Origin of the sequence: Rhodanobacter fulvus Jip2, from assembly GCF_000264315.1 — a bacterium.
GTDB classification, from domain to species: domain Bacteria; phylum Pseudomonadota; class Gammaproteobacteria; order Xanthomonadales; family Rhodanobacteraceae; genus Rhodanobacter; species Rhodanobacter fulvus.
Genome location: NZ_AJXU01000028.1, coordinates 113,945 through 171,615, shown reverse-complemented (window position 1 = coordinate 171,615; position 57,671 = coordinate 113,945). Strand labels below are relative to the sequence as shown.

The 57,671-nt window shown below is 62.5% G+C and carries 54 protein-coding genes and 1 pseudogene (2 of these 55 running past the window's edge); 12 read left to right on the top strand and 43 right to left on the bottom strand.

What is annotated here, in order from left to right; all coding sequences use genetic code 11:
* The 3 genes from UU9_RS06125 to UU9_RS06115 form a co-directional block, all read right to left on the bottom strand.
* A protein-coding gene (locus tag UU9_RS06125; protein ID WP_007080861.1) for a DUF3147 family protein crosses the window boundary here: on the bottom strand, positions 1–314 show its 5' portion. Its footprint begins 37 nt before the window's first position; the window shows 314 of its 351 coding nt (coding positions 1–314); the start codon lies at positions 312–314; its stop codon lies off the left edge, out of view.
* Between the two features lie 62 nt (positions 315–376).
* Entirely contained in the window at positions 377–2,344 is a 1,968-nt protein-coding gene (locus tag UU9_RS06120; RefSeq protein WP_007080860.1) for a heavy metal translocating P-type ATPase, read from the bottom strand.
* 15 nt (positions 2,345–2,359) lie between these two features.
* Positions 2,360–2,638 carry a metal/formaldehyde-sensitive transcriptional repressor gene (locus UU9_RS06115; protein WP_007080859.1) on the bottom strand — a complete coding sequence of 93 codons (279 nt, stop codon included), beginning with the start codon at positions 2,636–2,638 and terminating at the stop codon, positions 2,360–2,362.
* Positions 2,639–2,982: 344 nt separating this feature from the next.
* On the opposite strand from UU9_RS06115, the gene UU9_RS06110 reads away from it, so the two are divergent.
* Complete coding sequence (locus UU9_RS06110) at positions 2,983–4,869, top strand: cytochrome c/FTR1 family iron permease (RefSeq protein ID WP_237710232.1); 1,887 nt, start codon at positions 2,983–2,985, stop codon at positions 4,867–4,869.
* 125 nt (positions 4,870–4,994) lie between these two features.
* Here UU9_RS06110 and UU9_RS06105 read toward each other — a convergent pair whose 3' ends face one another.
* From UU9_RS06105 to UU9_RS06070, 8 genes are all read right to left on the bottom strand, one after another.
* Positions 4,995–5,897 carry a cation diffusion facilitator family transporter gene (locus tag UU9_RS06105; protein ID WP_007080857.1) on the bottom strand — a complete coding sequence of 301 codons (903 nt, stop codon included), beginning with the start codon at positions 5,895–5,897 and terminating at the stop codon, positions 4,995–4,997.
* Positions 5,897–6,517, bottom strand: coding sequence for a cation efflux transmembrane domain-containing protein (locus UU9_RS06100; protein ID WP_007080856.1), 621 nt, complete (start codon positions 6,515–6,517; stop codon positions 5,897–5,899). Before UU9_RS06100 ends, UU9_RS06105 begins: the two co-directional genes overlap by 1 nt.
* A 3-nt stretch (positions 6,518–6,520) precedes the next feature.
* Entirely contained in the window at positions 6,521–6,754 is a 234-nt protein-coding gene (locus UU9_RS06095; protein ID WP_007080855.1) for a hypothetical protein, read from the bottom strand.
* Positions 6,755–6,851: 97 nt separating this feature from the next.
* Positions 6,852–7,175: a P-II family nitrogen regulator gene (locus UU9_RS06090; RefSeq protein ID WP_007080854.1), complete on the bottom strand. Its 324-nt coding sequence runs from the start codon at positions 7,173–7,175 to the stop codon at positions 6,852–6,854.
* The gene (locus UU9_RS06085; protein ID WP_007080853.1) at positions 7,172–10,306 is read right to left on the bottom strand and encodes an efflux RND transporter permease subunit; all 3,135 of its coding nucleotides are present in this window, start codon (positions 10,304–10,306) and stop codon (positions 7,172–7,174) included. The genes UU9_RS06090 and UU9_RS06085 overlap by 4 nt, the downstream gene beginning before the upstream one ends.
* Entirely contained in the window at positions 10,306–11,403 is a 1,098-nt protein-coding gene (locus UU9_RS06080; RefSeq protein WP_040670371.1) for an efflux RND transporter periplasmic adaptor subunit, read from the bottom strand. The genes UU9_RS06085 and UU9_RS06080 overlap by 1 nt, the downstream gene beginning before the upstream one ends.
* Positions 11,400–12,563, bottom strand: coding sequence for a TolC family protein (locus tag UU9_RS06075; protein WP_040670433.1), 1,164 nt, complete (start codon positions 12,561–12,563; stop codon positions 11,400–11,402). The genes UU9_RS06080 and UU9_RS06075 overlap by 4 nt, the downstream gene beginning before the upstream one ends.
* 212 nt (positions 12,564–12,775) lie before the next feature.
* Positions 12,776–13,090, bottom strand: a complete 315-nt coding sequence (locus UU9_RS06070) for a hypothetical protein (RefSeq protein ID WP_237710231.1) — start codon at positions 13,088–13,090, stop codon at positions 12,776–12,778.
* A gap of 338 nt (positions 13,091–13,428) precedes the next feature.
* Here UU9_RS06070 and UU9_RS06065 point away from each other — a divergent pair, with 338 nt between their 5' ends.
* Complete coding sequence (locus tag UU9_RS06065) at positions 13,429–13,893, top strand: DUF305 domain-containing protein (protein ID WP_007080849.1); 465 nt, start codon at positions 13,429–13,431, stop codon at positions 13,891–13,893.
* Between the two features lie 68 nt (positions 13,894–13,961).
* Here the strand turns inward: UU9_RS06065 and UU9_RS06060 are convergent, their stop codons facing one another.
* From UU9_RS06060 to arsH, 14 genes are all read right to left on the bottom strand, one after another.
* Complete coding sequence (locus UU9_RS06060; protein ID WP_007080848.1) at positions 13,962–14,315, bottom strand: copper-binding protein; 354 nt, start codon at positions 14,313–14,315, stop codon at positions 13,962–13,964.
* A 3-nt stretch (positions 14,316–14,318) separates the two neighbouring features.
* The gene (locus UU9_RS06055) at positions 14,319–17,495 is read right to left on the bottom strand and encodes an efflux RND transporter permease subunit (protein ID WP_007080847.1); all 3,177 of its coding nucleotides are present in this window, start codon (positions 17,493–17,495) and stop codon (positions 14,319–14,321) included.
* Complete coding sequence (locus UU9_RS06050; RefSeq protein ID WP_007080846.1) at positions 17,492–18,781, bottom strand: efflux RND transporter periplasmic adaptor subunit; 1,290 nt, start codon at positions 18,779–18,781, stop codon at positions 17,492–17,494. The genes UU9_RS06055 and UU9_RS06050 overlap by 4 nt, the downstream gene beginning before the upstream one ends.
* Positions 18,778–20,049, bottom strand: coding sequence for a TolC family protein (locus UU9_RS06045; RefSeq protein WP_007080845.1), 1,272 nt, complete (start codon positions 20,047–20,049; stop codon positions 18,778–18,780). Before UU9_RS06045 ends, UU9_RS06050 begins: the two co-directional genes overlap by 4 nt.
* 86 nt (positions 20,050–20,135) lie before the next feature.
* Entirely contained in the window at positions 20,136–20,549 is a 414-nt protein-coding gene (locus UU9_RS06040; RefSeq protein WP_040670369.1) for a hypothetical protein, read from the bottom strand.
* Between the two features lie 117 nt (positions 20,550–20,666).
* Positions 20,667–23,015: a heavy metal translocating P-type ATPase gene (locus tag UU9_RS06035; protein ID WP_083838926.1), complete on the bottom strand. Its 2,349-nt coding sequence runs from the start codon at positions 23,013–23,015 to the stop codon at positions 20,667–20,669.
* A 169-nt stretch (positions 23,016–23,184) separates the two neighbouring features.
* Entirely contained in the window at positions 23,185–23,514 is a 330-nt protein-coding gene (locus tag UU9_RS17485; RefSeq protein ID WP_007080842.1) for a four-helix bundle copper-binding protein, read from the bottom strand.
* Between the two features lie 108 nt (positions 23,515–23,622).
* Positions 23,623–24,075 (bottom strand): DUF411 domain-containing protein, encoded by a 453-nt coding sequence (locus UU9_RS06025; RefSeq protein WP_007080841.1) that lies wholly within the window; start codon positions 24,073–24,075, stop codon positions 23,623–23,625.
* Positions 24,076–24,089: 14 nt separating this feature from the next.
* A complete protein-coding gene (locus UU9_RS06020; RefSeq protein ID WP_007080840.1) occupies positions 24,090–25,214 on the bottom strand; it encodes a c-type cytochrome in 1,125 nt (374 codons plus the stop codon).
* A 13-nt stretch (positions 25,215–25,227) separates the two neighbouring features.
* Entirely contained in the window at positions 25,228–26,499 is a 1,272-nt protein-coding gene (locus tag UU9_RS17480; protein WP_007080839.1) for a copper resistance protein B, read from the bottom strand.
* Positions 26,496–28,277 (bottom strand): copper resistance system multicopper oxidase, encoded by a 1,782-nt coding sequence (locus UU9_RS06010; protein ID WP_007080838.1) that lies wholly within the window; start codon positions 28,275–28,277, stop codon positions 26,496–26,498. The genes UU9_RS17480 and UU9_RS06010 overlap by 4 nt, the downstream gene beginning before the upstream one ends.
* A gap of 575 nt (positions 28,278–28,852) precedes the next feature.
* Positions 28,853–29,182, bottom strand: coding sequence for a hypothetical protein (locus tag UU9_RS06005; RefSeq protein ID WP_007080837.1), 330 nt, complete (start codon positions 29,180–29,182; stop codon positions 28,853–28,855).
* Between the two features lie 297 nt (positions 29,183–29,479).
* Positions 29,480–29,884: an arsenate reductase (glutaredoxin) gene (arsC, locus tag UU9_RS06000; protein ID WP_007080836.1), complete on the bottom strand. Its 405-nt coding sequence runs from the start codon at positions 29,882–29,884 to the stop codon at positions 29,480–29,482.
* Between the two features lie 20 nt (positions 29,885–29,904).
* Positions 29,905–30,687: an arsenical resistance protein ArsH gene (gene arsH / locus UU9_RS05995; RefSeq protein WP_007080835.1), complete on the bottom strand. Its 783-nt coding sequence runs from the start codon at positions 30,685–30,687 to the stop codon at positions 29,905–29,907.
* A 73-nt stretch (positions 30,688–30,760) separates the two neighbouring features.
* On the opposite strand from arsH, the gene UU9_RS05990 reads away from it, so the two are divergent.
* From UU9_RS05990 to UU9_RS05975, 4 genes are all read left to right on the top strand, one after another.
* Positions 30,761–31,252, top strand: a complete 492-nt coding sequence (locus tag UU9_RS05990) for an arsenate reductase ArsC (RefSeq protein ID WP_007080834.1) — start codon at positions 30,761–30,763, stop codon at positions 31,250–31,252.
* The gene (gene arsB, locus UU9_RS05985; protein ID WP_040670365.1) at positions 31,249–32,337 is read left to right on the top strand and encodes an ACR3 family arsenite efflux transporter; all 1,089 of its coding nucleotides are present in this window, start codon (positions 31,249–31,251) and stop codon (positions 32,335–32,337) included. Before UU9_RS05990 ends, arsB begins: the two co-directional genes overlap by 4 nt.
* 13 nt (positions 32,338–32,350) lie before the next feature.
* Positions 32,351–32,863: an arsenate reductase ArsC gene (locus UU9_RS05980; RefSeq protein ID WP_007080832.1), complete on the top strand. Its 513-nt coding sequence runs from the start codon at positions 32,351–32,353 to the stop codon at positions 32,861–32,863.
* Positions 32,864–32,936: 73 nt separating this feature from the next.
* Complete coding sequence (locus UU9_RS05975) at positions 32,937–33,311, top strand: ArsR/SmtB family transcription factor (RefSeq protein WP_007080831.1); 375 nt, start codon at positions 32,937–32,939, stop codon at positions 33,309–33,311.
* Between the two features lie 40 nt (positions 33,312–33,351).
* On the opposite strand, the gene UU9_RS05970 is transcribed toward UU9_RS05975, so the two are convergent.
* Both UU9_RS05970 and UU9_RS05965 read right to left on the bottom strand, forming a co-directional pair.
* On the bottom strand, positions 33,352–33,660 hold the full coding sequence (locus UU9_RS05970) for a hypothetical protein (protein WP_007080830.1): 309 nt from the start codon (positions 33,658–33,660) through the stop codon (positions 33,352–33,354).
* An 11-nt stretch (positions 33,661–33,671) separates the two neighbouring features.
* Positions 33,672–34,820, bottom strand: a complete 1,149-nt coding sequence (locus tag UU9_RS05965; protein ID WP_040670363.1) for a tyrosine-type recombinase/integrase — start codon at positions 34,818–34,820, stop codon at positions 33,672–33,674.
* Positions 34,821–34,987: 167 nt separating this feature from the next.
* Between UU9_RS05965 and UU9_RS05960 the strand changes: the two genes are divergently transcribed.
* Both UU9_RS05960 and UU9_RS17475 read left to right on the top strand, forming a co-directional pair.
* The gene (locus tag UU9_RS05960; protein ID WP_007080828.1) at positions 34,988–35,992 is read left to right on the top strand and encodes a DNA-binding protein; all 1,005 of its coding nucleotides are present in this window, start codon (positions 34,988–34,990) and stop codon (positions 35,990–35,992) included.
* Positions 35,993–36,426: 434 nt separating this feature from the next.
* A pseudogene (locus UU9_RS17475) lies at positions 36,427–36,675 on the top strand (tyrosine-type recombinase/integrase); the annotation flags it as partial.
* Between the two features lie 166 nt (positions 36,676–36,841).
* Here UU9_RS17475 and qatD read toward each other — a convergent pair.
* From qatD to UU9_RS05935, 5 genes are all read right to left on the bottom strand, one after another.
* Positions 36,842–37,651 (bottom strand): Qat anti-phage system TatD family nuclease QatD, encoded by an 810-nt coding sequence (qatD, locus tag UU9_RS05955; RefSeq protein ID WP_007080826.1) that lies wholly within the window; start codon positions 37,649–37,651, stop codon positions 36,842–36,844.
* Positions 37,651–39,024: a Qat anti-phage system QueC-like protein QatC gene (gene qatC, locus UU9_RS05950; RefSeq protein ID WP_007080825.1), complete on the bottom strand. Its 1,374-nt coding sequence runs from the start codon at positions 39,022–39,024 to the stop codon at positions 37,651–37,653. The genes qatD and qatC overlap by 1 nt, the downstream gene beginning before the upstream one ends.
* Positions 39,021–39,878: a Qat anti-phage system associated protein QatB gene (gene qatB, locus UU9_RS05945; protein WP_237710229.1), complete on the bottom strand. Its 858-nt coding sequence runs from the start codon at positions 39,876–39,878 to the stop codon at positions 39,021–39,023. Before qatB ends, qatC begins: the two co-directional genes overlap by 4 nt.
* Before the next feature lie 3 nt (positions 39,879–39,881).
* Positions 39,882–41,822, bottom strand: a complete 1,941-nt coding sequence (gene qatA / locus UU9_RS05940) for a Qat anti-phage system ATPase QatA (protein ID WP_007080823.1) — start codon at positions 41,820–41,822, stop codon at positions 39,882–39,884.
* Between the two features lie 334 nt (positions 41,823–42,156).
* Positions 42,157–43,179, bottom strand: coding sequence for a hypothetical protein (locus UU9_RS05935; protein ID WP_156804210.1), 1,023 nt, complete (start codon positions 43,177–43,179; stop codon positions 42,157–42,159).
* A gap of 421 nt (positions 43,180–43,600) precedes the next feature.
* On the opposite strand from UU9_RS05935, the gene UU9_RS05930 reads away from it, so the two are divergent.
* Entirely contained in the window at positions 43,601–43,915 is a 315-nt protein-coding gene (locus UU9_RS05930) for a hypothetical protein (protein ID WP_040670360.1), read from the top strand.
* A gap of 63 nt (positions 43,916–43,978) precedes the next feature.
* Here the strand turns inward: UU9_RS05930 and UU9_RS17860 are convergent, their stop codons facing one another.
* The 4 genes from UU9_RS17860 to UU9_RS17855 all read right to left on the bottom strand — a co-directional run bounded on the left by UU9_RS17860 (position 43,979) and on the right by UU9_RS17855 (position 48,279).
* Positions 43,979–44,416: a hypothetical protein gene (locus UU9_RS17860; RefSeq protein ID WP_156804209.1), complete on the bottom strand. Its 438-nt coding sequence runs from the start codon at positions 44,414–44,416 to the stop codon at positions 43,979–43,981.
* Between the two features lie 586 nt (positions 44,417–45,002).
* Positions 45,003–45,914 (bottom strand): TniB family NTP-binding protein, encoded by a 912-nt coding sequence (locus tag UU9_RS05925; protein ID WP_007080820.1) that lies wholly within the window; start codon positions 45,912–45,914, stop codon positions 45,003–45,005.
* Entirely contained in the window at positions 45,911–47,722 is a 1,812-nt protein-coding gene (locus tag UU9_RS17275) for a Mu transposase C-terminal domain-containing protein (protein ID WP_007080819.1), read from the bottom strand. The genes UU9_RS05925 and UU9_RS17275 overlap by 4 nt, the downstream gene beginning before the upstream one ends.
* Positions 47,723–47,991: 269 nt before the next feature.
* Positions 47,992–48,279: a hypothetical protein gene (locus UU9_RS17855; protein ID WP_156804208.1), complete on the bottom strand. Its 288-nt coding sequence runs from the start codon at positions 48,277–48,279 to the stop codon at positions 47,992–47,994.
* Positions 48,280–48,526: 247 nt separating this feature from the next.
* Here UU9_RS17855 and UU9_RS05915 point away from each other — a divergent pair, with 247 nt between their 5' ends.
* Positions 48,527–49,114, top strand: a complete 588-nt coding sequence (locus UU9_RS05915; RefSeq protein ID WP_007080818.1) for a hypothetical protein — start codon at positions 48,527–48,529, stop codon at positions 49,112–49,114.
* 183 nt (positions 49,115–49,297) lie between these two features.
* On the opposite strand, the gene UU9_RS05910 is transcribed toward UU9_RS05915, so the two are convergent.
* From UU9_RS05910 to UU9_RS05890, 5 genes are all read right to left on the bottom strand, one after another.
* Complete coding sequence (locus UU9_RS05910) at positions 49,298–50,302, bottom strand: bestrophin family protein (protein WP_007080817.1); 1,005 nt, start codon at positions 50,300–50,302, stop codon at positions 49,298–49,300.
* 241 nt (positions 50,303–50,543) lie between these two features.
* A complete protein-coding gene (locus UU9_RS05905; RefSeq protein ID WP_007080816.1) occupies positions 50,544–51,206 on the bottom strand; it encodes an HD domain-containing protein in 663 nt (220 codons plus the stop codon).
* A gap of 104 nt (positions 51,207–51,310) precedes the next feature.
* On the bottom strand, positions 51,311–52,405 hold the full coding sequence (locus tag UU9_RS05900; protein WP_007080815.1) for a LysR family transcriptional regulator: 1,095 nt from the start codon (positions 52,403–52,405) through the stop codon (positions 51,311–51,313).
* A gap of 207 nt (positions 52,406–52,612) precedes the next feature.
* Positions 52,613–53,032 carry a nuclear transport factor 2 family protein gene (locus tag UU9_RS05895; RefSeq protein ID WP_007080814.1) on the bottom strand — a complete coding sequence of 140 codons (420 nt, stop codon included), beginning with the start codon at positions 53,030–53,032 and terminating at the stop codon, positions 52,613–52,615.
* A 41-nt stretch (positions 53,033–53,073) separates the two neighbouring features.
* A complete protein-coding gene (locus UU9_RS05890; RefSeq protein WP_007080813.1) occupies positions 53,074–53,823 on the bottom strand; it encodes an SDR family NAD(P)-dependent oxidoreductase in 750 nt (249 codons plus the stop codon).
* Between the two features lie 99 nt (positions 53,824–53,922).
* Between UU9_RS05890 and UU9_RS05885 the strand changes: the two genes are divergently transcribed.
* A complete protein-coding gene (locus UU9_RS05885; RefSeq protein ID WP_007080812.1) occupies positions 53,923–54,819 on the top strand; it encodes a LysR family transcriptional regulator in 897 nt (298 codons plus the stop codon).
* Between the two features lie 98 nt (positions 54,820–54,917).
* On the opposite strand, the gene UU9_RS05880 is transcribed toward UU9_RS05885, so the two are convergent.
* On the bottom strand, positions 54,918–55,742 hold the full coding sequence (locus UU9_RS05880) for an alpha/beta fold hydrolase (RefSeq protein ID WP_007080811.1): 825 nt from the start codon (positions 55,740–55,742) through the stop codon (positions 54,918–54,920).
* Between the two features lie 388 nt (positions 55,743–56,130).
* Here UU9_RS05880 and UU9_RS05875 point away from each other — a divergent pair, with 388 nt between their 5' ends.
* A complete protein-coding gene (locus UU9_RS05875; RefSeq protein WP_007080810.1) occupies positions 56,131–57,096 on the top strand; it encodes a GlxA family transcriptional regulator in 966 nt (321 codons plus the stop codon).
* Between the two features lie 125 nt (positions 57,097–57,221).
* Here the strand turns inward: UU9_RS05875 and UU9_RS05870 are convergent, their stop codons facing one another.
* On the bottom strand, positions 57,222–57,671 hold the 3' portion of the coding sequence (locus UU9_RS05870; RefSeq protein WP_040670357.1) for an Ohr family peroxiredoxin. Its footprint extends 45 nt past the window's final position; only the last 450 of its 495 coding nucleotides appear in the window; its start codon lies off the right edge, out of view; it ends in the stop codon at positions 57,222–57,224.

The window sequence follows — 57,671 nt, the reverse complement described above, 5'->3', positions numbered from 1 at the left end:
GCAAAAATGCCAAAGCACACCACCGTGATGACTGCGCTCAGTGCCAGTGCGGGCCAGAAACCGAAGCGTGCAAAAAGACGCGGAAAGATCAGGAACATCGGCAGCGTCGGCACGACATACCAGAACGTATACCAGGCGTGATTCGCGATCTTCTCCGCGGGCTGCTTGTCCAGATAGAGCCAGGTCAGCGCGAGCAGTGTCACCAGCGGGAGAGACGCGAGCAGCGCTCCTAGTCGATCACTGCGCTTGGCCAGTTCGGACACCGCCACCACGATGGCCGCGGTGATGAGATATTTGGTGATAATCCATGGCATGGTGGTAACTCAAAAAAGGTTTCTGAAAGACGCCGCCCGACGTGCCAGTGCCGCACGCAGGATTAGTGTTCCAGCAGCGCAACCGGTGGATGTGTGGCAGGCCGTTGACGATCGATCGGCGGCAGTAGTCGCGCAGAATTGAGGATGAAGGCCATTTCCGAAGCCACATGAATGAACGCGGCGGCCAACGGGTTGAGTAGGCCCAGCGATGCCAAAACCACACCGATCACATCGACCACGATGGTTCCACCGAAATTGAACCAGATGATGTTGCGCGTGCGCCGTGCGATCACCAGCGTATCGACGAAGCGCGATAGGTCATTGCCCAAAAGCACCATATCGGCACTTTCGCGGGCAACATCGGTACCCGAACCCATGGCCACACCGACGCTGGCTGCCGTGAGCGCGGGGGCATCGTTGATACCGTCGCCCAGCATGGACACGATGCGACCGGCGGCTACCAGGGCTGCTACCTTCCGATGTTTGTCCTCGGGCAGCAAATCAGCCTCGTACTCGGCGATGCCCAGATGATCTGCGACGTTCTTGGCCACCGGTTGTGAGTCACCGGTCAGCAGGATGGTGCGTAAACCGAGCGCCGCCAGCGCATCGACAGCCGCGCGTGCTTCGGGACGTACCGTGTCCGCGACGGCAATGGCGCCGAGCAGCTGACCATTGCGTGCCACGTACACTTCCGAAGCCGCTACCAAGCGTTCGGTCAGCGACGCGGGTACGTCGACATGGTGATCAGTCATCAGCGCGCGATTACCGACCAGCAACATCGCGTTGGCCAGCGTGGCGGCAATCCCGCGGCCCGGCGTGTAGTCAAAATGATCCGGTTCGGCGATGGTGAGCCCTTGTGCCTTGGCATAAGTGACAATGGCCTGACCTAACGGGTGCTCGGAGCGGATTTCGGCGGTTGCGGCCGCCTCAAGCACCTCTTCTGGCTTAATACCTTCCACGGGGAAAACGTGCTGCACCTCCGGTCGCCCGAAGGTGAGTGTGCCGGTCTTGTCGACGACCACCGTGTCGACTCGACCCAGTGTTTCCAGGTACAGGCCACCTTTAATGATGGCACCCAGACGAGCCGCCCGTCCGATCGCCCCCAGGATGGCCAAGGGCGTGCCCGCAGCAATGCCGCACGCCCCGGCCACAATAATCACGGAGATGGTCGAACGCATGTCGCGGGTCATCAGCCACGTCACTACGGCCGCCGCCAGCGCGAAGTACACCAGGTAACCGGCCAACTGGTCGGCCAGCCGCTGCACCGGGGCGCGCGAGCGTTCGGATTGCTCCACGGCCTCGATGATCTTGCCGTAGCTGGTATCCCTTCCCAGACGCTCGGCCCGAATTTCGAGCGCACCGGACTGGTTGATCGATCCGGCATAGACCGGTGCGCCGGCGGTGGCTTCCACAGGCATCGATTCGCCGGTGATGCGGGACTGGTCCAGAAACGAGTGCCCGCTGAGTACGACGCCATCGACCGGCACCCGGCCGCCGGGATTGACCAGAATGGCATCGTCCACCACCAGCTCGCTGGCATCGACCTCGGCGATGCTCCCTCCACGACGCACGGTCGCCGAACGAGGAAGGAAATCCAGCAAGTCACGAATGGCCGTGCGACCTCGGGTCACCGTCATGCCTTCGAGAACTTCGGCAATCAATACAAACAGCGTGATGATCAGTGCCGTGAAGAATTCACCGATCGCGGCCGCCGCAATCAGGGCGATGCTCATGGATAACTCCATGGTCATGCGCTGGGCGAAGATGTTTTCGGCAGCTTCTCGGAAAATCGGCCAACCACCGACCAGGACGCCCGCCACGCCAATCACGCTTACCGTCGCAAAGGGCTCCCACAAGCGGAACCACACCGCGATGGCGGCAAGACCCACGAAAACGATGCGAGCGGCTTCCCAGCGATCGAACGTATGCTCATGCTCGTCGTGGTCGTGGTCGTGGACGTCCGGCGCCGTGGTGCGCTTCTGCGCGGCATCAGCCAGCGCGTTGCCGATCTTCGGTTCGTGCGATGACATGGATATCCTGGGCCACTATTTGAGGTAGGTGTGTACGACGTCGATCAGCTCGCCGGCGGCCTTAGCTTTTTTCGGATCGCCTTCACGATCGGGATCGACGACATGGAAACGGATATGGTCTTCCAGGAGTTGGGCCATCAAACCATTAGTGGCGCCGCGTACCGCCGCTACCAACTGCAGGATCCGGGCACAATCGGTTTCGTTCTCCAGGGCACGTTCCACCGCTTCGACTTGCCCGCGAATGCGGCGCACCCGGTTGAGCAGTTTCGTCTTGTCGCGGGTGGTGTGGGCCATAACGATGTCTCCGTTCGGTTTCGGTACCTTACCCCCCTAGGGTATATATTGACGCCCGGTACCTCAAGGCAAAAAGTCCATGACGACCGTACAGCATCTGCCCCGGAACGCGTGGTTCAGATTCTGGGTCTCATCGACTATCTGCTGTACGTGGCACATACCGGCGTGCCAGCGGAAAGAAATGAGGCGCCGTAACGATCTGGACAACTGCTGACGAACTGTCAAAGGACGGCTATTATGCGTTAATGATAACGACTCGTATTCGCAGTATTTCGCGCAAGCTATCCGTCGCGGCGCTTCTCCTATGCGTCGTGACGACCTGTCCAGTGATGGCTCAGGATGCCATGGCGAGCGTTCCACAAACGTGGCAGATGCTGGATTACCTGGCGACCGACTACGCGGGTGCGGTGAAAGATGGCGCGGTGATCAGCGCATCCGAGTACGCCGAGATGCGGGAGTTCACATCGACGGCGCGATCACGCATCGGCGCGTTGCCATCGACCGCGACCAGGCCTGCACTCATGAAGCAGGCCGATAAACTGGTGGCCTCCGTCGATGCCAAGGCGGCGCCCGCCCAAGTGGCGACGCAAGCGCATGCGCTGGCCGATGCGTTGCTGCAGGCGTATCCGGTGCCGACCGCTCCGGTAGATGCCCCCGATCTGGCGCGTGGGGCGACGCTCTATCAGAATCAGTGCGCCGCCTGTCATGGAGCGACCGGCCATGGCGATGGTCCGGCTGGCCTGCAACTGTCGCCCCGACCCGTGAATTTCACCGACCAGACGCGGGCCGATCAGCGCAGCGCGCTATCGTTGTACGAGGTGATCAGCCAGGGTGTGGAAGGTACGCCGATGGGGAGCTACGCGCAGCTGCTGTCATCCGACGATCGTTGGGCGCTGGCGTACTACGTGGGCTCGCTGGCTTATACCAAGGAAGCCGCCACCGGTGCCGATACCTGGCAGCACGACCGTGATGCGCAGGCACAGATCGCCGACTTGAAGGAGCTGTCGCGTGCGCGTGTCGCGCAGCTGACACCCGCCCTCGGTGCGGAGCGTGCCCGGACCGTCGTGGGGTATCTGCGGGCCCACCCCGACGTCATCCAGCAGCAGGCGTTGGCGGGCATCCCGTTGGCGCGCGCGCGACTGGCGGCGAGCCTGACGGCTTATCGTGCCGGGGCGAAAACGCAGGCCACCCAACTGGCACTGTCGGCTTACCTCGATGGCGTGGAGCCCGTCGAGCCGCAACTCAATGCACGGGACGGCGCACTGCGCGCCCAGCTTGAAACGGCGATGGGTGCCTATCGCACCGCGCTGACGAGCAGCACCTCGGTGGCATCGGTGTCGAAACATGCCGATGAGGTCGATGGTCTGTTGCTGCGCGCGCAAGAAGTCACCGCCGATGCTGCAGGCGATGCGGCCACCACCTTCCTGGGTGCTTTCACCATCCTGGTGCGTGAAGGTCTGGAAGCTCTGCTGGTCGTTGTCGCCTTGCTCGCCTTCCTGCGCAAGGCCGCGCGGCCCGAAGCGCTGCGCTACGTGCATGCCGGCTGGAGCCTGGCGTTGGTCGCCGGGGGTATCACCTGGGCGATCGCCAGCTACGCAATTTCCATCAGTGGTGCCGGTCGTGAGTTGACCGAGGGACTGTCATCGCTGTTTGCGGCGTTCGTGCTGCTTGGGGTCGGTCTGTGGATGCACCAGAAAAGTATCGGTGGTCGCTGGCAGGCGTATTTGAAGGAAAAGATGGCCGCCGCGCTCAACCGGCGTTCGGCGTGGTTCCTGTTCGGGCTGGCCTTCATCTCGGTCTATCGCGAGGTATTCGAGAGCATCCTGTTCTATGCGGCCCTGTGGAATGACGGCCAGGAAGTGTGGCTACTCGGCGGCATCGCCGCCGGTGCGGCCGTGCTGGGGCTGATTGCCTGGGTGCTCTTGCGCACCAGTCGTCGGCTGCCGATCGGCACGTTCTTCTCTGCCAGTTCCGCGCTGATCGCTGTGCTCGCCGTCGTGCTGACCGGCAAGGGCGTCGCCGCCCTGCAGGAAGCCGGCTGGGTGGCAGTGAGTGTCGCGCCGGTGCCGCATATCGAACTGCTGGGTATCTATCCGACTTGGCAATCCTTGCTGGCCCAGTTGGCGATTCTGATACTGCTGGCGGTCGGATTCGTGTTCAATATCCACCGAGGCCGTCAGCCGATGCCTTCATCCCCTACGACTAGGGAAGTACTGCCCGATGTCGATTGAAGGCGACGCGATATGAGTGACTGCGGTTGCCACGCAGAAGCATCCAATGCGACGGAACACGGATCCCGTGTCTCGCCCTGGGGCTCAATGCCACTCGGCTGGTCCAAGCCCTGACCATACCGCCGTCATCCGTTCCCCTTTTCGCATCCCGGCCCGCAAGGCGTGGCTTCGATTTGCAGCGTCACGTGATGGATCTCAAAACGTGCCTCAAGCAGTTGCTCCAGCTGAATTCGCAAGGCATCTCCACCAGACGCGTCTTCTTCGGCAACCACATGAGCCGCCAAGGCCGGCTTGGTACTGCTGAGCGCCCAGACATGCAGATCATGCAATGCGGCCACGCCCGGCGCGGCCAACAGCGCCGCGCGAACCTGCTCGGTGTCGATGCCTCGGGGCGCACCCTCCATCAGCACGTTGCCTGCCTCCCGCAACAGTATCCAAGTTCGCGGCAAAACCCACAGCCCAATCAGTACCGCGATGATCGGATCGGCGATGTAAAAGCCGGTGAACGTGATGATCAGCGCACCGATGATCACACCGACCGAGCCGAGCATGTCGGCCCATACTTCCAGATAGGCGCCCTTGACGTTCAGGCTCTCGCCGCTGCCGGCCTTGAGCAATCGCATCGAGATCAGGTTGATGACCAAGCCCAGCGCCGCAATCACCAGCATGCCGGTAGAGGCCACCGAGGGCGGTTCGCTGAAACGCCGTACCGCCTCCCACAGGATGTAGCCGGCGACCAGGAACAGCAGGCCGCCGTTGACCATCGCGCCGAGCGCTTCCAGGCGCGCATAGCCGTAGGTGCGTTTAGCATCCGGCGGACGCCGGCTCAAGCGTACCGCAGTCAATGAAATGCCCAGCGCGATCACATCGGTCGCCATGTGTGCCGCGTCCGACAACAACGCCAGGCTGTTGGTCAGCAGGCCACCAACAACTTCAGCGATCAGAAATGTGACGGTCAGGCCGAGCGCCCACCACAGCGGTTTCTCGTGTTTGATCACGCCGCCACCATGATCGTGTCCGGCTCCCATCACGCGTCTCCCGTCTTGTAGCTATGCCAAGCTGAGCGGAACACCCGCCAGGCCGAGCGCAGAAACATCACCAGCAGCGCCGCGGCGATGACCAGATCGGGCCAGCCGGCGGCAAACAGCCATACACCGGCAGCCGCGAGCAGAACCGCAAAGCCCTCGAATACGTCATTGCGCGAGCATTCCCACGCCGAGGCCATGTTTACGTCGCCATGACGGTACGGCGTCAGCAGCCAGAGGCAAATGCCGTTGAAGGCCAGGTTGATCACCGCGGCGAGACCGATGGCCTCGAAGATCGGCACGTTCGGATGCGCGAGCCGCCAGCCGATCTGAATGGCGACAGCTACCGCAGCCCCGAGAATCAACGCGCCCTTGAGCAGCGCTACCTTGGCCTTGGCCCGTCCGCTGGCGCCGATCACTGCCAGACTCAACAGGTAAGTCAACGCATCGCCCAGATTGTCCAGTCCGCCCGACAACAGCGACGAAGACCTGCTGTAGATCGCCGCCGACATCATCATGGCGAAGGTGACGACATTGATCGCCAGCACGATCATCAGTACCCGCCGCTGCCGCGCCTGCAAAGCGCGGATGTCGACGGTGCCGCTGCAGCAACAATCGGCCATGACTCAACCCTCCAGCATCTGCTGATGCGACTCGGTATCGCCATGTAGCCAACGGTAAAGCGTCGTCAGCGCCGGAGGAATGCCACTGAACACAATCGCTACGTCCTTGACCGAGCCGAAGGCCATGAACTGCAGGCCGCAGATCACGAATCCTTGCCGGCCCTGCTTCTCGTTTGCACCGCACAGCACGCCGTGACCGTGGCCGCGATCGTGTTCGTCGGATTCTGTCGTGCTCATGCGGGTCTCCTGTGCGGTGGTCACTCTACGCGAGCACCGCGGTGTTATGACATGACACCGAAAATGATGGGCGGGGAGTACCCCCGCCCAATCATCGTCAGCCCACTTGGCCGTCGATCGGCCACGCCCGATCCATCGTGCTCTGGTAGACCCAGCCGGCCACGCTCTGACCGGTGCGCCCGTGCAACCGAATCAGTTGCACGGCGCGCTCTGCCTGATCGTCCTCACAGAACACCTCCAGCTTGATCTGCCTGGTCACGCGTTCGCCCAGTTCCATCGAATAGCTTTGTTCCAGCGCGCTGAGCGCAGTCAACTGGCCTTTGACATCGCTAAACGACAGATAGTGGAACCCACCGTCCTCCAAGGCGTGGATGACGTCGACGATACGGCCGCGATGAATGAATGCCTTCACTTCTTTCATGGGGTGTTTTCCTTCGCCAAGCGCCGTGCGGCGCGTTCTTCGATCCAGTCGTAGAGCACTGGCAGCAGCACCAGGGTCAGCAGGGTCGAGGTGATGAGGCCACCGACCACCACGGTGGCGAGCGGACGCTGGGTTTCCGCCCCGACGCCGCTGGAGAGCAGCATCGGCACCAGACCCAGGATCGCCACGCTGGCGGTCATCATCACCGGTCGCATGCGCAACGCCGTGCCGCGAACCACGGCTTCCCTAACCGGAAGCCCTTTCTCGCGTTGCTCGTTCAAGAAGCTCACCAACACGATGCCGTTCAACATCGCCACGCCGAACACCGCGATAAAGCCGATCGCCGAGGGCACCGACAGGTATTGCCCGGTGATCGCCAGCCCGACGATGCCGCCGATGGTGGCGAACGGCACGTTGGCCAGGATCAGCGCGGCGTACTTCACTGAATTGAAGGCGGTGTAGAGCAGCACGAAGATGAAGAAGATCGTCGCTGGCACGATCAGCGACAACCGCTTCAACGCCCGCTGCTGGTTCTCGAACGCGCCGCCCCATTCGCTGTAGTAACCGATCGGTAACTTCACTTGGCTTGCGATCGCGGCATTGGCGTCCTTGACGAAGCCGTCGATGTCGCGACCGCGCACGTCCATCTGGATGACGGCGTAGCGCTGCAGCTGCTCGCGACGGATGAACGAATAGCCTTCCGCATCACTGACCTCGGCCACCTGCGACAACTGCACCAGCGCGCCGCTGGCGGTGCGGATCGGGATGCGCTGGATCGCTGGCAGGGATGCCTTGTCGGCATCGTCCAGCCGCACCGCGATGTCGAAGCGCTTCACGCCATCGAGCAAAGTCGTCACCGGCTCGCCGCCGATGCCGTTCTTCACCACGGTCAGCACGTCGTCGGCGTTGAGGCCGTAACGGGCCAGCGCATCACGATCCACCTTGATGCGGATCTGCGGCTTGCCGATGTTCGCCTCCAGTGCAAGATCCGCCACGCCGGGTACACCGGCCAGCACGTTCTTGATGCGACCGCTGAGACGATCGAGCTCGCCCAAGTCATCGCCGTAGATCTTCAACGCCAAGGTGGCACGCACACCGGAGATCAGCTCCTCGATGCGCATCTGGATCGGCTGGGTGTAGCTCACCACGGCAGTGGGCAAGGCGGCCGACAACTCTTTCTGCATCGCTTCCTCGATGCTTTCCAGCGTTTCGCCCTTGCGCCATTGATCCTTGGGCTTCAGCGGCGTGTACACCTCCATGTAGTTCACGTCGGCGGTCTCGCCTTTTTCAGCGCGGCCAATCATGGCCAGGGTGGTCTCGACCTCAGGAAACTTTTGCTTGACCAGCGCCGATACTTGCTTGGAGATGCGGATGGATTCATCCAGCGAGGCCGAGGGAATCGAGGTGATGCGCCACATGATGGCGCCCTCTTTCAGGTTGGGCATGAACTCCTTGCCCAGGAACGGAAACAGCGCGAGGCTGCCGATCAAGGCCCCGGCGGCGATGCCCAGCACGAGCTTGCGCCGTGCCAACGCCCAGGCGAGCACCGTGGCGTAGTGGCGTTTCAGGAACGCGACCAGCCAGGTGTCCTTCTCTTCCTTGGGTTTCAGTACCAGGGCGGCCAGTACCGGAATCAGCGTCAGCGCGAGGATCAGCGAGCCGGCCATCGCAAAGCTGATGTTGAACGCCATCGGCTTGAACATCTTGCCTTCCAGCCCCTGCAGGCTGAACAGCGGCAGGAACACCACGATGATGATCAGAATCGCGAACGCCATCGGGTTGGCCACCTCGCGGGCGGCCGCCAGCACGGCCGACGTGCGATCCACCGGGCCGCCATGGGACTTGCGCTCGGCCATGATGCGGTAGGCGTTCTCCACCATCACCACCGCACCATCCACCATCATGCCGATACCGATGGCCAAGCCTGCCAGTGACATCAGGTTGGCCGACAGGCCGGCCTGACCCATGCAGATGAAGGCGATCAGCATCGCCAATGGCAATGCCACCACCACCACCAGCGCGCTGCGGAATTCGCCCAGAAACAGGAACAGGATGATCGCCACCAGAATCGAACCTTCGATCAGGGCGCGCACCGCCGTCCCCACGGCCGCGTTGACCAGTTCGGTACGCTCGTACACCGGCTTCACCACCACGCCGGGCGGCAACGACTGCTTCACCGTGTCGAGCTTGGCCTTGACAGCATCGACCACGCTCTTGGCATTCTCGCCGATGCGGGCCAACGCCATGCCAAGGACCACTTCCTCGCCATCGCGCGTCACCGCACCGGTACGCGGTGCGCCCGCTTCGGTGATCGTAGCCACGTCACGCACGAAGACTGGCGTGCCGTCTTCCGTCTTCAGCACGATGTTGCCCAGATCCTTCGCGTCCTGGATCAACCCGAGGCCGCGCACCAGATACTGCTCGCGCCCGACGTCGACAAAGTTGCCGCCGACCTGCGCGTTGTTCGCCTGCAGCGCCTCGATCACCTCCTTGAAGCCGAGCTTGTGGGCGATCAGTTTCATCGGATCGATGCGCACCTGGAACTGCTTCTCCTGACCGCCCCACGAGGTGACGTCGTCGACGCCGGGCGCGGTGCGCAGAATCAGGCGGATGGTCCAATCCTGCAGCGTGCGCAGATCCATGTCGTTCGGTGCGGTGCCGGCCTTGGCACTATCCAGCTTGTCATCAGCGCGTTCGACGGTATACCAGAACACCTGTCCGAGGCCCGACGTGTTCGGGCCCATCTCCGGTTTGCCATACCCAGCCGGCAGCCGATCACCAACCTGCTGAAGGCGCTCGTTGACCAGCTGACGGGCGAAGTAGATGTCCATGCTGTCGTCGAAATACACCGACACGAACGACAAGCCGAACAGGCTCACCGAGCGGATCTGTTCCACCTTGGGCAGGCCGGCCAAGGCTGACTCCACCGGCGTGGTGAGCAGTAGCTCCACATCCTCCGCCGCGAGGCCCGACGCCTCCGTGTAGACATTGACCTGCACCGGCGTGACATCCGGAAACGCATCGATGGGCAGCTGACGTACCGCCTGAAAACCGAGAAAGCCGATCACCACGAAGATGATCAGCACCAGCACCTTGTAGCGCAGGGAAAATTCAACCAGACGTTCCAGCATCATTCTTCTCCCAGCTGCGAACGCAGCAAACGGGCCTTCAAGGCGAAGGCGCCCTTGCGCACATAGGTGTCACCGGCCTTGAGGCCTTGCGTGACGACCGTCCAGCCATCGCGCGTGTCGCCGACCATCACCGGTGCCGGCTCAAACTGGCCCTTGCCCTTGGCGAGGAACACGGTCGGCTGGTTCTGCAGCAGCACGATCGCGTCGGCCGGTACCGCGAGCTTCTGCACCGCACTACCTACGGCGATGCGCGCTTCGACCAGCTCACCGGGATGCAGTAGATCCTTGCGGTTATCGACCTCGATGCGTACCGGCACCGTGCGCGTGCGCTCATCGGTTTGATGCGAACGCTGCACGACCTTGCCGGGTATTTCGGTGTCGTGCACGAGAATGCGGACATCGGCGTCGGGCTTGACCCGTTCGGCATCGGCTGGGGCCATCTGCGCGACGACCCAAACCGAATCTTCCTTGACTAGGGTGAACAGCGTGCGGCCGGGCTCCACCCGCTCGCCCACCAGAAACTCATCGGTGGTCACACGACCGGCGGCCGGCGCGAGCAGCTCGAAACTGCCGTCGGCACCGGCCGATCCCTTGCGCAGCAAGCCGCCGATCTGTCCCTCGGACAGACCGTAGGCGCGCAACTTGGCGCGGGCCTGATCGCGTTGCACCTTCGCCTCGTTGTAGCGTCGGGCCGACACCGCCTGTGGCCCGAGCGACGCGATCCGTTGCCAGTCCTGCTCGGCCACAATCAGCGCACCTTGCGTGGCGGCCACCTCGACGCTGGAGAGCACCACCAACGGCGCGCCCGCTTTCACGACGTCGCCCAGCCGAGCCTTGCGGTCGAGCACCTGCGATTCCACCCGCGGCGACACCAGCACGGTGGAATAGGCATCGGCTTTCACTTCGCCGGGGGCTTTCAGTTCATCCGTCAGCGCGCGTAGGGCGGCCTTGTCGAGGACAAGGCCGGCGTCCTTGATCGCCTTGGCGTCCAGCGCGAGCGGATTGGCGGGTGCCGGTTCCTGCGCCATGACGGGGCCGGCCAGCGCAGTAAACAGTGCCATGCCCAGCAGGCTGCGTTTCAAAAGAGAGAGATTCATCGGGAGACTTCCAGATTGGGGCCGTTTTGAGTACGGCCGTCGAGCCAGTCGGTCAGACGGCCCGCAGCGGTGAGGTAGTCGAACCAGGTCTGCCAGGTCTGGCTTTCCAGTTCCTGGCCGGACAGTGCGGTGTCGAGACTTTGCTTGAGCTGTACGAGGTAATCGGAGGTGCTGATTTCGCCGGCACGCCAGAGCTTTTCCAGCAGCGCGGTGCGATCCTCGAACGCGGCGGCACGGCCGGTGCGGAATGCCTCGGCGGCACCGCGCAAGGCGGCGTAGCGCGCTTGCGCTTCCTGCTGTCCGGCACGCAGCACAAATTGGCGCGAGCGCACGTCCGCGGCGGCCGCATCGGCTTCCGCACGAGCGGCATCCACTTCGGCGCGTCCCGTATTGAGCACCGGCAAGGGAATGGACACACTCACGCCGATCACCTGATCGGTCCGTGGCCCGCTGCGCACCTGGCCACCCGTCAGGCTGAGCGTGGGATCGGGGATGCGCGCCCGGCGTGCGACCTGCACGCCGGCCTCAGCGCTCGCTTGCCGGGCGCGGGCCTGACGCAGTTCCGGCAGCTCGTCGACGGGCAACGGCGCGGCACTTTCGAGTGCCGGTGACAGGCCCTTGGGCAACGGAGGCAGCGCGGTCAGTTGATCGCCGCTGATGGCCAGCAGCGCCGCACGGGCCGCGGCCTCATTGCTCGCGAGCGTCGCCTGTTGCACCTGCGCCTCGCCGAGTGCGAGACCGGCCAGATCGCGTTCGGGGCTGCTGATGTCACCGACCTTGAGTCGCTGCGCGGCCAGGTCATCGAAGCGCTGCATCAGCGCCAGGCGACGCTGACCCAACTCGCTCTGTCGAGCCGCAAGTGCGGCCGTCGACCACGCTTTCAGCCAGCGGGTGGCGACGTCACGGCGCCGCAGGTTGTACCCGGCTTCGGCAGCCAGCAGGTCGGCCTCACCCTGGCTGGTCCGGGCACGACGCTTGCCGGACAGATCCAGCGGCAGGCTGATACCCGCCGTGCGCCGATTGACGTCCGCGTTCTCCGCATCGAGCGACAGTGAGGGGTTGTACAGCGGCTGCGCAGCGGCACGCGCACGGGCCTGGGCAGCATCAAGGTCTGCCCGCGCGGCCTGAACCTCGGGACTGGCTTGCCAGATACGGCGCACCGCATCCTGCAAGGGAGACGTCGCCAACGATGTCGGCGGAGAAGCTACCGGTGAGGAAGGGTGGGATACGGGGGCGGCACTGAGCATCGCCGCATACAACAGACACACGGCGCCGATCGGCACCGAACGAAAAACAGACATGAAGCCATCTCCTGAAAACGATCACGAGGCGACGCACCGCACAGGCGGTGGCGTCGCGAAACGGAACGGGTTCAGACGATGGGGGGGCGCAGCAGCGAGCCGGTCGTGGCCGGCGTGAATCCCGAATGGAGGGTGAGCGGTGCGAAGCGTGCTTCCATCATGGCGATGGGAAGCGGCGCGGTGGCCGGCAATGTCACCGAATGCGCACAGGCACAATGGCAGCTGCGCCCTTCACCCAGAAGACAGGGATTCGCATCGTCAGCCGACACCGTACTGACCGCCAACAAGGTGGTCGGGGCAGCAGCGGTCGCCGAAGCGAATCGCGCCGCCGGTCCATCGGCCACGCAGATCGATCCGCTGACCAGTTTGATCAGCAACACGGCCACGGCCAACACCCACAGTCCGCGGTGGCGGCGCAGGCGAGTCAGCAGTGATGGTACAGACCGATACATCGTTCGATCCTATACGACAACCGCGCTGTTAGACAATTTCATTTGGGCGCCGGTCGTGATGAATTCAGACAGCCACTACCGGCACCGTTTGACCCCTACGAAGGATGGTCTATCCGCAGCACGGCGTCAGGTGCGGTCATTTCGATCGCCGCCCGAGCGCAGGCGCGCTGCGCGGAAGCGCGAGACGGCACATCGGCATACCCGTCCCACTCGGTCACGAACTTCCGACAGGCTATCGCCTACCTTGTCGCCGTTTCCTACGGAGATCCGCGATGAAGAATTCCTACGTGCGATTCCTCGCCATGATTGCCACCGCCACGGTGGTCATGTTCGGCGTGATGTACCTCAACACTTACCGGCTGGATCACGTGTTCTGGAGCCAGACCCGCGCCTGGATGGCGCTGGTGATGGGCGCGACCATGGCGGTAATCATGCTGGGCTTCATGCTGCACATGTACGCCAGCCGCACGGTGAACCTCGCCATCGTTGGCGGCGCCGTGGTGGTGTTTGCCGCTGCGCTCTATCTCGTGCGCAGCCAGGCTACCGTGGACGATATTTCCTACATGAAAGCGATGATTCCGCATCACTCGATCGCCATTCTCACCAGCGAACGTGCCCACATTTCGGATCCGCGCGTGCGCAAGCTCGCCGATGAAATTATCGCTTCGCAAAAACGCGAGATCGGCGAGATGAAGGCACTGATCAAGGATCTGGAATCGAAGCAGGCGCAGCCATAAGCATTTGTCTGGCGGCCATCACCGTGACGGGCGCTGGTCTATGTCGATAGATGCATGCGATCTGCCGCTTACGGCTGCGCTGGCGCGATCGCGGTCACCGTGCTGGCCATGCCGGCCGGATGCAGACTGATACGCACTTCGTCGCCGACCTTGACGCCCTTGAGCAGATCCGGTGACGCCAGCTTGAAGGTCATCGTCATCGCCGGCCACCCGATCGCGGCGATGGCTTCATGCTGCAACGTAATAGTGCCCTTGGCAGCGTCGGTCGCCCTGACCAGGCCCACGCCCTGGGCGTCGGCGGGTTTGGACTCATGCGTTCCGGCCATGCCAGGCATATTCGGATCCACCTGCTGAGGGTTGGCAAACACCGGAGCGGTGAACAGTGCAGCGGTAATCGCAAGGATGATGAATGGCTTTTTCATGGGTCAGTTTCCTTGTGGGTTGTAGTGAAGTGTGGCGTTTGTCTTGCTGGCTTTACGCAGCCGATAACGGACCAGCAGGCGGTACGCCGCGGGTATAACGAGCATGGATAGCAAGGGTGCCGTGACCATGCCGCCGATCATCGGGGCGGCTATGCGCTGCATCACTTCCGAACCTGCGCCATGGCCTAGAAGGATGGGAAACAGACCGGCCAGAATCACCGCGACGGTCATCGCCTTCGGGCGCACGCGCTGCACGGCGCCTTCGCGAATCGCTTCGTCAAGCGCTTCCGGGCCGGCGTGCGGATCGAGCGCAAGTTGGTGCTCCCACGCATGGTGCAGGTAAAGCAACATCACCACGCCGAATTCGGCAGCCACGCCGGCCAACGCAATGAAGCCAATGATCGTGGCTACCGACACGGCATGCCCAAGCAGCCAGATCAGCCACAGGCCGCCGACCAGTGCCAGCGGCACGCTGGCCATGATCAGCGCGGCTTCGCTCACGCGTCGGAAAACGGCATAGATCAATAGAAAAATGATCACCAGAGCAATCGGCACCACCACCTGGAGTCTTTCCATGGCACTGGCCAGGTATTCGAACTGACCGGACCAAGCCACGGTCGTGCCCGGCGGCAATTTGACTTGCTGCGCCACCGCGCGTTGCAGGTTGGCCACCACCGTGCCCAGATCGCTGCCGGCCGTATCGACGTAGACATAGGTGGCCAACTGGCCGCCCTCGCTTTTCAGCATGGAAGGTCCTGCAACCACGGCGATGTCAGCCACCTGACTCAGCGTGAGCTGGGCGCCGTTGGCGCCGACGATCGGCAACTGCCGCAGCGCTCCGATGGAATCGCGCTCGACACGCGGGTAGCGCACCACGATGGGATAACGTTCGCGCCCTTCGACGGTCTGACCGATCGGATCGCCGCCGACCACGGTCGCGATCAGTTGCTGTACGCGCTCCTGGGTCAACCCGTAGCGCGCGGCGGCGTCACGGCGGATGGCTACATCGACGTAGCGGCCACTGGTCGGACGCTCGGCGATCGCCGAACTGACACCGGGCACGGTCTTCGCCACCGTCTCGATCCGATCGGCCACGCTCTGCAGCGTGGCCAGATCGGTGCCCAGCACCTTGATGCCGATCGGGCTCTTGATGCCGGTGGAGAGCATGTCGATGCGATTGCGGATCGGTGGCACGAACAAGTTTGTCAGCCCCGGCACATGTACGGCCTTGTCCAGTTCGTCCTTGATCTTGCCCATCGTCATGCCGGGTCGCCACTGGTCCTTCGGCTTGAAGGTGATCGTGGTCTCGAACATTTCCAGCGGTGCCGGATCGGTGGCCGTGTCGGCGCGCCCGGCCTTGCCGAACACATGATCGACCTCGGGCACGGTCTTGATCATGCGATCGGTCAACTGCAGCAACTGCGAAGCCTTGCCGGCGGACAGTCCGGGTAGTGCGGTGGGCATATACAACAACGTGCCTTCATCCATCGCGGGCATGAACTCGCTGCCTAGCTTGGCCATCGGCACGAGCGCGGTAAGCAGCAGCACACCGGCCAGCACCAGGGTCGCTTTCGGATGGTGCAGCACGGCTTCAAGGAGCGGCCGATAGCCGCGGATCAAGCCACGGTTGAGCGGATTGTCGCCCTCGGCACGGATACGCCCGCGGATCAGATAACCCATCAGCACCGGCACCAGCGTCACCGCCAGCCCGGCCGCTGCCGCCATCGCGTAGGTCTTGGTGAAGGCCAGCGGCTTGAACAGTTTGCCTTCCTGTCCCTGCAGCGCAAAGACCGGCACGAACGACAGCGCGATGATCAACAGGCTGACAAACAGTGCCGGGCCCACCTCGGCGGCGGCATCGGCGACCAGCGACCACCGCTGCGCACCTTGCGGTTCACGGCCGTCGTTCGCGTTACGCCAATGTTCCAGATGCTTGTGCGTGTTCTCGATCATCACGATCGCCGCATCCACCATCGCGCCGATCGCGATCGCGATACCGCCGAGCGACATCAGGTTCGCCGTGACGCCTTGCAGATGCAGGGCAATGAAGGCCACCAGCACGCCCAGCGGCAGCGTGATCACGGCCACCAGCGCCGAGCGCAGGTGCCATAGAAACAACACGCAGACCAGTGTCACGACCAGAAATTCCTCGAACAACTTGGTCCACAGATTGCTCACCGCGGCGTCAATCAGCCGCGAGCGGTCGTAGGTGGGCACGATCTCGACGCCGGCCGGCAGGCTGCGCTGCAGTTCCGCCAGTCGTGCTTTCACGGCGGCAATGGTGGCCTTCGCGTTCTTGCCCGTGCGCATCACGATAATGCCGCCGACCACTTCACCTTGCCCGTCCAGCTCGGCGAGACCGCGACGAAACGTCGGGCCACGCCGCACCGTCGCCACGTCGCGCAGCAGCACCGGCACGCCGCCGGCGTTGGTCGTGATGGGTACGTTTTCGAAGTCCGTGCGGCTCTTCAGGTAGCCTTCGCTGCGCACCATCAGTTCCGCTTCACCCTGTTCGATCACCGAGCCACCGTTGGCACCGTTCGCACTGCGGATGGCATCGACCAGTTGCTCCACGGTGATGCCACGCGCGGCCAGCGCCTGCGGATCGGGCACGATCTGCCACGCCCGTTCCATGCCGCCCAGGGTGGCGACTTCGGCGACGTTGGGCACGGTCTTGAGCTGATAGCGCAGGAACCAGTCCTGCAGCGCACGCAACTGGCCAAGATCGTGCTGACCGGTGCGATCAACCAGCGCGTATTCGTAGATCCAGCCGAGTCCCGTGGCATCGGGACCAAGGGCGGGCGTAACGCCGGCCGGCAGTTGATCGCGTGCCTGGCTCAAGTATTCGAGCACGCGCGAGCGCGCCCAATACAGATCGGTGCTGTCATCGAACAACACATCGACGTAGGAGTCGCCAAAGAACGAAAAGGCACGCACCGTCGTCGCGCCGGGCACCGAGAGCATGGTGGTGGCCAGTGGATAGGTAACCTGATCCTCGACCACCTGTGGCGATTGGCCCGGGTAGCTGGTGCGGATGATCACCTGGGTGTCGGACAGATCGGGCAGCGCATCGACCGGCGTGCGCGTCACCGAGAACATGCCCATCAGGGCCAAGGCCAAGGCAGCCAACAGCACGAACACGCGATGTGCGATCGCTGCTCGAATCAGGGCGGCGATCATTGGCCGTCTCCCATCGGCATGCCCGGCATCGGTGCACTTGCGGCCGATGCCGGTTTGGCGGTGGTGTCATTCAGGCGTTGCAGCGCACCGGACAGGCTCGCCTCCGAATCGATCAGGAACTGGCCGGAGACCACCACTTTCTCGCCCCCATGGAGGCCGTCGAGAACTTCCGTATAGCCGCCGGCTGCGCGCCCAGTGCGTACCGATACAGCACGGAAATGACCATCTCCCTCGGCGAGAATGACTCGCGTGTGGGTTCCCGTCGCGATCAGCGCGTCGTCCGGCACCACCGGTACTGCCTCATCCGGAGTCGGGTTGAGTTGCACGCTGGCGAACATGCCTGGACTCAAAGCACCATCGGGGTTGTCGAGCACGATGCGCGCGCGCTGGGTGCGTGTCATCGCATCCACATCCGGTAGCAAGGTTTCCACGGTGCCGTGGAACAATCGCCCCGGCAGCGCATCGACCGTGACAACCACCGGCGTGCCGCTGCACACCGTGCCTGCCGCCCCCTGCGGCAGCGCGGCCTCGATCCACACGGTGGACAAGCCATTCACGGTCATCAAGGTCTGGCCGGCCGTGACACGCTGGCCTTCACGCACATCCAGTGTCGTGACGACGCCCGCCTGTGGTGCATGCAGGGTGATTGCGGCACCCGAACCACGGCGAGCTGCCCGGATGTCAGCAGGGGTCAGGCCGAGCACCTGCAGGCGTTCGCGCGAAGCCGCGCGAAGGTCTTTCGCGTCGGCCGACTGCGCCTGTTGAAGCGCGCCATATTCGGCCAGCGCGCTGCTCCATTGCGGCGCCAGCAGGTCCGCCAGCGGTTCACCGGCTTTGACCACGGTGTAAGGCGCGCGCACGTCCAGCTTGCTCACCACCGCATCGGTGCGCGCACTGATGGTGATGGCTTGCCGCAGATCCCAGGTGATGGTGCCCGGCACCCGGATGGCTGATGCCAGCACGCGACGCTCGACCGGGGCCGTGCGCACACCCAAATTCTGCACCGTCGCCGGGTCAATCCTGACGACATCCTTGGCAGCGCCTTCGTCGGCATACTTGGGCACCATCTGCATACCCATCGGCGACAGGCCCGGCTTGTCGAAATGCTGCTGCGGCACCATCGGGTCGTACCAGTACAGCACCTTGCCGGCCGTGCCCGGCGCAGTCACCGACGAATGCGCCGGCGCGGGCGCCGTGGTGGCTTGGTGACGGCCACCGAGATAGCCGGCGACAAGCAGTGCAACCGCCGCGATGACGGCGGCAAAGATCACCAAAGGACGCTTCATGGCGTCACCTCCGAAGGCAGCAGATAGGCAAGCGAAGCCCACAACCGTGCGCGTGCGGCCAACGCATCGGCATAGCTCAGGCGCAATTCAATCTCGTCGCGACGGGCGTCCAGCCACGGCTGCAGCATGCCGCCACTGCGGTATCCGGCCAGCGCCGTGGTGGCGCGATCCCGATCCAACGGCAGCAAGGTGTCCTGATAGCGCTGGATTTGCTGATTCCAACCCTGCCACGTCGCTACGGCGCGTGTGACTGCCTCACGCTGGGCGCGCCGTGCGTCCTCGTGATCGGCCTGCACCGCGTCCCACTGTGCCTGCCGGGCGCTGATGCCACGATCCTGCCGATTGCGCGTGAACAGCGGCAGGCTGACGCCCACCTCCAGCATCACCATGTCCGACAGGCCCGGGGCGCGCCGACCATAGCTGGCAGTCACGCTCCAGTCCGGGTGCTTGGCCGCACGCGCCCGCTCGAGCGCCGCCTGCGCAACCTGCTCGCGTGCCTGCCACGCCTGCATCGGCACCTGTTGGTCGATGCGCTCCTCCAGGTGATCTGCCGTGACCGGCAGTTGACCAAAATCCGGCGCTTCGGCGAGGTCGAAAGCGCTCGGACCAAGCCAGCGCTGCAGGCCGGCTTGGGCAGCGACGAGATCCGCGTCAATCGCTTCCAGACGGTTATCGAGTGTGGCGGCTTCGGCACGGGCGGCCAGCGCGTCAGTCGCGTTGCCTTCGCCGCCACGCAATCGCGCCTGCGTGACTTGGACAGCCAGCACGCTTTCGCTGCGCAGCGTGGCCAACACTGTACGTTTCTGCTGAGTCGCCCACACGTCAATCCACGCATCGGCGATGCGTTCTTGCACGGTTTGCGTCGTGGCCGTGCGGTCGGCTTCCGCCGCATCGATCTGCGCAGCGGCCAGCCCGCGCTCGGCGTCGCGCGCCGCTCGCGATGGAATCGTCTGCATCACACCGACGGTACGCGCCGTCATCCCGTCCGAACGCAGGCTGAAAGCGCCCGGATTGGTGACGGGAAAATTGGAAAGCCCGAACGTCAGAGTGGGATCCGGCAACTGCCCGGCACGCGCGGCTTCCTCGCGGGCTGCCGCCGTATCGGCGGCACGCGCTTCGAGTTGCGGTGCCCGTGCCACGCCTTGCTGGACAGCCGCTTTCAGCGTCAGCGGCGGTTCGGCGGCATGCGCCGCCGCAGCCACGGCTCCCCACAGAAGCGTGGCCAAACCCGCCACCATCAGGTGCCGGGCGAAATGAATGGACAACATGGTGAACACTCCGTTGATCTACGGTTTGCGGCGCGGCGCGCCACGCAGGCGCGACGCCACGTACGTCGATGCCTCGACGTGTCAGATCAGATCAGGAGTGAGCAGAACAACAATATGGGCGGGGGTGGTGACGCGCGCAAATGCCCGACCCGTTGGAGCGCGCGATTCGATGACAGTGTGACGGCCGCGGCCGATATCAGCATCGGCGGCATGGCCGGCAGTGGGCTCAGGGGCACCGACGCGGTGTGCGCCTCAACCTGCGTGGTGTGCTCGGGCGCGCAATGCTTCTGGCACAGCGGGCTGGCTGGGGACTCTTGATGCTGCGCACAGCCGTCGTCCATGCCCGGCATCGAGTTCAACAACGCGGTCGCCGTCGCCGCTTCGGGCACAGTCGGGCAAACATAAGCGGCCAGTGCCGTCTGCTGCCAAAGCATCAGCAGCGTCACCAGCCAGAACAGGCGGCGACGTGTGGTGCGATGCATGCGGAAAGGACGAGCCATGGACACCACTTTATCTCGGAAATATCAAGGCTTGCTTGACTTGCATCAACTACGGATTGTCCGTCGGCCGGCGAAGGCGTTGCGCCGCGTCCGCTCCGCTCGCCGGCGTTGGTCATTTCAGCCATGCCGCTTTCGGCCCAGCCGCAATGCGTTGGCAACCACCGATACGGAGCTCAAACTCATCGCCAAAGCGGCGATCATGGGGCTGAGCAGCAGGCCAGTCAGGGGGTAGAGCACGCCGGCCGCGACCGGCACACCCAATGCGTTGTAGAGAAATGCGAAGCCCAGGTTCTGCTTCATGTTGGCGACGGTGTCGTTGGAAATCGACCGTGCCCGCACGATGCCACGCAAATCGCCTTTCACCAGCGTAACCTGCGCGCTCGACATCGCCACATCGGTACCGGTGCCCATCGCGATGCCGACATCGGCGCCGGCAAGCGCGGGTGCGTCGTTGATCCCGTCGCCCGCCATCGCGACCAGATGCCCCTTGGCTTGCAGCTGCTGCACGAGGTCGATCTTGTCCTTTGGGCGAACCTCGCCATGGACTTCGTCGATGCCCAAGGTGCGTGCAACCGCATTGGCCGTGGTGGCGCCGTCGCCGGTGGCCATCACGATTTTCAGGCCTGCATCGTGCAGCGATGCAATGGCATCAGCGGTGGTCGCCTTGATCGGGTCGGCGACCGCGAGCAGGCCAGCCAAGACACCATCGACCGCCAAATACATCACGCTGGCACCGGCTCGGCGCAGCTCCTCGGCCGGAACGGAAAGAACGGTGGCATCGACTCCGACCTCGTGCATCAGCGCGGTGTTGCCGATCGCCAGCGTGGCGCCTCCCACCTTGCCGCGCACCCCGATGCCGGTGGACGACTCGAAGCTCTCCGGCGTCTCCAGTGCCAGGCCACGATGGCGGGCTTCCGCGACGATCGCGTCGGCCAGCGGGTGCTCGCTGCCCTGGTCGAGGCTGGCCGCCAGGCGCAGCACCTCCTGCTCAGTGAACCCTTTGGCCGCGAATGCGGTATGGAATGCCGGACGTCCCTCGGTCAGGGTTCCGGTCTTGTCCACGATCAGGGTGTCGATCTTGCGCAGGTTCTCGATCGCTTCGGCATCGCGGAACAACACGCCTTCCCCGGCGGCACGGCCGGTCGCCACCATGATCGACATCGGCGTGGCCAGCCCCAGCGCGCAGGGACAGGCGATGATCAAGACCGAGATCGCGTTGAGCACCGCGAACGTCCACGACGGTTCCGGTCCAAACAGCCCCCACACGACAAAGGTGGCAACGGCAATCGCCAGGACCGCCAGCACGAACCAGAAAGCCACCTTGTCAGCCATGCGCTGCATCGGTGCGCGTGAGCGTTGCGCCTGGGCGACCAGTTGCACGATTTGCGACAGCACCGTCGCCGAACCGACTTTCTCCGCCCGGATCACCAGGCTGCCAGTGCCGTTGAGGGTCGCGCCGATTACGCTGGAGCCGAGGGACTTCTCGACCGGGACGGGTTCCCCGGTCAGCATCGACTCGTCGACATGAGAGCGTCCCTCGATCACTTCGCCGTCCACCGGCACCTTTTCGCCGGGGCGCACCCGCAGGCGATCGCCGACGTGGACGTGGCCGAGTTCGACATCCTCCTCGCTGCCATCGTCGCGCTGGCGGCGCGCGGTCTTTGGCGCCAGCCCCAGCAGGGCTTTCAGGGCAGTCGAGGTCTTCGAGCGGGCACGCAGTTCGAGCAGCTGGCCGAGCAGGGTCAGCGAGACGATTACTGCGGCGGCTTCGAAATAGACACCCGCGCGGCCATGTTCGTGAAACGACTCCGGGAACAGGTCTGGTGCGATGGTGGCGACGATGCTGTAGCCGAATGCCGCGCCAACGCCGATGCCGATCAGGGTCCACATGTTGGGGCTCAGGTTGCGGACCGACTGCACGCAGCGAACGAAGAACGGCCAGCCTGCCCACAACACGACTGGCATGGTCAGTACCAGTTCGATCCAGGTTCGGGTGTTCACCGGCAACCGAGGTAAGTAATGGCCGAACATCGCCAGCACGAGCACCACCAGCGTCGCCGGCAAGGTCCACCAGAAGCGACGGCTGAAATCACGCAATTCGGGATGGTCCTCGTCGTCCAGCCCCGGCATTTCCGGCTCCAGCGCCATGCCGCAGATGGGGCAGATGCCGGGGCCGTCCTGGCGTACTTGCGGATGCATGGGGCAGATGTACATCGTTCCCGCCGGTGCCTGCGCGGAGGCGCCATCGGGCTGCCCGGACAGATATTTGGCCGGATCAGCCACGAAGCGCTCCCGGCAGCGCGCCGAACAAAAGTGGCGTGTCACTCCTTGATGCTCGGCGTGGTAAGCCGTTTGATCGGGGTCGACTGGCATGCCGCAGACCGGATCAAGCACGGTTGTCGCCGAGCCGGGATGGGCGCCGTGTCCGTGTTTGTTGGCGCCCGTGTGGTGATGGCGAGTGTTCATGTAGCCTCCCATGACTGGCAATGGATTGACTTCGTTCGATGTGCAATCACGTGCACGCGGCGAGGTGGCACGTATGCTGCCTAGTGCGGCGCTGGCACTCCAGCCATCACACGACCATGGCAAAGGACGGGGTGGCCCGCCTGCCTGCGAGCAGACGGGCCACGGTCGATCAACCGCCCATGGAGCGGCATGCCTCGGCACATCGACGACACGCCTCAGCGCACCGCTTGCAATGGTCCATGTCGTGCGCGTCGCACTGCTCGGCACACCAGTCGCAAATCTTCGCGCACAGTGCACAGATTTCCTTCTGGAACGGGCTATTGCGCGCCATGGCATCCGCGCACATCCGACACATGGCCGCGCACTCGATGCAACAGGCCGGACAATCGTTCGAGCTTTCCTTGCCGACCATGTGCGTAAAACAGTTGCCGCATTCGGTGGCGCATTCGTCGCACGCGGTGATGCAGGCTTTGACAGCTTCAGTCAGGTGATGGCTCATGATGAAACTCCTCAGAGGTATCGCATGAACGGATATTTCCCCCAGGCGCTTCCGTGAGCGCGCCTATTCGGTCCCGCTACCTGGCTAACCGATGGATGGCGTCACCGATCACGCCCCGGGTCCATGAGGGGTGAATACCCGCGACGCTCCGTCTTGGTTGATCAGCACCACGTCATAACGCTCGGGCGCGCCGAATTCCATGCCGGGAGAACCTATCGGCATGCCGGGCGCGGCCAAGCCGCGCGCGTTTGGGCGCTCGGCGAGCAGGCGGCGGATGTCCTCTACCGGCACATGCCCCTCGATCACGTAGCCTTCAATCACCGCGGTGTGGCACGACATGGCGTCAGGCGGCACGCCGAGGCGCGCCTTTACCGTCGCCATCGGCTGATCCTGGTGAACGGTGACCGTGTAGCCTTGTGCGCGCATGTAGTTGACCCACGCGCCACAACAGCCGCAGGACGGATCGCTGTGGACGTCTAACGCGTTCGCCGCTATCGCCACCGGTGCAAACAGTGCGGCAAACAGCAGGCTGATGCCCACGCGGGAAAGCCATCGTTTCATCATCATTCTCCCGATCATCGTTCTGGCATGGGCAGGGTTTGCCACTGGACGGATACGATCTTCCAGGTGCCGCCGTCTTTTTTGAGGTTGAGCAACTCGCGACTGCGCAGCGTGGCCGGCTTGCCCTTGCTCGTGGCTTGCAGGGTGCTTTCGCTGCCGACCATCGCGGTATCGCCCATCGGCATCGAGCCCAGTGAGACGGGTGTCATCCGCGCGGCCTTCAGGAAGGCAATGTCTTCATCCAGGTGTTCGCTCGCGTATTCATCACGCGACTGCGTATGGCCGCCTTCGCTGATGCGGGCGTCTGGTGCCAGCAGGGCGAGCACCGCCGCGCGGTCACCACGCTGCAGGGCCGCGTGAAAGGCCTGAGCCACGGCCTCAGCGGCAGGTACTGCCCTGACTTTCATGCCTTCCATCGACAATGGCGCTTCAGGCGCGGGCGCCGCCTTGACGTGTTCATGGTCGTGGCCGTCCGTAGCGGCCGCATCGTGACTGTGCCCGGTTTCCGGCTGGTCAGGCATCTGCATGCCCTGCATGTCGACAGCACCGTGAGCGTCTTTGTCACTGGATCCGCCGTGGCTGTGACTGTGACCACCCTCGTCGCCCATATCCATGTCCTCGTCCGGCGGAGCCTTGGCCACCATGTCCTTGTATTGCGCCGGCGTCATGCTCGGAAGCTTCTGAAGGAAAGCGACCATGCTCCAGATCGTGGCGTCGTCGTGGCTGGCCCCCCACGCCGGCATTGCGCTCATTTTGATGCCGTGTTTGATGACCCAGAACGCGTCCTTGGGATCGACCTTTACCTGAGACAGGTTCGGCGGCTGCGGGTATAACCCGGGACGAAGTTCCGAGTCCTTCATGCCGGGCTTGAGATGGCACTGGGTGCACATGGCCGCGTACTGGCCGGCACCCTTCAGGATGAGCTGCGGGTCTTCCAGGTTTGGTACGTTGATGTGTTCCGACCGCGCATGAATCGAACGCTCACGCAGCGTCTGCATGACCGAGAAGACCGGCTTGGTGTGGTGATCATCCGCACCGATGTTGTAGATGCCCGAGTAGACGAAGACCGCGCCGCCGGCGATGACGATGGCGAGTAGCGCGACGACGGCGATGCCGTAATGCTTGACGTGCTGTTTCATGGTTTTCCCCTCGTCAGAACCAGATGCGGATGCCGGCAACCCACTGCCGGTCAAACAGGCCTTGCCCATCCTGGCGGGCGAAGTCGGCCGTGCCGCCGAAACGACGCGACCAGACCACGCCGAGATAGGGCGCGAACTGCCGGTGGAACTCGTAGCGAAGCCGCAGACCGAGCGAGGCGTCGGACAGCCCGCTGCCCATGCGGCGAGCAGGGTCGTCCTTGCCATAGGCGTTGGCTTCGAATTCCGGTTGCAGGATCAGCCGCTGCGTGAGGAACAGCTCGTACTCGGCACGGAAGCGGGCGGCGGTGCGGCCGGCGGGGCCGACGTAGCCGGTGGCCTCCAGCTCAAACCAGTACGGGGCCAACCCCTGGATGCCGAAGGCCGCCCATTGCCGGTTGGGGCCTTCGCCGGCATCGGTCCGCACGCCGAGCTGAGTGTTCCAGAACGTGGCGATGGTATGACTCCAGAATGCCTCGATAGCGCCGTCTTCCAGCTTGCCCCCGCTGCGTTCGCCTTCAGTGCGCAACCACAACTTGTTGTAGTCGTTGCCGTACCAGCCCTCGATGTCCCACTGCTGGCCGTTGCCGTCCTTGCCGTGGAAGGCTTCAAGTTGATCAATCAGCAGCATGGTGTGGGGGGCGTTGTCGTCCATCGCCTCGTGGATACCTCCTGCCGGGCCATAGCCGACGCCTGCGGAGTAATCCGGATCGCGGGCGTCGGGCGGCGGGCTGCCGCCTTGCATGGGACCCATCGTCATGCCCGACATTGAGCCATCATCCATACCTTGTGCGGAGCCGTGATCCATACCCTGCATCGAGCCATGATCCATGCCGGACATGCCTGGGTGCTCCGTCTCTTTCATCGGCTGCGGACTCATGCTGGGCATCGACGAATGATCCATTCCTGACATGTCGCCGGCGGGCGCTGCCGATGCGGCTGGCTTGGCGGGCATCGGCATGCCAGACATCGCGTCGTGATCCATGCCGGGCATGCTGCTGTGGTCCATCCCTTTTATGCTGTGCATGTCGTGGATTGCGGGCGCCATCGGGACTGGAACGGGTTTCGTCCTGGCCTTTTTGGCGGGCGTTTTCGTCGCCGGCTTCGACGCGCTGTGCGCAGAAGCCGGCATGACCATGCCGGGCATGGAGCGCATATCCATCGACGATGTGCTGCTGGAAGCCGGCGCGCTCTGCGCGGCGACCGCCAGTGGCAGCGCCAGCAAGAGTGCGGCCAGCAACACCGACCGATGTGTACGGCGGAGCGTGATGCAATGGTTCATCGTCATGACACCACCACCTCGCGGAACATGCCCGCCTCCATGTGGTACAGCAGATGGCAGTGGTAGGCCCACCGCCCCGGGGCGTCCGCGTTGACGCGATAGGTGACCCGCTGCGCCGGCTGCACGTTGATGGTGTGTTTGCGTGCAATGAACTGCCCGCTGGGATCCTCCAGCTCGCTGAACATGCCGTGCAGGTGGATCGGGTGGTTCATCATCGTGTCGTTGACCAGCACGATGCGCAGGCGCTCGCCGAAATTGAAATGCACCGGCTTGGCCTCGGAGAATTTCTGCCCATCGAACGACCACATGAAGCGCTCCATGTTGCCGGTAAGGTGCAGTTCGATCTCGCGCTCGGGCTCGCGTGGGTCGATCGGCCCGTCGAGCGAGCGCAGATCGGCATAGGTCAACACGCGCCGGCCGTTGTCGCGCAGCCCGATACCCGGATCATCGAGATTGGTGCGTGGCATGTCGACGTGCATGTCCACGCCCGGGCCGTATTCGGTGCGCGCATGGCGAACCTTCGGCATGCCGGCGGGCGTGAGGTTGCTCATGGTGCCCATGTGCATGCCCTGCTTGTCGCCCATGCCCGGCATGTCCATGCCGCCCTGTTTGCCGCCGTGCCCCATGTCGCCCATTGGCATCGCGCCCATCATGTCCTGCATGCTCAGCCACACGCGCGGATCCATCACCGGCACGTCCGCCTCCATGCCCGGACGTGGCGCCAGCGTGCCGCGGGCATAACCGGTGCGATCGATCGACTGGGCGAATACGGTGTAGGCGCGATCGTCCTGCGGTTCCACGATCACGTCGTAGGTCTCGGCCACTGAGATGCGGAACTCGTCCACCGGTACCGGCGCGATGTCCTGGCCGTCGGCGGAGATCACGGTCATCTTCAAGCCTGGGATGCGCACGTCGAACAGGGTCGAGGCCGACCCGTTGATGAAGCGCAGACGTATCTTTTCGCCGGGCTTGAACAGGCCGGTCCAGTTGCCGGCGGGCGCCGCGCCATTCATCAGGTAGGTGTAGGTATAGCCGGAAACGTCGCCGAGGTCAGTCGGGTTCATGCGCATCTCGTTCCACATCTTGCGCATGGCCAGCGCCTGGCTAAGTCCCTTCTCGCGCACGTCGCGGAAGAAGTCCGGTACGGTGGGTTGGGCGAAGTTGAAGTAGTCGCTCATCTTCTTGAGCTTGGCGAAGATGTGCTCGGGATCTTCGTCGGTCCAGTCGTTGAGCATCACCACGTAGTCGCGCTCGGTGGGGTAGCGCTCGCGGCCAGCCGGCTCGATCACCAGCGGTCCGAACACGCCGGTCTGCTCTTGGAAGCGCGAGTGCGAGTGATACCAGTAAGTCCCGGACTGCCGAACTTCGAAGCGGTAGACGAAGGTCTCGCCCGGCGCGATGCCGTCGAAACTGATGCCTGGCACGCCATCCATCTGGAACGGCAGCAGGATGCCGTGCCAGTGGATCGAGGTTGGCACACGCAGGCGATTGCTCACGCGCAAGGTCACGCTGGTGCCTTCCTTCCAGCGCAGGATCGGGCCGGGCAAGCTGTTGTTGACGGTGGTAGCGATGCGTGGCGCACCGGTGTAGTTCACGGGCGTCTCGCCGATTTCCAGGGCGAAATCGGTGCCACTGAGAAGGGGCGGCTGGCCCGTGTGTGCCGCCTGTGCCCAAGCATGGCCGGGGCGCAACAGCCCCAAACCGGCCACGGTGCCACCGAGGGCGAGGCCTTGGACGAAACGACGCCGCGACAGATCCGCAGGGGGTGGAAAAAACGAATTCATGGGTCTCTCCAAGACGGCCGGTATCGCGCGTACCGATACCGATCACAGCCCAATTGCTACGACGGTCGTCGCGCGACCGTCTCAAGCAAAGCTCATCGAAAACGAGGGAGAGTCAGACCGCCGGTGGTCGCAATGGAGGGGCGGTATTCAACGAGGGCGCGCTGCTGGGCAGCGGCATGGTGTAGCTGGCAATCATAGCGGCTGAGGGCACGACGACAGCCGTCGCGGGTGGCAGCGTCGTACTGCACATCGCGGCACAAGTACATGCATGACCCGCCATGCCACCGCAGCAACCGGGCTGATCGTCGCAAAAGGATCGGGATCCCTGCACAGCGAGTTGGTGATGACAGTGTTCACTGGCCGCCGCGACCGTTGCGTGCATGGGATGGGAGTGAGGTACCTCCGCCATGCCCATCGGTGCAGCGGCCAATGAGTTGATGACCAGCATCAGCCATGCCAGCACGCCCATCGCCCGAAGGCGGCGTGAACGAGCGAACGGGCGTAGCGAAAAGGTCATGGGGCGAGCTTACCCGTACGTCTTGACACCCTCAACTCTGGAGGCGGGTTCAGATGACTCACGGCTTGCTGAAGCCCATATGCAGCGTGATCTTGTCGCCAGCTTTCAAGCTGGCCGCTGCAGAAGGCGGGAAGTGCACTTTCAGGGCCATACCCTCGGTGGTCACATCGACAACCCCGGTACTGGCATTCGCGGCAGTTACGGTCGCCGGCATCTTGTGCATGCCCATCATGTTGTCGTGCATACCCTTCATGTCGGAGTGCATGGCACCCATTTTGTCCATGCCGCTCGTGGGCGTGCTGTCTTGGGCCACGGCGAAGCCACTGACGGCCAAAGCGAGCGTCAGAGAACTAAACGACGAAAGTAGTGCTTTGCGTAGAGGTTCCATATGGCTGTCCCAACGATGAGTTGCCAGACGCAACGGTGCGAGCGTCTGCTCCCGCGTGTGTACGGGAGTTGAAATTCCGGCCGACTGTCCAGGTTGGTGCGGGCCATCGGAGGAAAGATCGACACCGATGCGAATCTGCTATCCGACCTATGCGGGCTGATGCCGAAAGGCCAAATTCAGAGCGACTTAGTCCTGAACGGCTTGACGAACTGCGCAAAAAAATGCTCAGCACACGACCGTGACGATGCCGGCAGTACCAACGCGGATCAGCATCCGTGATGATCGAGGGGGTTCTCGCTACAGATGGCCCAAGACAACTTGACCATCTTCCTTGGTGAACGGCTGGATGATCGCAGGAAGGATGTCGAGCACGATTTCCGAGGGACGGCAAAGCCGTGTACCACATGGTGTGACTACAAAGGGACGATTGATCAGGATGGGATACTTCAGCATGGCATCAATGATGATGTCATCGGTGATGCCGGCCTCGCCCAGCCCCAGATCGACGAAAGGAGTTCCTTTCTCACGCAAGGCTTCGCGTGGTTTGAGCATGGCTTCATCGATGAGCCTAATCAATTGTTCGCGACTCGGTGGTGTTGTGAGATATTCGATCACTGTAGGCTCGATACCGGCATGGCGGATCAGGGCCAGCGTATTGCGCGAAGTGCCGCAATCCGGGTTGTGATAGATCGTTGCGGTCATTGGTGTCACCGTACTCATCATCAGCAGGCTCCACTGGCGCAGCAGCTGGTCTTGACCGACTCCACTACAACCGGAGGCGCAGCCACTTCGGTCACGCCTGCCGCTACTGACAAGGCTTGCGCCTCAGCGGCACCTTTGCGCTCGCTGTAACGGTCGACCAGGTAATCACTACGATCGCGCACCATCAGGGTGAACTTGAACAGTTCCTCCATCACGTCCACAACCCGGTCGTAGAACGGGGAAGGCTTCATCCGACCGTGGTCGTCGAACTCCTGCCACGCCTTGGCAACCGAGGATTGGTTGGGGATAACCACCATGCGCATCCAGCGACCGAGTACGCGCAGTGCATTGACGACGTTGAACGATTGCGAACCACCGCTGACTTGCATGACCGCCAGGGTGCGCCCTTGTGTCGGCCGCACGCTGCCATCTTCCAGCGGCAGCCAATCAATCTGGTTCTTGAACACTCCGGTCAACGACCCGTGGCGTTCCGGGCTGACCCAGACCTGGCCCTCTGACCACAAGGATAGCGCGCGCAGCTCCTGCACCTTGGGATGCGTGTTGGGCACGCTGTCCAGAATGGGTAACTCATGCGGATCGAACACCCGCGTTTCCGCGCCGAACTGCCGCAAGATGCGCTCGGCTTCCAATGCCAGCTTGCGACTAAACGATTGGGGGCGCAGGGAGCCGTACAGGATCAGGATGCGCGGCGGGTGACTGGAGTCCGCTGGCGGTGTCAGTTTGGCCAAGGTCGGGATATCCAAAACATCGGCCGCAATGTGCGGCAGATCCTGCATGGTCATGAAGATATTCCTGTTGCTTTGATTTGATGATTCTATCATTATGGAAATATAGAATCCAATCCGAGACCAACGTATGAACCCGTGTCGCGTTCTATTCATTTGCACCGGCAATTCCGCTCGCAGCATCCTGTCCGAAGCGACCCTCAACCATCTGGGCAAGGGCCGTTTCGAAGCCTTCAGCGCCGGCAGCCGACCGAACGGCCGCGTCAATCCCTATGCGATCGAAGAGCTCAAGGCTGTCGGCATCCCCACTGATGGTCTCAGCAGCAAGTCCTGGGATCGCTTCACGGGAGAAGGTGCGCCGCCGCTGGACATCGTGATCACGGTCTGTGACAACGCCGCCAACGAGACGTGCCCAGTGCTGTTCGGCGATTTCGTGAAGGCCCACTGGGGCCAGCCCGATCCGGCGGCAGCCCAAGAGGCCTTCCGCGTGGCCCACGCGCTCGTTCTGTACCGAGTCACCGCGCTGCTGAATCTGCCGGTGGAAACGATGAGCCGGGACGCGTTGAAGCAAGCGCTGGATCACATCGGCACCATCACCGACGACGGAGAGGAACACGCATGAGCCCGTTGTCTGCCGACGCGGTCGGCGACGATCCGGATGCGGCCAGTGACACCCGAATCGGCTTCTTCGAGCGCTACCTCACGGTCTGGGTCTTGCTGTGCATCGTGGTGGGCACGATCTTGGGCCACTGGTTGCCTGACACCTTTGAATCCCTTGGGAACATGCAGGTCGCCCAGGTCAATCTTCCCGTAGCCATCCTCATCTGGCTGATGATCATCCCGATGCTGTTGAAGATCGACTTCAGCGCGCTCGGCGGCGTGCGCCGTCAATGGAAAGGTATCGGTGTCACGCTCTTCATCAACTGGGCGGTGAAACCGTTCTCGATGGCGCTGCTGGGATGGATATTCATCCGCCATGTCTTCGCCGGCTACCTGCCTGCCGCACAGCTCGACTCCTACATTGCCGGCCTGATCCTGCTGGCGGCAGCACCGTGCACGGCGATGGTGTTCGTCTGGAGCAACCTGTGCAACGGCGAGCCGAATTTCACACTGAGTCAGGTCGCCTTGAACGACGCCATCATGGTGGTGGCGTTCGCACCCATCGTCGCACTGCTGCTGGGCATTTCTTCGATCACGGTGCCGTGGAACACGCTGCTGTTGTCGGTGTTGCTCTACATCGTGGTGCCGGTAGTCATCAGCATCGCCCTTCGCCGCTGGGTACTTTCCCGGGGTGGCGAGGCGCGGTTGCAGAAACTGCTCCAGCGCCTGGGCCCGGCCTCGCTGTTTGCGCTGCTGGCCACCCTTGTTCTGCTGTTCGGTTTTCAGGGCCAGCAGATCCTTGCCCAACCGTTGGTGATCGCCATGCTGGCCGTGCCGATCCTGATCCAGGTGTATTTCAATTCCGGACTGGCTTACTTGCTCAACCGCCGATTCGGGGTGCCCCATTGCGTGGCCGGGCCCTCAGCGCTGATCGGTGCCAGCAACTTCTTCGAGCTGGCCGTCGCCACCGCGGTGGGTCTGTTCGGCGTGCACTCCGGCGCCGCACTGGCCACCGTGGTCGGCGTCCTGATCGAAGTGCCGGTGATGTTGTCCGTCGTTCGCATCGTCAACGGCAGCAAGCGTTGGTATGAATCACCACAGGCTTGATCGGAGCATTCTCATGCAAGGTCACTACAACGTGTTGTTCGTGTGCACCGGCAACTCGGCGCGCAGCATTCTGGCCGAGGCGACCGTCCATCATTTCGGCCGCGGCCGCTTTCGCGGTTACAGCGCCGGAAGCCAGCCCAAGGGCTTCATCTACCCCCAGGCACTGGACGTGCTCAAAGCCGTGGACCTTCCCATTGACGGGTTGCGCAGCAAGAGCTGGGCGGAGTTCACGACACCGGGGGCTCCTGTGATGGATTTCGTGATCACCGTGTGCGATCAGGTGGCCGACGAGGTTTGCCCAGCATGGCCGGGCGCGCCGATTACCGCACATTGGGACATCCCTGATCCGGCCAAGGCACAGGGTGATGAGGCCACCGTTTACAAAGCCTTCGTGCTGGCCAGGAATCTTCTGCAGCAACGGATCAGCTTGCTGCTCAACTTGAACGTGACGACCCTGGATCGGCTCGCGCTATCAAGTCGGCTCGATGCGATTGGAAAGGCACCCAGCGACGACACGGCCGGCTGATCCCGTGATGAGCGCAAGCATTACACTGCCCGCGAAGATCACCTCACATCGTTTTGGGACAGCTACCCGCACCATGCAGACCAAACAAGCCCTCACGATCCTCTCCGCGCTCGCTCAGGAGTCGCGTTTGGCGGTCTATCGGCTACTGATTGAGCACGCCCCCGACGGTCTGGCCGCCAGCGCGATTGCGGAGAAGCTGGGGCTGGCCAATGCCACGCTTTCGTTTCATCTGAAGGAGCTGTCGCATGCCGGTCTTGTGACCAGCCAACAGAGTGGGCGCTTCATCTACTACGCCCCGGTGATCGAGGCCATGAACGACCTGATCGGTTATCTGACGGATCATTGCTGTAGTCAAAGCGAGGACGTGTGTGACGTGACGGCGGCCTCCTGCCAAACCGCATCCCCGAACTCCACGCTGATAGCCCGGCGACGCCGAAAGGCGCCCTAACCTTTGTGCGGCTTGAAAGGGTCGCCCTGTAGGGACCGCTCTATACCTTCAAATAATCCTCACAGGCCACGATGAGTTCGCGCACTTCGGCTTTGGCGGTATCAGGGCGGCTCAGAAGTATGGCGCGCAGCTCCGAAATTTGTTCGTTATTGGGAATCAACTCCGACGGGCTTTCCCACATCCAGTCGACCACGATCGGAAGAAGCTTGGCCGGCGATAGAGTTGCCACCTCATACCGTGTCGGGACATACATGCCCGCACGGAAAACAGGACTATCCAAGCCATGGCTTTCCCGGGCGGCCTTGAACGCGCTTTCCGGCATGCCGAAGCGATCGTCATGGTCAGTCATGGCACGTCTCCTTAGGGAACGGATGTCACGATGGGTGTTTTCGTGGTGCTGGCATGGCGTGCGTCTTCTTCCGCATGGATGTAGATCGAAGTGGTGCCAATGGAACTGTGCCGCAGGTTCTGCTGGATGTGGTGGATCGGGGTGCCATCCTCGGCCTGATGCGTGGCTGCCGTATGCCGCAGCCAATGCGTCGAGGCTCGCCGTACTCGCGCGGCTTTGGCACCGTTCTCCTCTTGCAAGGTATTGGCCACGCGTCGGAAGGCGTCCTTGACGATCTGGTAGACCGCCGTGGGTGTCAGCGGAGAAGACCGTCCGGCGATACCCAGAATGGCCGATGCGTTGCCGTCCACCGCAGGTACCGCGGATAGCCCATAAAAGCGCCGATAGCGTGCGAAATCCTCCATGAGACCATCGCTCAGTGGGATCGTGCCCTCGACGCCACCTTTGCCCACGGTGTGCAGCCACCACCGGCCACGGATATGGTGGAAATCATTTTCATCGGTGGCCGCCGCTTCGGCGGCCCGCAGTGCGGTCTCATAGAGAAAACGAAGCACCCAGCGGACGCGTTCGTAGCGCTGCCTCTCCCGCGCCGTGTGCTGTGGCCAACTGTCGACGACACGGAGTACATCCTCCCAAAGCGCACGATCGAGGTAGCGTTCAATCGTGCGTCGGGTGCCGCGGCGTGCTCGTCGTCGTTGCAGTACAAACGGACTGCCCGCGAGATAACCGGCGCGCACGAGGTAATTGAACAATCCCGCAAGAATGCCCAAGGCTTGGCGGCGGCTGCGCTCGGCCAACGGACCGACGAGGAGTCGCCTATGCTCACCACGACGAGCTAGGCCGTCGTCGCACCAGGTAGCAGGCGGATGCGCGAGGAAGGCTTCGTAGGCGATCACGTCCTCCCGCGTGAGGCTGGACACTGGCTTGCCCCTTACCTGCGTCGCCCAGAGCAACAGCCGCTCGGCCTCTTTGCGGTAGCTGCGAAACGTATGCGGCGAGTCGTGATATTCCGCCAGCCACAGCCCAATCGCCGCCACGTCATCATTGGCCTCAATCTGCCGCGCCACGCTGGCCGGTGCGCGATTGGTGCCGACGCACCCGGACAGGGCGGGAGGCAGGGCTTGGGGCAGCACCAAAAGACTCACTATCTGCTCAGTCATGCTTTCCCATGTCAGACGCCACGGAAAACGCAGGGTATCGTCAAAAGACTTTCGATTATAGGAGTTATCGTAAATTTCCTGGATTAATCGTTACATATATAACGTAATACTATGATATACACAGCTCTTATCTTCGAAATTGACCCTCTGAGCGACTGGAACTACCCATGAGCCGTGTCAGCGATACCCGTCAACGTACCCGTGAAGCCGCCGCCCAGCTCGTTGCCAGCGCGAAACGGCCGCACGAAATCACCGTCGACCAGATCTATGCCGTCATCCAGCAGGGCAGTCGAACCACCATCAATGATGAGTTGAAGTTGTGGAAGAACGAGCGAACGAAGGTCGACGCGCTCGGTGCCGACTTGCCACCGGCAGTGGCCGATGTCATGCGCTCGTTATGGGTTGCTGCCGTGGAACAGGGGGAGCGGACCTTTGCCGAACAGCGAGAGGCATTGGAAGGCGAGCTGAGCTCAATCCGCGTAGAGCGCGAGGAAGCAACAGCATCGCGCGATGCCGCGATCGTCGACGGACAGAAGCAAGCGCAGCAGGTGGCACAGCTCGGCGAGCAGCTGGCCGAACTGCAGCAGCAGCTGGTCAGTGAGAGTGCCACCAAAAATGATGCACTTGGCCAGGTCCACGCGTTGCAGCATGAAATCACCAGCCTGCGTACCGAGTCCATGCGCCAACAGGAAGTGGCGGGAGCGGTCCAAGAGAAGCAGACCAACGAATTTCAGGCTCGTCTTGCCGAGCGTGACTTAGCCTTTCAGACCGAACTCAGCACCGCTACCCAGCGACTAGAAGCGGCACAGGACCACATGCTCCGGCAGATCGATGAAGCACGCGAAGGACAACGCCACGCCGAAAGAGCGCTGGCCAAGGCTCAGCGGCGGCATGAGGAGCAGCAAACGGAGCTTACCGAATTGCGTTTGCGCCACCGCGAACAGCTTCAAAAGCTCGAACAACAACGCGCACAGATCGAAGCCCTCACGACCGAACGGCAGACCTTGACGCATCAGGTGCAGTCAAATCGCGGGCAAATCGACGGGATGGAACTGGCCTTGCAGTTGCTGGCTGCCAAGCCACCGGGTACAAAGAAAGGTACCGGCGATACGCGCAAACCTGCCGAGCGAAAGAGACATATGGACTCCAAGAAGAGCGCCAAGGGACAGTGACGAGGAGACTTTATCAAGGCGCGGCTTCAGCGCTCCGGGAGTTGTTCAGCGTAAGCCGCGGGTTCCGTAACCCACATCGCCATGTTGATCGGGTGACAGCATGTTCGGCGATTTCGATGTGCAGCCGCGATTAGCAGCAATTCTTCGATGTTACTAATTTTAGCTGAGTTCAGCTAATTCAATGAAAACATAATCTTAGACGCTACGTGAGCGTTTTCGCAGAAAACTCGGCCAAGCCTCGTCTGGGTCCGACCGTGGATCAGCCGGTGCCAGACGACTTGCTCGTCGTCACCTCATCAGGTCGTCCGAGGCCATCGTCCAGGTGATCAATCGTGGCGAGCGCATTACAGGTGCAAATTATTTCCTCTATATCCGCTTCAAAACAGTTACTTAGCTGTGTTTCTGCGAAAATTTCCAGAATCCCGGCCATACCTCGGGTTGGCCCTGCCCTGCTCCCGGGCTCGGTGGCGACGATCGTCAAACGGCGAGCCGCCTTGGCGGGGCTGGAGGGGGATTTTGGAGCACACAGCCTGCGGTCAGGGTTTGTCACTGAGGCCGGGAGACAAGGCGTGCCGCTGCCGGCAGTGATGGCCATGACTGAGCATCGCTCCGTAACGAGCGTGATCGGTTACTTCCAAGCAGGCGCAGCCGAGGACAATCCAGCAGCGCGCCTACTAAAGTAGTGAATCATTAGCGGCGTGTTCCCCGAGGGAATCTACTCTTCAACTTTTAGCTATTCGATGTTCTGTGCACCTCGACCTGAGGAAGTCGCGCTTGCACACGTACTGCTTGCTCTCACGTGGAGGTTGAGCGCATCAAGTCATCAGCCCACGTACCACCCGCCATGGGCTATGAGTTGGACTTAAACAATCGCAACTGCCTCTCGGGTGGTGCGGTGGTCGGCAGATAATACATTGACGCTAGATTGCAGGTTATCTGATTGGCAATGACCAGCGGATCTATGCCCCGGAGCTTTGCCAATAGAGCTACGGTGGTTGGGATGTCTGTTGGCCGCACGGGACGGTCCAAGAAGCTGACGAATGGCCCATCCGTCTCTGTCAGCAACCGTTCCATCGGAATGCTCCGCAGCAAAGCGTGCGTCTTCTCGTTGGCAATCATTTCTACGTTCACAGAGAAATAGCAGCCGAGCTCCACTGCTCTGGCAGCCTCCGATTTCGTCCCCGTGAACCAGTGCAGCACCGGTACGCAATTCCTTTTGGGAAGATGACTCTCGAGCTCCTTGAGTACCTTGGAAACTGCCCTAACGCTATGGATGCTGAGAATCTTTCCACCCTGCTCGTCGCATGCTCGGAGGATCCTGGCGAAGACACGGCGCTGCTCATCGAAGCTGGCATAGAAGCGCGAGCCCGCGTCTAGGCCTATTTCGCCCACATACTTCGTCTTGGGTAGGAGCTTCTCGAACAGTGGCAGCTCGTCCGAGCGCTCAGCAACTAGCTGTGGGTGCAATCCCAGCCCGACCAAGGTATAGGGATATCCGGCAGCCATTTCGGTGTTGCGCGCAAACGCCTTGGGGGTTGTGGTTACCCCCAAGGTTGCGATCTTCTCCGCATCGCACTCGCGTATGAGGCTCTGATGGTCTCGATACAGATCCAAGTGACAATGGAAGTCGACCCAGCTTGGCGATGCGGCAGCGCTCATCAGTCCGAAGGTTTGGCCTCGACGTTCTCAAGCAGACGGGCCACTTCCTCAAGCCCATCTCGGTATACGGCTTCATACTCAGCCCAATCCTGCGGGAAGTCTATCAAGGGACCGGGTTTGTGTATGTCGAACTTCGCCCTACCAGGATGGCTTCGCAGCCGCGAAATGGCGAGCTGGAAGGAGCGAACATGCTCTCCCTCGGCACTCCTGCTATCCAACACGCTCGCCTCCAGGTCGACCAGCTGGTAGTCGGTATCGTCCTTGCCGAGCCCGTGCTCTAGTGCAGCGCGTCGAATAAGGCACGGCACACAGTAGCCGCAGTTCTTGGGCTGACGACGCTCCTCGTCCTGAGAGAATCGCGCCTTGTTGGGTGAGGAGCAGGAAATGGTATTGCCCGCATGCTCCGCTAAGAACTCGGGGTCGGCGCATTCCTCGACCATCTCACCCTTAGTCATGTGGCGATAAGCGTTGTGCAGTCGGCCGCCCAACCCGAGCGCCTCCAAAAGCTCGTTGAAACGCGCCATGTAATACGGATGCGTAGTGCGGGTGCTGAGCGAACCTAGGCGGAGAGGATCGAGCGGCACATTCAAGGATATCAGCCCGTTCTCCGGGACATGGATGTTCACTATCCCACCGATGGCATCGGCAGCTAAGGCCGCCAAGGCGAAGAACAGAAAAGAGCGTCCCCTCAACGTGTTTTCGCCCTTCGACCCATCTACAGTGCCGGTCGCAAATCCTACCCGGGCCCTGACCGAATAGAAGGGGACCTCAGCATAGCGTTCATGGAGTGCAGCCAGGCAGGTGTCCTGGTATTTGCTCGTGATCCCATCCCAGTAGTGGCTCACCAACAGGACGCGCTCCTCCCGCGCCAATAGATCTACAGCGCCAATGAAGCTGTCCAGGCCCCCTGAAAACAGACACACCGATTTCGGCTTGTCCGCAAGCGTTTGGGTGATGGGTTCCAGGATCGTGGCCGCCGATCCAACCCGTGGCCTGAAAGCCAGCGTCCAGCGATCACCGGTGAGAAAATTGAGGGTTCGTTCAAGTAGTGGCGTCAGGCCGACCCAAACTTCATGCTCGCGTACCGGCAGGCAAAGTTCCAGCTCACGGGTCCACCCATCCTGCCCGTCCACCCCCCGCTCCACTCGGGTATCGGCGGCCGTAACCGCAGCAGCCAGCAGCGCCAGGTCCAGCGCGCGCTCCGACGGCTGCAGTCCGAGATCTTCCAGCTTGGTCAGAATATCTCCGAGCTGATGGTCGATTTCATCGAAGCCCCCGAATGCAATCTCGGTGGCATGGGCACCACTGAGCCGGTGGAGCATCGGGCCGGCGTCGTCCACGCCAACTCGAAACACGATCGACTGTCTGCTCATTGCACGTCCCCCGTAGTGGCCGATACCAGTTCAAAGGAAACCTGATAGATCGCTTCGACAATATCGGCAACCTGTTGATCGGTCTTCTCCGCCAACCCATCGAAATGCTGGCCGAGATGACCATGTACGCATCCCACGACAAAGTCGTGCAACTGATCCAAGATTCCCTCGACCTGCACAACGTTCTCCGGTGCATTGACCACATGCTTGCCGATGTCGGCTATCACCCTCCCCTCGATGGTGTGGATGACGAATCCCTGAAAGAACTCCGATAGCTGCCCGGCCGTCATCTCTTCGAAGCTGCCCGAATCGGATTCGGCCAGGTCGGCGATGGCGTCCAGTAGCGCCTGCCGAGCGATGGCTTCATCCACCCGACCGCCCGGCGGACACATTCCCTCAAGCAGCTCGACAAACACTTCGGCTGCCGGTCGGCCCGCCAAATGCCCCAGGTTGAGTTTCTGTAAAACGGTTGCTGCGCCATCCCGATCGATGTCGCGGATAACCTGCAGTAGTTGTTTCCCTACAGCACGGGATGCACCCATGCGCCGCGCGGCCTTGCCCGCAGAACCGGTGCCGTTTCGCACGTACTGCGATACCGCCCGCCTGAGCGTTTCGGAGTCCCCACTGCGGACAAACCGAGTGAAATTGCCCTTGGCACCACCCAGGCCTCCGGACGAGGAGGTATCTGGTGCGGCGGGGGAAATCACCGGCTGAGGGCCGGGGACAACATCGTTGCTATCCGCATCACCCCCCGGCGGCCCAGCGGACGCCGGTGCCTCTCCGGGAAACGTGTCGTCGATCCAACTGGGAACCAGCCCCGAGGGGGCCCCGCCGTATCCTTTCGATGTGCCCATGTGCTATTTCGCTCCAATCTTGCTGCTGAGCTCCGATGCCTTCTGAAGGGGTTTGTTTTCCGTCTGTACTGCCCAGCCAGCCAATATCTCTTGGAACTCTAAGCGGGCAGTCGAGTCGGTGAACGCGTTGCCAAACGCTGCCGGAGGCCACACGCCGACCTTGTCCACCGACAACTCCCTCGCAAACTCCACCAAGCGACTTTCCAACTCGGGACGCGCCTTGACCAATTCCAGAAGGCCTCTCACTCCGGCGGGTTGCTTGGTGAAAGAGTCCTCTTCCAAGATCCGCAGCTTGACCGAATCGAAAAGCTCCTCGGCAAACGGCGCGGTCATGCCTTGCGCCGTTTGCGCAGCCGTCTTGGCCATCCAGGACCCGGACATCAACTCGTCGGTAAGCTGGCCGAGTTGCGTGGAAGCTCCCGTGCCGCCGAGCAGCATTCGCTTATCGCGGGTTACGAAGATGTAGGGGCGCAGATCAACATCCGCCAACGATGGCGAAAGCGATGCCCAAGTCTTGATCCAGTCGATCTTGGCCCAGTCTTCAATGTCATCAGGAGGATTAGCCTTGCCCGGTTTGGTCTTCGAGAGCGTGCCTGGCTTAGTCGCTTCAGCAGCTACAGGTGCGGGTGTGGAAACGAACTCCTCGAGTTTCTTGATGCGGACGGATCGACCGTCGCTGGCACCGCTGACCTCGCGCGCAATTTCCTCGAAGAAATCGGATTTGAACCGCTCGGCCAACATGAGCTTGGCTAGTGCCGGAACCGAGATGTCCGCACCGAACCCTCTGGCCTCGCCGATTTCCTTTCTGAGCAACATCGAATTGAGAAAGCGTTTGATCTGCCTCGGATTGCCCTTGGTCCCTTCGGCCAGCATCGTGGTCAGCTGACCCGCGAGAACAAGCGCTTGCTCAGCCGCCGGAGGATTTGCCCCACCCATCGCTGAGGCCATGGCCTTGGAGGTAATGCCTTCACTCAGCCAGGGCCGGCGCATGTCTTCGCGCGCCGCGTCGAGAAGCTTTTTGAAGCCGTCATGATCGGAACCGAATGCAGCCTCGATCAGAAGCAGCGTTATGTAAGTGCGGGTCTCGGCAACGCCGAGCGAAGGGATACGGAAGGGAACCTGGATGAGCTTTTCTAGATAGTTGCGGGCATAGCTGACAGGGCCGGCGGAGGGTGGCAGATCCGGGAAATGATCGCGGACGGCGTATTCGATCATCATTTCGTCGGCGCCGATGACAAAGGCCGTCCGCTCGACAAACAGGAACAGACGAATGGCCTCCAGCGTCCCAATTGCGGTGGATGGCAGGCAACGGTCCAGATCATCGACCATCACAACAAGCTGTTTGATCTCGGCGGCCTCCAGCAGCTCGATGAATTCTTTGCGGAACGCATGAATATGCGCCGGAACGCTGTCTTCCTCGGCATCCTTGAAGATGCCAGTAGTCTCATCCGCGAAGCCTTCGATGTCCTGCCTGGTGAGCTCTTTGGCCGACTTTCCCAGTGCCGTCTTGGCAGCGCCTATGAGGTCGCCGAGCTGACTGAAGGTGGGAAGGCCGGTGGCTACCGTGAACGCCAGTCCGCCTGCTTTCTTGGCTGCCTTCAGCCAGTCCACGCGCTTGAGAAGTTTTTTGGCCGCGTCCTTCACTTTCTGGGACGTCGGCCGGGCGCGCTTGAGCTCTTCAATGATTGTTTCCAAGACGACCGTCTTGGCGTCTTCGAATCCCTCGAACGCCCAACCGTTGAACCAAACGCAGAGCACGCCTTCCTTTTCCTCGAGCGCAGCCTGCGCCATCTTCAGCACGCTCGATTTGCCAGCGCCCCAATCGCCGTGTACGCCGATCGTTATCGGTATCCCAGGCGTTCTCTCAATCAGTTTGACAACGGTTTTCGCAATGGCTTCGTACTGCAACATGTCCGTCGCAGTTTCTTGGTCGCTAATAAACACCCTGCCCCCTCCTTAGTTCGGTGTGCCCCCGATTCGGCCCACACCCTCCGATACCGCCATCCCAATCGCAACGCCCTGATTGCACCGACATAGTGCGCCATCGCTCTCATATATAGCCAACGAAAGGACGTACCGAGGCGATCGCATAGAATTTCCGCAGCGCATCATTCGACGGGCCAATCCAAATTCCGGATTGGGGCCCGCCAGCCCAGGCTAGGCGCTTTTCGAATCGGACTCGAAAACGAGGATGTCGCCAGATCTACGGGCATCTGCATTCCTGCAGACCCTTCGCCCAGATCGAGCCGGAGTGTCAGCAACAGGCCCCGAACCCTGCCTACCGTGCGGACCCAGCTTCAAGGTGGAGACGCAGGTATTTTCGGACCAGGTTTCGCGTGGACTCGCAGGGGAGCTTCTTCGTTGAGACCTCTTTGCCGTGGAATAGTCTGTCGCGCAGACCCTTTACGCCCCCGAAAGTCTTGAGGTCTGTTTCCACACCCGCCTCATCAAGCGTCCCCGCCAACATCGCGAACTTGTCGGTCAGCCTGAACTTGTCGGACATGACCGTGCTAATCCTCTGCAGCACATCGGGATGGGCCGCCAAGCGCCCGGCACCAGGATATTTGAAGAGCAACTTCTCATATTCCTTGAATGACTTGCTCACGAAGATCTCAAGCGCGGCCCATGCCGAAAGGAAGGAAAGCAACTCATCGTTGGCTAGGTCCATGGACTTGGCCAATAGACGATTGACGTCGGCATAGTCAGGCCCCTTGGACAGCTGGGCAGCGAAGTTGCGGGCTTCCTCGGCCACTTCCTGTGTCATCGGCGCCGCCGTATATGCCGTTCCATACCCTTCCATCTCGTAGCAGAAGATCGGTTTCCCATCATCCCGATAGAAAAGGACGCAATCGACCAAACGCTTTGCGGCCAGGTCGGTGGGCGAGGAGAGGCTTAGCGCCGTAAAAAGGGATTGAACGTATCGCTCATGGGAACTCCGAATGCTCTTTGCGGGTGATTCGCCGAGAGAGACGATGAATTCATCCTCTTCCCTGGTATGGATCAGTTCGAAATCTTCGGTCACGCTATTGATATCAAGGATGACCAACATCTTCGGCGAGTTCGCGGCCCGGCGCGCCTGCCGAATCTCCAGCACCTTTCGTCTGCGCTCGGCCCCCGGATCTTCTACAGACTTCCCCGCGAAACCTCGCATCATTAACGAGCTGATCGCAGCCTTTGTGTCGACAACTTCAGGAATGGAGTCGCGGTTGGCCGTGTAAGTAATTGTCCCGGAAACACATGGGACGTCGATCACGATTTCCGTGTCGGCGGGCGGCATAAGCCCCCTGATTTCGGCGACCAAGACATATCGATATCGCATACCGTTTTCACACTCCTTTGCGGGCCCAGGATTCCCATGATCCGTTAGCGACGTCCGGACACCGGCGCACTATCTGATCGTCGAGGCGCTCGGGCAGTAGGTGCTCTGCGAGCGGTCTTCACCTTCAACCAAAGGTCTCATCGGCAACTCTCGTCGGCGCGGTGGAGCAAGTGTATCGAGTCAGAGGGTTTTCACACAGCCTCGGTCGGAAGCTGCCTTCCTTTACCCCCGATAACCCCACCTAATCACCAACCTCGGGTTCGGCCTGATGCCCACGTCCGAGCGACTTGACGATCAGTCCCTACCTGCCCCGCCCTGGGCTCCAAGGGGCCTGGCGCGATAAGCTCTTTTCAGGTCCGGGCGAGGCGCGTACGCTCCTATTTACAACTCGACCGAGAGCGCCATGGCCGCGGATTGCAGGAACGATCGCTTTGGTATGCCCGACAGTGCGTTTGATGCCGCGCTAGAAAGTCACGGACACGACAACCCCGTGTTGCGTGCTGGCATGGACGTCCCCATGCAAGCGGAGGTGGCGTCCCTTCCGGTGGAGATCCTTCATCCCATCATGATTGACTGGATGTGGGAAAGCCCCAGCGAACTCATCCCTAGCAACGAGCAGATTCGAGCGGTGATTGCGATCTTGCGCGCACGTCCGGACGCGAAACATCCGGACGTGCGCGCACTGATACATTCATGCGAGGCGTATCTTCTAGACTAGTGTTCCTCGCGTCCCCGTCGACGACCCACGAGGGCGCGCTTCAAAGATTCCTCTTACCGACCGTCATCGGGGTGGGCGGGGGCGGCGAGGTAAGTTCCACGCCCATGTCCTTTTCCCCCAGGTAGGGCTTCTGCCCTCGACAAAGCCGATTCGATCATGTTCGCGGTGGCAGATCGCCTCATCCAGAATCCGCATGGCGGCCTGGGCATACTGCGTGGACATTGCCGTTTCCCGGAGAATGCGCCCAAAGTCATATCCAATGCGCCCATTGAACGCCTCAGGCCATAAGTCGATCGGCGTATCGGACACTGTCAGCCACCCCACGAACCAGAGCGCTAAGCGGCGCACGGCAGGATCAATCAGATAGCGCACCGCCATCCAAGGATCACCGGCCAGTCGTTCCGTGCGTCCTGGCGGACGGCTGACCCACGGGATCAGGTGAAGCGGAATCATCAGATTATGGATGGGTGTGTAACCACGGAGGGTGCTGAGATTGGTCACACACGCGCTCAGCAACACCTTCGCAGCGTTGGGAGAGCCGCTCCAATGGGCCGGCCATGGCGCACGCTTGAAAAGGCATGTTCCAAGTGCGAGCGCGAACCGATCTACCCACGCCAAGAGCCGACGGGCACCGGGTGTCGGTGGACTCGACTCCACAAGTTTGTGAGACCGCCAGCCTGAGGTCATCGCCGCCAGTTGCAAGGGCACCTTCGGATGCATCGGACAGCTCAGTACAAAGATGCTCTGGCAAGCGCGGCGAAACGTTCGCGGTTGACCGGCTTGGTCGGCTTCGGCCCAACATTGAGAACAAAACACCCCCGAACGCGGATGAAAGACCAGGTCCTCCTCAAAGGGCTGACGTAGGGCGAACAATGCGCGCGGACACGTGCTCAACCGGCGGGCGAGGTCCAGGATATCGCTGGCGCTGCAGCGCTCCAGGCTCGGCATCGACTCAGGGGAAGCACCGGGGTAGGCGGTCAACCGATCGCTGAACGCCTCCAAGTGTCGGTAGCGCGCAGCGGCGCGCCCCACGATCGAACGAATGGATTCATCCTCGCCGGGCCCAGGAATGAACCACCGAATAGTTTCAAGGGCCATGGGGTTTCCTCCTTTGCGACGAAGGCGCAGGCACGATTGTGGGAAATTCGTAGGCGCTTCGATGGAACAAGTCCGGTGTGACCCGCTCCTCTCCCCCGACCGCTAGCGCCGCGGCAATTTGTAATCGCCAGACAATGTCCGCCAGGCGCCCCTGGGTGGCCTTGATGATCGACCGCATCATCGTCAGCGAGCCCAGGTTGGAGCGCCGCTTCAGCGGCAGACTAGACTCGAACGATTCAAGGAAGTGGCGAAAGTAGTCGTCGCTCTCCCACACCGGCAACGCGCGAAAGGCGAAGCGCGCATGAAGATGTTGGTCGCTCTCCAAGGCGTACCGCGCCTCTTGCGTGCCTAATGCGACGATCGGCAAGAGCAGTGAGTTCATGAGATCTTTGATGCCCATCAATGCCAGGACGCGTTGGCGAGGTGTGATGTTGAGGAGATCCTGCACCTCATCGAAAATCACCATCTGCACGTTGGCGGCCCGCGCCAGTTCCAAGGTCATCGATCGGCGCTCTTTGCCCGTATAACGATTCGCACGCTGGCAACCTAGGTCTTCAAGCAGGCGCCGATAGATTTCCTCCGCGTCACGTGCGTTGACCATGCTGATAAGCAAGACCGGTTTGGTTGCGGCCTTCAGACGCGTCGCTGGATGGCACGCATAGCGGCGCACCAACGCGTTGGCAAACGCGGTCTTGCCCGATCCGCTGGGGGCGCAAACAAGTAGTCCACGGGGTCGCAACGAGGGCGGCCGATGCGCCAAATAATCGCACTCGGCCAGCAGTGCGCCGACCTTTTCGTGGCAAATGAAGCGGTCGGCCAGTAAGGCCCGGATGCGTTCGTCGTCGGGCAGTTTGAGGAGGGAAGCGACCGTGGGATCGAGGTGTGACCCGTGCGTACTCATGGCTCGAGCACCTCAAAGGTGACCGAAGCCCGGTTAAGCGCAGGAAGGGCCAATTGGTTCTCGCGGGCTGCATCGCCCTTTCGGTCCGAGCGTGCCGCCGGCCGGCTTTTGCGTGCCGTGCCCTGCCCCGAGCCGTGACTCTGCTTTATTCGCTGGCGCCCCCGGGCCGAGGCCTCGACGGCGTCGGCCGTCTCATAGCCATCGAGCAGCTTCTGATCAAGGTAGGCTTGCTCCTGGTCGGTCAACGCCACGGCTCGCCCGTGGGATAAGGCCGCGCCGGCCACCACCACCGCTTCCACCAGCACGTCACCATCGGCACGGATCCAGACGCATGAAGGGTTCTGTTTGTTGTAGTGGACCCTCACCTGGCGCTGAGGATGCACCAGCGGCGCCAAAGCACTAGCCCAGTAGCGCGACTGGCCTAGCTGCACGCCCGTACGCTGAATGCGTCGGAAGACGAACGGGTAGAAGTCGCGACGCAAATCGTCAGGCCGCAAGGGCACCTCGGGCATACGCAGCGTCCCATCGGGCTGCCTGAAGGCGCGTTCCCAGGCGATCAGCGGAGGAACGCCCAAACTTCGATGTGTGCGAGCGTGGTAGCCCCGGCAAATCTTCTGGACGAACCAAGCCCGGAGGTCTTCGAGCGTGAGACACGCGCGGCGCTCGCTTGGGTAGTCGCCGCGCGCTTTGACGTTGCTGAACGTGGTTCCCGGCAGCGAGTGCACCATCGTCATGAACGTGCCGATGAGCCGCTCGATGTGCGCGCCATAATGGGGTACGCGGACGGGGCGCCACTTCAACTCGATCCCGTGCTGCTCGCAGCCACGCTTGAGTGCGTAGCTGCGGAAGTCCTTGCCGTTGTCCAGGAGCACGCACAGCGGTTTGCCGTACATCGGCCACAGCTCAGGATCGTCCTGGGTCTCGGGTTTGGGCAGCATCGCGTGGGCTAGGCACATAGCCACCGAAATGCTCGAGGGTGCATCCATAGTCAGATACCACCCAAGCACGACGCGGGTCGCCACGTCGATGGCCAAGGTCAACCAAGGGCGTCCGGCAACCGTTCCGTCTTCGTGAACCACAAGGACGTCCACCAGGGTGTGGTCGATCTGCACCTCCTCAAGTGGGCGGCTCATCTGGTGCATTCCGGGGCGTGCCTCCCACACCTGTTTGGCGCTTTTTGCACCGTGACGCGCACGATCCATCGCGTACCCTTGCGCCTCACTGATGCGGGCAAGGATGGTTTTGCGCGATGGGCGGGGATAGGACAGCCGGCTACAGATCAGCCGAACGCGCTCGACGATGCATTCCTTGGTGGCCGGTTCGCGGCAGGCATAGTGCTTGGCGATAACGTGCTGGATGAGTCGTTCGACTTCCTGGATCAGGCACCGAAGCCCGACTGGGCGTCCGCCTTTGCCACGGATTAGCGCCGTGGTCTGATGCGTGGCTTGGAACTGGGCACGCAGACGCTGGACCTGCCGGAAGGTGATCGCGTGCCGGAGGGCAATCGCCTGGGTGACGCGGGTCGGCAGCGCCCGGCACTCCACATACGGCTGGAACGCTCTTGCGAGGGTAAGCGCGCGGTCCCATTCGTTCTGTGGAACCGTTAGAGGATCGGCCGCCTTTTGCGCTGCATTGCTTGGTAGCGTGAGGTGGTGAACGGGGGCCGGCTTCAACTCGCCGCTGGCTACGTCCCGCACCTGCACCACTTGCAGGGACAAGGGGCCGTCCACCTGCACCACCCGCTCCTCGAACACCCACAGGGTGCCTACAGCAAACTGTGATTTTCTTGCGTACGTTGAACTCTTCATCGGCTCTCTCCGATATGCGTGCACCGGCCAAGAGGCAGCGTGAACGGCCTCGACTGCGGTGCGTTAGGGACGTCAACGCCCGTTGCGCGTCGTCAAGGGACGCGCGCAGGGCTTGACAGCAGAAAGGGAGACTTCGAAGATGGGGTCAGCGGGCTATTCCAATCCGCTATTACCTAAAAAGGCCTCGCATGCGACTGCGAGGCTTTTTTTCTTCGCGTTCTCTTCTTCGGCTCTTTTGTTTCAGCTCACGATATTGGTGGGTTATCCGCTCATGGCTGACCCTCCTCTGGCTCGGTTACACCGCCGTGGGCAGCAAGCGTCTGTTCAAGCCACGCCTTGACCACGTGAGTGGCCGCAAACCAGCCACGACGTCCTGGGATCTGGAACATGGGAATCGGCAAGCGGCCGGTCTGGCGTGCCTTGGTCAGGGCTTCGCTGCAGGGACATCCCATCAGGCGAGCGGCCTCGCCTGCGCTCAGGATGGGCGTGCGCGGAATAAACAGCTCCGCTCCCGACAATAAGGGGCGAGAAGTCGCGAGACGGGCTTGGTCGCTCATAGTCCCTCCCAGTCCGGCATGCGGGCCCACGAGACCCGACGAGCCAGACGCACCAAGCTAGGTTCTCACGAACCACCCGCGAACGATAGTAAGTTGTTGATATCAAATATAAATATATCAGTCTAGCGACTAAGTCCTTACACGCGCATCTGGTGCCCGTGATTGGACAGATCGGCCAAGAATGGCCGACCCATTCAGAAGCGCCTTCAGCGGCCGATAGATCTCCCGTGCTTCAGGAGACAGTGTGTTGTTCAAGGTAGCGCTGGCATTGACGGCGACCGGAATCTGCTGGGCGGTGCACGATGTGTGGGCTGGCTTGCCCTGGCAAGGCCTGGGGATCTTGGGGGCTTGCGTCGCCGGAGCGTTGCGCCTCATCGGTGCAGAACTTGTTGACCTGCCGAGGACCTATTTGCTGGCAGCAGCAGCGGTCACTCTTGGCGGCTTCGGACACTTCTACTGGGAAACACCATTCCTCGACGTCGAACGGCAGCAGGCGCTCTCGGCCCTCACCACGACGTTTCTCGACATCGCGCTCGAAAGTCCGCCGTACGAGCATCCTCATCAGGTCCGTGAACTCGCGCTACAAGGGGTTGGCTTCTGCAGTCAGCAGCCGCTCGCCGATGCGCAGGCGACGGCCGTGGAAGCCATGAAACTCGCGTATGAGCCGCCAGCCCTCTCCATCATCGAACGCGTCGCCACACCGCAAATACCCGAACCGGACCCGTCACGTTGTCTACAGGCCTACCGACAGCTACGTCCGCAGTTCCCCGCCGATTTCAAGGGCGCAGAGTTCGCGAACCCTTGGCTAAGCAGGGTTCTCGCCTCCGGACGGTGAGCTATTAACTGCGTCGCCAATTTGAGATTGGCCCGCTAGCCAGGTCATGTTTGAACACAGCTGGTCGCTGGTCACCAACGCTCGCAAGCGCAAGCCTTTGAATCCTTGAGATTCCAGAAAGCTAATTAATGGGTGACAGGGTTAAAGGGACTACGACACCGGCGTCGCTCGGCATTTACACACCTACATCACAATTTCGTTCTTCGGCCGCTGCATTGCGCCAATGCCCGTCTCGCCGAGCAGCTCCTTCAACTCCAGCTCGATGTCGTCGCACAGCCGGGTGATGGGGATATCGTTGGCGCCGCCCTCGAACGGATTCGAAGTGCTTTCACCTACCTCATCCATGGACGTGAACATCCATGAGATGACTACGGTTACCGGAATGGACAGCCACACCATGTACCCCTTCATGAAGCCGCTCACCGTCTCGTTCAGTTGATCGAACTGGTCGATCATGGCCAGCGGAAGGATGAAGCAGAGAATCCTCACGAAGATCGCATTGACGATGGCGTACTGCCGCGGATAGGGGGAGTTCTTGATCATCTCGCTCTTGCACTGGCACTCGTGCAGGTCGTTGACCACCCGCTGCATCTCCATGAAGGTATTCACGGACATGCCGCCCCCATCGAGTGAATGCCTGAGCGCCCTGCCCTGGAAAGTCAGCACGCGCGCAGCCTTGTTGCCGGCCACCAGGATGGGCGCAACCTCCTCGGCGGGAAGGTATTTCATCAGCTCGATCTCGAGTGAGTTCTCCTTCTCCGGTACCTCGTAGAAGCGCCCGTATTCCTTGTTCGACGACCTGTCGCCGTTCTCCCACGCCCGCCTTTCCCGCATGGCGTAACGGAGCGTCGCTAGCCACGCGAAATGACCATAGATGAACTTGGTCGATTCGTCCCTGCGCGCCAGGGCGGTACTCATCTCGCCCCAGACCCGGCTCCTGCTTACGATCGACGACCAGATACGCTGCGCCTCCCAGGTGCGCCCGTAGGTCTGCGTGCTTTTGAAGCCGACCATCAGTGCGACGGCGGTGCCCAGTATGAGCACCACGCTCCACGGGACTACCAGCCACTTCCATCCGGCCACCTCGTGCAACACCACGAGTGTGGTCGCGATCGCGACCAGGCCATAGACCGATCGCCGGGTCCAGAACAGGAACTCCGAGAACTTGTAGGACTTTCCAGCGTGCATGTCGCGACCTCTATTCGTAGGGAAAAACTCGACTGTTCGCGCCCATCAGGCGCCTTTGCCGTATCTGCGAAGAACACATGTTCACGGTGCCCGGCAAGAGGTACGGTCCGTGGATACGTGACGCGCATGCCAGGCCGCGCCAACCGCGCGGAGCAGGCCGCCGCCAGGGCGCGCCGTGTTGCCCGCCATGCACCAACCACCCGCTTTCGAAGCGCGGCACATGGCGGCCCGGGCGCCCGCCCTACTCCTCGAACGGAGCGTTCAGCAACGGGTCCACCATCGACGCCGCGCGATAGCCCGGCACGAAACGTTCGCCGAAATCACGGGCGAAATTGTCGTAAGTCGTTTCCGGCCGTGTGTGGACGATGTGGCAGATGGCCTGCGTGAACCGTTGTTTCATGGCCAGTCGCGGGAACGCCTCGAGGATCGCCGCCATGCGCTCGTCGGAGATCGCGGCATGGCCCCAGCCACCCCAATCAACACCGACCCCTTGGGTGCACAAGGCAGCCTCCGCCTCCTTGTGCAGGCAGATCGAAGGGGTCGAGTTGAGTGCGACGCTATCCCAAACCAGTTGGGAGCGAGCCTCATCGAAACCCCCGGCGCGGGCAAACGCACGTGCGGCATTGGCGCCTTCCACTTCGAACCGCAGCGGTCCTTCGAAGGCCTTCGCCAGGCCGAGGTCGTGCAGCACCGCCGCCACCGCCAGCACCTCGGCATCGTATGGCGCCTGCTTCAGGTCGGCCAGGATTGCAGCGAACAACCAGGAACGCATGACATGGTTGAACAGATAGGGCTCGGAATGGTCGCGGGCGTACTCAATGGCGCGGGCGACCAGCGCTGTATCCGGCACGGCTACTCCGGCCAGCAGGCGCGTGGGAAGCAGAGACTTCGACAAAGTTTGCATGGGATCTCCCTCGGCGACGTGATGGCATGTTCCGGATCCGGCAGCGGATCGTGAACCGAAAGCGTGCTGCAGGGGCGGCCATCCCGGAAGGTACGTCGAAGGGCTCACTGTGTTGCCTGCCGCGCAACCTCGCGCTCCCTTCCCTCCAGGCCGCGGTTGTCGGCATCGACCTGCGGGAAGGAAGAGGAATGAACGATGGCCTGGCGCGCGGCGTCGGCGACAGCCGGCATGGTGAGATCCTGCTGGTCGCCTTGCCGGATGCGTTGCGTCATGTAGTCGATGAACACCCGGATCCGGGTCGGAAGCTGGTGCCGGCTGAGGTAGCACACGTAATGTCCGCGATCATCGGGCTGATGCTGTCCCAGACAGGTGACCAACTGGTTTTGGCGAACGTGGGCGCCGACCAGGAAGCCCGGAAGCTGCGCGATGCCCTGGCCGTCCAGGACAGCCTGCAACACCAGATCCGGATCATTGAACGTGCAAGCTGACTCTGGCATCAGCCGACTAGGACGCCCATCCACCTTGAACTCCCACTCCAGTATTCGCCCGGAGCCCAGCCTCTGGCGGATGCATTGATGGCCGGCGATGTCCTCGACGGACGATGGCAATCCGTGGGCACGCGCATAGGCGGTTGACGCGCAAACCAGCAACTGCATTGGAATGACCTGCCTCGCCACCAGTTGGCTGTCCTCCAGGCGCCCATCGTGGAAGGCCACATCGACCCGGTCCGATGTGAAGTCGACATGGTTGCCATTGAGGATCAGCTCGATCGCGATACCCGGATACCGCGACCGAAAACCGCCAAGCAGCGGCATCACCACACTGCGCCCGAATGCCGGCGACGCCGCGATCCGAAGCTGCCCGCATGGAGGACCTTCGCGCAGGTCGCGCATCTCCTCCAGCGCCGACACGATCCTTTCGACGCCCGGATGGCATTTCTCGTGAAAGCGCTCTCCTTCCCGGGTCAGCGACGTACTCCGCGTAGTCCTCAGGAACAAACGCGTGCCGAGCTGGACTTCCAGTTTGCGCACGCTGCGGCTCACCGCGGACCGTCCAATGCCAAGCCGATCGCCCGCCTTGGCGAAGCTGCCCTCGGCGGCAACCGCCACGAAAGCGATGACCCCCGCGTAGCTGGCCGAGAAGATCGACGCCAGCGGGTCGGGGCACGCGGATGGGGAAGCGATGCGTTTGACGGACACGGCAGGCTCCGGAGGCGCGGTAGCTTTCAAGCCACGGCCTCGACAGTTGGACATGTTTGCGGATATCAGCTTCCGCTGTATCGACGGAAACATCCTAGCCAAGGCAGCGGGGCATCGACGGACATTGTTCCGCCGATTTCCGCCATTCATGGACCAGGCAGGCTGCTCCACGTCGGCGGCCACTTTCCGGAAATCGCGCGCGCCGGATCACTTCGTGCGTGGCGGCAGGAAACCCCTGGCCGTCGCCAGGTCGGGCCATGGCAGAACCGTTTCTCCCGCCACCCGCCATTTGCCATCCACCCTGCGCAGCCGCAGTTCGTAGAGCGCCGGGTCGGCCCGCTCGCTCATGCGCCGATACAACACGGCGGTCGCCTGGTCGCCCTGCTGCTCGATGTGCAGTACCCGCTTCTCCGTCGACAGCGGTGGTTCGCCGGCATCGCGGCGACTTCTGAACTCGGCGAGCATCTCGGCTTTCGAGAACCGGGCGATCTCGCCCGCCGGCGTGAGCACGAGAAAACCGAGGTCGTCGAGGTAGAGATCCTCCATGGCCTCCATCCGGTAGTTGCTGCCGGTCTCGGCCAGCACGTCGATGAACTGGAGGATCTCCGAGTGGTCATTCTTGGACATGTCCTGAACTCCTTGCGTTGATGAAAGTGATCGATGACGTGTCAGCTCACCGACATGCCGCCGTCGACATGCAACCTGGCGCCGTTGACGTAGCGGCTGTCGTCGGAAGCCAGGTACAAAGCTGCCTGCGCCAGTTCCTCAGACTCACCGAGACGGCCGGCTGGAATCGCGTCGGTCATGGTCTTGAGGAAGGCGGGACGGTCGGCTTCCGCCACGCCCAGTTTCTGGACGATGCCGGTGTCGACCGGCCCGGGGCTTAGCACGTTCACGCGGACTTTTCGCGCCCGCAGTTCGAGCGCCCAGTGGCGCGCGAAGGCTTCGACGGCGGCCTTCGATCCGGCGTACACGGCGTGACCATCAAGGGCTTTGGTGGCGGCGAGGGAACTGGTCAGGATGATGCTGCCGCCGTCACTGATCAGCGGCACCACCGCCTGCACGCCAAAGAACACGCCGCGCGCGTTGACGTTGAACTGGGCGTCGAACTGCTCAGGCGTTACCGTCGCGGAAGGCGCAACGGTGATGATGCCCGCGTTGGCCATGTAGATGTCGAGTTTGCCGAAGCGCGCGCGGATCTCCGCGACGACCAGAGCATGGTGCGCGGGATCGGCGACGTCGCCCTGGATGCCAATGGCGCCATGCCCGATGTCTCCAATGGCGCGTTCCAGCACATCTGGCCGACGGGCAGTGACGATCACCTGCGCGCCCTCCGCGGCGAAGAGTTCGGCCGTGGCCTGGCCTATGCCGCTGTTGCCGCCGGTGATCAGGGCGACTTTGCCTGAAAGACGTTTCATCTGCTGCCCTCGTGTGTTTGCGATGGAGCAATATATGTGGCGGGTTTTCGCTGCAGGCAGTCCTCGATGCGGCATTTCACTTGTGCCGCGGAGTCCAAGATGAGCAATCTCCTGAACCAGTCGGCGAGTCTCGTGGCGTTCGTGCGTGCGGTCGAAGCCGGATCCTTCAGCGCTGCCGCGCGCAACGCGGGCACCACACCATCGGCCATCTCCAAAGGCATCCACCGGCTCGAGACCGAGCTCGGCGCCCTGCTGTTTCGCCGGTCGACCCGAACGCTCAGCCTCACGCCCGAAGGCGAAGCCTTCTTCGAACGGATCGCCCCGCTGGTGCACGGCATCGAGGACTCGGCGGATGCGATCCGCCCCAGCGGTGGCGCGCAGGGGCGATTGCGCGTGAGCATGCCCGGCGAGCTCGGACGTCTCCTGATGCCATCGATCACCACGCAATTCCTCACCCGGCACACGGCGCTGGAACTGGACCTGACCCTTTCCGATCGTCACGTCGATGTCATCGGCGAAGGCTACGACGTCGTATTCCGGGTCGGACACACCGCACAAGGCGAACTGAAGGCGCGAACACTGGCCCGGCTCGACATGGCCCTGGTGGCCTCCCCGGCGTTCGTGCACCAGCGAGGTAACCCGGGCACGCTGGAGGAACTTCGCGAGTTGCCGTTCGTGCGTTACCTCATGCGGGGGCGCTCGCTGCCAATCACCTTCAGCGACGGCACCAGCATCGTGCCTCAGGGGAGAATCGGTTTGGACACCGGCTTCGGACTGCGCTCGGCTGCACTCAACGGCATGGGCGTTGCCTACCTGATGAAGTGCACCGTGCAGGAGAACCTGGACCGCGGCGAACTGGTCCAGCTCATGCCGCAGTTCCCGCTGCCGTCGCTGCCGCTGCGTGCCGTGCATGCGTTTGGCGGGCTCACGCCGGCACGGGTCAGGCTTTTCTCCGAATTTGTCGCGGCGGAAATGCAGCCAGCACCGCCCGCCTGATCCGCCCAGGTTCCATGGCCGTCATGGCGGCATCCTGCGGGCACAGCGTCCCGTGTTGATCGGCATGCGCAGCGAACAGCAGTGCCGCCGCGCCCTGCTCAGCTGCGGAAAAATGCCAGCAGGTCGCGATTGAGCTCATCGGCGTGGACGGTCAGCATGCCGTGCGGATAGCCCTTGTAGACCTTCAACGTGGCGCGCTTCAGCAGCCTGGCCGAAAGCAGCGCCGAATCAGCGATCGGCACGATCTGGTCGTCGTCGCCATGCATCACCAGCGTCGGCACGTCGATGGCCTTGAGGTCCTCGGTGAAATCGGTTTCCGAGAATGCCTTGATGCCGAGATAGTGCGCGTTGGCACCGCCCATCATGCCCTGGCGCCACCAGTTGTCGACCACGCTTTGCACGACCTTGACGCCAGGCCGGTTGAATCCGTAGAACGGGCCCGACGACAGGTCACGATAGAACTGCGAACGATTCGCTGCCAATGCCTCGCGCAGGCCATCGAACACCGTAACCGGCAGCCCGCCGGGATTGCCTGCCGTCTGGGCCATCAGCGGCGGGACCGCGCCCACCAGCACCAGCTTCGCGACGCGGCCGGCACCGTGGCGCGCGACATAACGCGTTGCCTCGCCGCCACCCGTGGAGTGGCCGACATGGATCGCGTCGCGCAGGTCCAGGTGTTCGGCGACCGCTGCGGCATCGGCCGCGTAGTGATCCATGTCGTGGCCGCCGCTGACCTGGGAGGAGCGGCCATGGCCACGCCGGTCGTGGGCGATGACCCGGTATCCGTGATGGAGGAAGAACAGCATCTGCGCATCCCAGTCGTCGCTGGAAAGCGGCCAGCCGTGATGGAACACGACCGGCTGGCCCGAGCCCCAGTCCTTGTAAAAGATGTTGGTGCCGTCTTTGGTGGTGATCGAGTTCATGTCCTGGGTTCTCTGCTTGGAGGAGGAATTAAGCCGTGCGCCAGCTGCCCGCGTCGCGTGTATGGGAAGGGTGGCTGCCGCCGCCGTCATCAGGCTGGCGGCGAGCAGTTGCCGGCGCCGCGGATCGTTGGGGGTTGCGCTGTCTGGATGTTGCATCGTCATGCTCGTTTCCCTTTGGGGTGAAGGAGGTCCTGGCCGCGCTTGCAGCTACCGTGTCGGGGACTGCGGGCATGAGCCTGGTGTGCCATGCAGCGTAGGCACGCTCGTGGGCTGGCGGTAGCTCCGCGCACGTGCCCACCGTGTTTCCACGCGGGAACCAATTCCCCTACGGCCGAGTCGGGGCCAGGCGAATACGTGCATAATCGTAAGCATCGATCCGGGGGATGCGATGACTCGTGACGTCGGCTTTCTGGTCTATCCGGGCTTCGTGCTGCTGGACCTAAGTGGTCCGCTCGAGGCCTTCACCCACGCCAGTTCCATGTCGCGCCCCGCTTACCGGCTCACCGTCGCATCGCTGGAGGGCGGCATGGTGCCCAGCGCCAGCAAGCTGGAAGTCGCCACCGTACCGCTGCAATCCCTGACCCTGGACACGTTCATCATCGTCGGCTCGCCCGAACCGCCCAGGGGCGAATGGGTCGCCCCGTTAACGGTGGCGATCCGCGAGATGGCCGCGCGCTCGCGCAGGACGGCATGTGTGTGCACCGGCGCTTTCCTGCTGGCCGCCAGCGGCCTGCTCGACGGCCGCGCCGCAACGACCCATTGGAGTTTTGCACCGCAGCTTCAGGAAAGGTACCCGGCGCTGCGCGTGGATGGCGACCGCATGTGGACCGAGCAGGACGGCATCTGGACGTCCGCCGGCATGTCGGCCGGCATCGACATGAGCCTGGCCATGATCGAACGCGACCTCGGCAAGGAAGCGGCCCTGGAGGTGGCGCGCATGCTGGTGGTCTACTACCGACGGTCCGGCGGACAGTACCAGTTCTCCTCGCTGCTGGACCTGGATCCTGGCTCCGATCGCATCCGCCGCGCATTGCACTTTGCGCGGGAACATATGCACGAGGATCTGTGCGTCGAACGGCTGGCGGAAGTGGCCAACCTGAGCGTGCGCCAATTCGGCCGCGTATTCGCATCGGCCACCGGGATGACGCCTGCACGGGCCGTCGATCGCCTGCGCGTGGAGGTGGCCCGGCCGCTGGTCGAGGATGGGCGACAGACGTTCGATCGAATCGCCCGGCTGACCGGCCTCGGCGACGCCGACCACATGTGCCAGAGTTTCCTGCGCATCGTCGGCCGCACGCCACAGGAACTGCGGCGCAGTGCGCGCCTGGACAGGCCGTCCCGGCAGATGCTTTGAGATAACGGGCGGGGTCGATCATCCGCCCGCCGCAGCATTCCGTCGGCGGCGCAACGCCTGTTCGCATCGCGAGGGCCTTTCCCGATCCTCCCACTCTTTTCCGCAGCACCCGCGGATGCCTCCGCTCACTGCTCGAGCGTGACCACGCACTCGATGCCCGACCGCGCCATCTTCGCGTAGGGACAGATGCGCTCGGTGTTGCGCAGAAGCTCCCCGGCCACCGCGCGATCGACGCCAGGCAGGCGAACGCGAATGTTCGCGGCAAGCGTGAACAGACCATCGACCGGGTCCCTGCCGAAGGTCACCGAGACAACCACCTCGGCATCCGGGATCGGCACCCTGGCACGTGCGGCGAGCAGGCTCAGCGCGCCATGGAAGCAGGCGGCGAAACCCGCCGCGAACAATTGTTCCGGATTGGTGCCGCCACCCGGACCACCGAGCTGCTCGGGCATGCGAAGTTGCACGTCCAGGGCACCATCATCGGAACGCGCCACACCCGATGCGCGGCCGTGCCGGGTTTCGCCGCCATTGACGCATACGGTCGCTGTGTAGAGTGGAAGGAAATCCATCCCGTA

Coding starts and splice junctions, on each gene's coding strand:
- UU9_RS05905 (WP_007080816.1), bottom strand. CDS start 51,206: ATGCAAACTTTGTCGAAGTCTCTGCTTCCCACGCGCCTGCTGGCCGGA.
- UU9_RS05890 (WP_007080813.1), bottom strand. CDS start 53,823: ATGAAACGTCTTTCAGGCAAAGTCGCCCTGATCACCGGCGGCAACAGC.
- qatD (WP_007080826.1), bottom strand. CDS start 37,651: ATGAGCGCTGCCGCATCGCCAAGCTGGGTCGACTTCCATTGTCACTTG.
- UU9_RS06115 (WP_007080859.1), bottom strand. CDS start 2,638: ATGGCCCACACCACCCGCGACAAGACGAAACTGCTCAACCGGGTGCGC.
- UU9_RS06060 (WP_007080848.1), bottom strand. CDS start 14,315: ATGAAAAAGCCATTCATCATCCTTGCGATTACCGCTGCACTGTTCACC.
- UU9_RS06100 (WP_007080856.1), bottom strand. CDS start 6,517: ATGGCCGATTGTTGCTGCAGCGGCACCGTCGACATCCGCGCTTTGCAG.
- qatC (WP_007080825.1), bottom strand. CDS start 39,024: ATGAGCAGACAGTCGATCGTGTTTCGAGTTGGCGTGGACGACGCCGGC.
- UU9_RS05885 (WP_007080812.1), top strand. CDS start 53,923: ATGAGCAATCTCCTGAACCAGTCGGCGAGTCTCGTGGCGTTCGTGCGT.
- UU9_RS06065 (WP_007080849.1), top strand. CDS start 13,429: ATGAAGAATTCCTACGTGCGATTCCTCGCCATGATTGCCACCGCCACG.
- UU9_RS05930 (WP_040670360.1), top strand. CDS start 43,601: ATGGCCGCGGATTGCAGGAACGATCGCTTTGGTATGCCCGACAGTGCG.
- UU9_RS06020 (WP_007080840.1), bottom strand. CDS start 25,214: ATGAAACAGCACGTCAAGCATTACGGCATCGCCGTCGTCGCGCTACTC.
- UU9_RS05990 (WP_007080834.1), top strand. CDS start 30,761: ATGAACCCGTGTCGCGTTCTATTCATTTGCACCGGCAATTCCGCTCGC.
- UU9_RS06045 (WP_007080845.1), bottom strand. CDS start 20,049: ATGTTGTCCATTCATTTCGCCCGGCACCTGATGGTGGCGGGTTTGGCC.
- UU9_RS05880 (WP_007080811.1), bottom strand. CDS start 55,742: ATGAACTCGATCACCACCAAAGACGGCACCAACATCTTTTACAAGGAC.
- UU9_RS06080 (WP_040670371.1), bottom strand. CDS start 11,403: ATGAATCTCTCTCTTTTGAAACGCAGCCTGCTGGGCATGGCACTGTTT.
- UU9_RS06035 (WP_083838926.1), bottom strand. CDS start 23,015: ATGAACACTCGCCATCACCACACGGGCGCCAACAAACACGGACACGGC.
- UU9_RS05925 (WP_007080820.1), bottom strand. CDS start 45,914: ATGAGTACGCACGGGTCACACCTCGATCCCACGGTCGCTTCCCTCCTC.
- UU9_RS05965 (WP_040670363.1), bottom strand. CDS start 34,820: ATGACTGAGCAGATAGTGAGTCTTTTGGTGCTGCCCCAAGCCCTGCCT.
- UU9_RS06085 (WP_007080853.1), bottom strand. CDS start 10,306: ATGCTGGAACGTCTGGTTGAATTTTCCCTGCGCTACAAGGTGCTGGTG.
- UU9_RS06025 (WP_007080841.1), bottom strand. CDS start 24,075: ATGAAACGATGGCTTTCCCGCGTGGGCATCAGCCTGCTGTTTGCCGCA.
- UU9_RS06120 (WP_007080860.1), bottom strand. CDS start 2,344: ATGTCATCGCACGAACCGAAGATCGGCAACGCGCTGGCTGATGCCGCG.
- UU9_RS17480 (WP_007080839.1), bottom strand. CDS start 26,499: ATGACGATGAACCATTGCATCACGCTCCGCCGTACACATCGGTCGGTG.
- UU9_RS05970 (WP_007080830.1), bottom strand. CDS start 33,660: ATGACTGACCATGACGATCGCTTCGGCATGCCGGAAAGCGCGTTCAAG.
- UU9_RS17275 (WP_007080819.1), bottom strand. CDS start 47,722: ATGAAGAGTTCAACGTACGCAAGAAAATCACAGTTTGCTGTAGGCACC.
- UU9_RS06110 (WP_237710232.1), top strand. CDS start 2,983: ATGGCGAGCGTTCCACAAACGTGGCAGATGCTGGATTACCTGGCGACC.
- UU9_RS06005 (WP_007080837.1), bottom strand. CDS start 29,182: ATGGAACCTCTACGCAAAGCACTACTTTCGTCGTTTAGTTCTCTGACG.
- UU9_RS06010 (WP_007080838.1), bottom strand. CDS start 28,277: ATGAATTCGTTTTTTCCACCCCCTGCGGATCTGTCGCGGCGTCGTTTC.
- UU9_RS17485 (WP_007080842.1), bottom strand. CDS start 23,514: ATGAGCCATCACCTGACTGAAGCTGTCAAAGCCTGCATCACCGCGTGC.
- UU9_RS06040 (WP_040670369.1), bottom strand. CDS start 20,549: ATGGCTCGTCCTTTCCGCATGCATCGCACCACACGTCGCCGCCTGTTC.
- UU9_RS06095 (WP_007080855.1), bottom strand. CDS start 6,754: ATGAGCACGACAGAATCCGACGAACACGATCGCGGCCACGGTCACGGC.
- UU9_RS05960 (WP_007080828.1), top strand. CDS start 34,988: ATGAGCCGTGTCAGCGATACCCGTCAACGTACCCGTGAAGCCGCCGCC.
- UU9_RS06055 (WP_007080847.1), bottom strand. CDS start 17,495: ATGATCGCCGCCCTGATTCGAGCAGCGATCGCACATCGCGTGTTCGTG.
- UU9_RS05875 (WP_007080810.1), top strand. CDS start 56,131: ATGACTCGTGACGTCGGCTTTCTGGTCTATCCGGGCTTCGTGCTGCTG.
- UU9_RS06050 (WP_007080846.1), bottom strand. CDS start 18,781: ATGAAGCGTCCTTTGGTGATCTTTGCCGCCGTCATCGCGGCGGTTGCA.
- arsB (WP_040670365.1), top strand. CDS start 31,249: ATGAGCCCGTTGTCTGCCGACGCGGTCGGCGACGATCCGGATGCGGCC.
- UU9_RS05910 (WP_007080817.1), bottom strand. CDS start 50,302: ATGCACGCTGGAAAGTCCTACAAGTTCTCGGAGTTCCTGTTCTGGACC.
- UU9_RS17855 (WP_156804208.1), bottom strand. CDS start 48,279: ATGAGCGACCAAGCCCGTCTCGCGACTTCTCGCCCCTTATTGTCGGGA.
- UU9_RS06105 (WP_007080857.1), bottom strand. CDS start 5,897: ATGGGAGCCGGACACGATCATGGTGGCGGCGTGATCAAACACGAGAAA.
- arsC (WP_007080836.1), bottom strand. CDS start 29,884: ATGACCGCAACGATCTATCACAACCCGGATTGCGGCACTTCGCGCAAT.
- UU9_RS05895 (WP_007080814.1), bottom strand. CDS start 53,032: ATGTCCAAGAATGACCACTCGGAGATCCTCCAGTTCATCGACGTGCTG.
- UU9_RS05980 (WP_007080832.1), top strand. CDS start 32,351: ATGCAAGGTCACTACAACGTGTTGTTCGTGTGCACCGGCAACTCGGCG.
- qatB (WP_237710229.1), bottom strand. CDS start 39,878: ATGGGCACATCGAAAGGATACGGCGGGGCCCCCTCGGGGCTGGTTCCC.
- UU9_RS05975 (WP_007080831.1), top strand. CDS start 32,937: ATGCAGACCAAACAAGCCCTCACGATCCTCTCCGCGCTCGCTCAGGAG.
- arsH (WP_007080835.1), bottom strand. CDS start 30,687: ATGACCATGCAGGATCTGCCGCACATTGCGGCCGATGTTTTGGATATC.
- UU9_RS06090 (WP_007080854.1), bottom strand. CDS start 7,175: ATGAAAGAAGTGAAGGCATTCATTCATCGCGGCCGTATCGTCGACGTC.